This window comes from Paenibacillus camerounensis, from assembly GCF_000723885.1.
GTDB classification, from domain to species: domain Bacteria; phylum Bacillota; class Bacilli; order Paenibacillales; family Paenibacillaceae; genus Paenibacillus_AQ; species Paenibacillus_AQ camerounensis.
On sequence record NZ_CCDG010000011.1, the window covers coordinates 1 to 57,671 of the forward strand.

42 protein-coding genes and 1 pseudogene (1 of these 43 running past the window's edge) are annotated in these 57,671 nt (G+C 53.7%); 25 read left to right on the forward strand and 18 right to left on the reverse strand.

Features of this window, described 5'->3' with window-relative positions; all coding sequences use genetic code 11:
- Window positions 1–235, forward strand: a pseudogene (locus BN3772_RS04315) (hypothetical protein); the annotation flags it as partial.
- Between the two features lie 21 nt (window positions 236–256).
- Here the strand turns inward: BN3772_RS04315 and BN3772_RS04320 are convergent.
- From BN3772_RS04320 to BN3772_RS04350, 7 genes are all read right to left on the reverse strand, one after another.
- The gene (locus BN3772_RS04320) at window positions 257–1,381 is read right to left on the reverse strand and encodes a GerAB/ArcD/ProY family transporter (protein WP_042197063.1); all 1,125 of its coding nucleotides are present in this window, start codon (window positions 1,379–1,381) and stop codon (window positions 257–259) included.
- 30 nt (window positions 1,382–1,411) lie between these two features.
- Window positions 1,412–2,581, reverse strand: a complete 1,170-nt coding sequence (locus BN3772_RS04325) for a Ger(x)C family spore germination protein (RefSeq protein ID WP_042197064.1) — start codon at window positions 2,579–2,581, stop codon at window positions 1,412–1,414.
- A gap of 17 nt (window positions 2,582–2,598) precedes the next feature.
- On the reverse strand, window positions 2,599–4,107 hold the full coding sequence (locus BN3772_RS04330) for a spore germination protein (protein ID WP_042197066.1): 1,509 nt from the start codon (window positions 4,105–4,107) through the stop codon (window positions 2,599–2,601).
- Window positions 4,108–4,383: 276 nt separating this feature from the next.
- Window positions 4,384–6,090 carry a GMC family oxidoreductase N-terminal domain-containing protein gene (locus BN3772_RS04335; RefSeq protein WP_042197384.1) on the reverse strand — a complete coding sequence of 569 codons (1,707 nt, stop codon included), beginning with the start codon at window positions 6,088–6,090 and terminating at the stop codon, window positions 4,384–4,386.
- 4 nt (window positions 6,091–6,094) lie between these two features.
- Window positions 6,095–6,763 (reverse strand): hypothetical protein, encoded by a 669-nt coding sequence (locus BN3772_RS04340; protein WP_042197068.1) that lies wholly within the window; start codon window positions 6,761–6,763, stop codon window positions 6,095–6,097.
- Window positions 6,764–6,870: 107 nt separating this feature from the next.
- Window positions 6,871–8,520 carry a helix-turn-helix domain-containing protein gene (locus BN3772_RS04345; RefSeq protein ID WP_042197070.1) on the reverse strand — a complete coding sequence of 550 codons (1,650 nt, stop codon included), beginning with the start codon at window positions 8,518–8,520 and terminating at the stop codon, window positions 6,871–6,873.
- Window positions 8,521–8,552: 32 nt separating this feature from the next.
- On the reverse strand, window positions 8,553–10,280 hold the full coding sequence (locus BN3772_RS04350) for a sensor histidine kinase (protein WP_086074398.1): 1,728 nt from the start codon (window positions 10,278–10,280) through the stop codon (window positions 8,553–8,555).
- A 357-nt stretch (window positions 10,281–10,637) separates the two neighbouring features.
- Here BN3772_RS04350 and BN3772_RS04355 point away from each other — a divergent pair, with 357 nt between their 5' ends.
- The 4 genes from BN3772_RS04355 (at window position 10,638) to BN3772_RS04370 (ending at window position 20,706) form a co-directional block, all read left to right on the forward strand.
- Complete coding sequence (locus tag BN3772_RS04355; RefSeq protein WP_086074399.1) at window positions 10,638–11,984, forward strand: ABC transporter substrate-binding protein; 1,347 nt, start codon at window positions 10,638–10,640, stop codon at window positions 11,982–11,984.
- A 73-nt stretch (window positions 11,985–12,057) separates the two neighbouring features.
- Window positions 12,058–12,993, forward strand: a complete 936-nt coding sequence (locus BN3772_RS04360; RefSeq protein WP_042197074.1) for a carbohydrate ABC transporter permease — start codon at window positions 12,058–12,060, stop codon at window positions 12,991–12,993.
- Between the two features lie 18 nt (window positions 12,994–13,011).
- Window positions 13,012–13,851: a carbohydrate ABC transporter permease gene (locus BN3772_RS04365; RefSeq protein ID WP_086074400.1), complete on the forward strand. Its 840-nt coding sequence runs from the start codon at window positions 13,012–13,014 to the stop codon at window positions 13,849–13,851.
- A 231-nt stretch (window positions 13,852–14,082) separates the two neighbouring features.
- On the forward strand, window positions 14,083–20,706 hold the full coding sequence (locus BN3772_RS04370; RefSeq protein ID WP_086074401.1) for an S-layer homology domain-containing protein: 6,624 nt from the start codon (window positions 14,083–14,085) through the stop codon (window positions 20,704–20,706).
- 650 nt (window positions 20,707–21,356) lie between these two features.
- Here the strand turns inward: BN3772_RS04370 and BN3772_RS04375 are convergent.
- Window positions 21,357–22,205, reverse strand: a complete 849-nt coding sequence (locus BN3772_RS04375) for a helix-turn-helix transcriptional regulator (RefSeq protein ID WP_052380377.1) — start codon at window positions 22,203–22,205, stop codon at window positions 21,357–21,359.
- A gap of 124 nt (window positions 22,206–22,329) precedes the next feature.
- Here BN3772_RS04375 and BN3772_RS04380 point away from each other — a divergent pair, with 124 nt between their 5' ends.
- From BN3772_RS04380 to BN3772_RS04395, 4 genes are read left to right on the forward strand one after another with little or no spacing between them, the layout of a single operon-like run.
- A complete protein-coding gene (locus BN3772_RS04380) occupies window positions 22,330–23,475 on the forward strand; it encodes a DUF2264 domain-containing protein (RefSeq protein ID WP_425280416.1) in 1,146 nt (381 codons plus the stop codon).
- 57 nt (window positions 23,476–23,532) lie between these two features.
- Entirely contained in the window at window positions 23,533–25,347 is a 1,815-nt protein-coding gene (locus BN3772_RS04385) for a heparinase II/III family protein (protein ID WP_042197077.1), read from the forward strand.
- A 38-nt stretch (window positions 25,348–25,385) separates the two neighbouring features.
- Window positions 25,386–26,522 carry a glycoside hydrolase family 88 protein gene (locus tag BN3772_RS04390; RefSeq protein WP_042197079.1) on the forward strand — a complete coding sequence of 379 codons (1,137 nt, stop codon included), beginning with the start codon at window positions 25,386–25,388 and terminating at the stop codon, window positions 26,520–26,522.
- An 18-nt stretch (window positions 26,523–26,540) separates the two neighbouring features.
- Window positions 26,541–28,436, forward strand: a complete 1,896-nt coding sequence (locus BN3772_RS04395) for a DUF2264 domain-containing protein (RefSeq protein WP_052380388.1) — start codon at window positions 26,541–26,543, stop codon at window positions 28,434–28,436.
- Window positions 28,437–28,502: 66 nt separating this feature from the next.
- On the opposite strand, the gene BN3772_RS04400 is transcribed toward BN3772_RS04395, so the two are convergent.
- Window positions 28,503–29,372, reverse strand: coding sequence for a helix-turn-helix domain-containing protein (locus BN3772_RS04400; protein WP_042197082.1), 870 nt, complete (start codon window positions 29,370–29,372; stop codon window positions 28,503–28,505).
- 433 nt (window positions 29,373–29,805) lie between these two features.
- Between BN3772_RS04400 and BN3772_RS04405 the strand changes: the two genes are divergently transcribed.
- The 7 genes from BN3772_RS04405 (at window position 29,806) to BN3772_RS04435 (ending at window position 35,577) form a co-directional block, all read left to right on the forward strand.
- Window positions 29,806–30,633, forward strand: a complete 828-nt coding sequence (locus BN3772_RS04405; RefSeq protein ID WP_341872563.1) for a glutathione S-transferase family protein — start codon at window positions 29,806–29,808, stop codon at window positions 30,631–30,633.
- 14 nt (window positions 30,634–30,647) lie between these two features.
- Window positions 30,648–31,085 carry a GNAT family N-acetyltransferase gene (locus BN3772_RS04410; RefSeq protein WP_042197083.1) on the forward strand — a complete coding sequence of 146 codons (438 nt, stop codon included), beginning with the start codon at window positions 30,648–30,650 and terminating at the stop codon, window positions 31,083–31,085.
- Between the two features lie 16 nt (window positions 31,086–31,101).
- Window positions 31,102–32,091, forward strand: coding sequence for a glutathione S-transferase family protein (locus BN3772_RS04415; protein ID WP_042197091.1), 990 nt, complete (start codon window positions 31,102–31,104; stop codon window positions 32,089–32,091).
- 77 nt (window positions 32,092–32,168) lie between these two features.
- A complete protein-coding gene (locus BN3772_RS04420) occupies window positions 32,169–33,173 on the forward strand; it encodes a glutathione S-transferase C-terminal domain-containing protein (protein WP_042197093.1) in 1,005 nt (334 codons plus the stop codon).
- Between the two features lie 24 nt (window positions 33,174–33,197).
- Window positions 33,198–34,073 (forward strand): transporter substrate-binding domain-containing protein, encoded by an 876-nt coding sequence (locus tag BN3772_RS04425; protein WP_209443618.1) that lies wholly within the window; start codon window positions 33,198–33,200, stop codon window positions 34,071–34,073.
- A gap of 12 nt (window positions 34,074–34,085) precedes the next feature.
- A complete protein-coding gene (locus BN3772_RS04430; protein WP_042197097.1) occupies window positions 34,086–34,826 on the forward strand; it encodes an amino acid ABC transporter permease in 741 nt (246 codons plus the stop codon).
- Complete coding sequence (locus tag BN3772_RS04435; RefSeq protein ID WP_042197098.1) at window positions 34,819–35,577, forward strand: amino acid ABC transporter ATP-binding protein; 759 nt, start codon at window positions 34,819–34,821, stop codon at window positions 35,575–35,577. Before BN3772_RS04430 ends, BN3772_RS04435 begins: the two co-directional genes overlap by 8 nt.
- Before the next feature lie 340 nt (window positions 35,578–35,917).
- Here the strand turns inward: BN3772_RS04435 and BN3772_RS04440 are convergent, their stop codons facing one another.
- Entirely contained in the window at window positions 35,918–36,772 is an 855-nt protein-coding gene (locus BN3772_RS04440) for a P-loop NTPase family protein (protein WP_042197100.1), read from the reverse strand.
- Window positions 36,773–37,058: 286 nt separating this feature from the next.
- Here BN3772_RS04440 and BN3772_RS30850 point away from each other — a divergent pair, with 286 nt between their 5' ends.
- Window positions 37,059–37,229: a hypothetical protein gene (locus tag BN3772_RS30850; protein WP_167336649.1), complete on the forward strand. Its 171-nt coding sequence runs from the start codon at window positions 37,059–37,061 to the stop codon at window positions 37,227–37,229.
- Window positions 37,230–37,490: 261 nt separating this feature from the next.
- Window positions 37,491–39,482 carry a Na+/H+ antiporter gene (locus tag BN3772_RS04445; protein WP_042197102.1) on the forward strand — a complete coding sequence of 664 codons (1,992 nt, stop codon included), beginning with the start codon at window positions 37,491–37,493 and terminating at the stop codon, window positions 39,480–39,482.
- Between the two features lie 51 nt (window positions 39,483–39,533).
- On the opposite strand, the gene BN3772_RS04450 is transcribed toward BN3772_RS04445, so the two are convergent.
- Together BN3772_RS04450 and BN3772_RS04455 are read right to left on the reverse strand one after the other, a co-directional pair.
- A complete protein-coding gene (locus BN3772_RS04450) occupies window positions 39,534–40,859 on the reverse strand; it encodes a sugar phosphate nucleotidyltransferase (RefSeq protein ID WP_042197104.1) in 1,326 nt (441 codons plus the stop codon).
- A gap of 13 nt (window positions 40,860–40,872) precedes the next feature.
- Window positions 40,873–41,688 carry a DUF6492 family protein gene (locus tag BN3772_RS04455; RefSeq protein WP_042197107.1) on the reverse strand — a complete coding sequence of 272 codons (816 nt, stop codon included), beginning with the start codon at window positions 41,686–41,688 and terminating at the stop codon, window positions 40,873–40,875.
- 209 nt (window positions 41,689–41,897) lie between these two features.
- On the opposite strand from BN3772_RS04455, the gene BN3772_RS04460 reads away from it, so the two are divergent.
- The gene (locus BN3772_RS04460) at window positions 41,898–42,659 is read left to right on the forward strand and encodes a YheC/YheD family protein (RefSeq protein WP_042197109.1); all 762 of its coding nucleotides are present in this window, start codon (window positions 41,898–41,900) and stop codon (window positions 42,657–42,659) included.
- Window positions 42,660–42,813: 154 nt separating this feature from the next.
- On the opposite strand, the gene BN3772_RS04465 is transcribed toward BN3772_RS04460, so the two are convergent.
- Window positions 42,814–44,307 (reverse strand): DHA2 family efflux MFS transporter permease subunit, encoded by a 1,494-nt coding sequence (locus tag BN3772_RS04465; protein ID WP_042197112.1) that lies wholly within the window; start codon window positions 44,305–44,307, stop codon window positions 42,814–42,816.
- Between the two features lie 235 nt (window positions 44,308–44,542).
- Here BN3772_RS04465 and BN3772_RS04470 point away from each other — a divergent pair, with 235 nt between their 5' ends.
- Entirely contained in the window at window positions 44,543–45,106 is a 564-nt protein-coding gene (locus tag BN3772_RS04470; RefSeq protein WP_042197114.1) for a TetR/AcrR family transcriptional regulator, read from the forward strand.
- A gap of 6 nt (window positions 45,107–45,112) precedes the next feature.
- Here BN3772_RS04470 and BN3772_RS04475 read toward each other — a convergent pair whose 3' ends face one another.
- Complete coding sequence (locus BN3772_RS04475) at window positions 45,113–46,081, reverse strand: bile acid:sodium symporter family protein (protein WP_042197116.1); 969 nt, start codon at window positions 46,079–46,081, stop codon at window positions 45,113–45,115.
- Between the two features lie 152 nt (window positions 46,082–46,233).
- Here BN3772_RS04475 and BN3772_RS04480 point away from each other — a divergent pair, with 152 nt between their 5' ends.
- Window positions 46,234–47,313 (forward strand): LCP family protein, encoded by a 1,080-nt coding sequence (locus BN3772_RS04480; RefSeq protein WP_042197118.1) that lies wholly within the window; start codon window positions 46,234–46,236, stop codon window positions 47,311–47,313.
- A gap of 111 nt (window positions 47,314–47,424) precedes the next feature.
- Here the strand turns inward: BN3772_RS04480 and BN3772_RS04485 are convergent, their stop codons facing one another.
- A complete protein-coding gene (locus BN3772_RS04485; protein WP_042197119.1) occupies window positions 47,425–47,973 on the reverse strand; it encodes a hypothetical protein in 549 nt (182 codons plus the stop codon).
- Window positions 47,974–48,383: 410 nt separating this feature from the next.
- On the opposite strand from BN3772_RS04485, the gene BN3772_RS04490 reads away from it, so the two are divergent.
- Window positions 48,384–50,264, forward strand: coding sequence for a beta-glucoside-specific PTS transporter subunit IIABC (locus tag BN3772_RS04490; protein WP_042197121.1), 1,881 nt, complete (start codon window positions 48,384–48,386; stop codon window positions 50,262–50,264).
- 9 nt (window positions 50,265–50,273) lie between these two features.
- Here the strand turns inward: BN3772_RS04490 and BN3772_RS04495 are convergent, their stop codons facing one another.
- Window positions 50,274–51,317, reverse strand: coding sequence for an AraC family transcriptional regulator (locus BN3772_RS04495; RefSeq protein WP_042197123.1), 1,044 nt, complete (start codon window positions 51,315–51,317; stop codon window positions 50,274–50,276).
- Between the two features lie 132 nt (window positions 51,318–51,449).
- Between BN3772_RS04495 and BN3772_RS04500 the strand changes: the two genes are divergently transcribed.
- Both BN3772_RS04500 and BN3772_RS04505 read left to right on the forward strand, forming a co-directional pair.
- The gene (locus BN3772_RS04500) at window positions 51,450–54,044 is read left to right on the forward strand and encodes a glycosylhydrolase-like jelly roll fold domain-containing protein (protein WP_042197125.1); all 2,595 of its coding nucleotides are present in this window, start codon (window positions 51,450–51,452) and stop codon (window positions 54,042–54,044) included.
- Between the two features lie 211 nt (window positions 54,045–54,255).
- Window positions 54,256–55,707 carry a 6-phospho-beta-glucosidase gene (locus BN3772_RS04505; protein ID WP_042197127.1) on the forward strand — a complete coding sequence of 484 codons (1,452 nt, stop codon included), beginning with the start codon at window positions 54,256–54,258 and terminating at the stop codon, window positions 55,705–55,707.
- Window positions 55,708–55,816: 109 nt separating this feature from the next.
- On the opposite strand, the gene BN3772_RS04510 is transcribed toward BN3772_RS04505, so the two are convergent.
- Together BN3772_RS04510 and BN3772_RS04515 are read right to left on the reverse strand one after the other, a co-directional pair.
- Complete coding sequence (locus BN3772_RS04510) at window positions 55,817–56,308, reverse strand: LURP-one-related/scramblase family protein (protein ID WP_042197129.1); 492 nt, start codon at window positions 56,306–56,308, stop codon at window positions 55,817–55,819.
- A complete protein-coding gene (locus tag BN3772_RS04515; protein WP_042197131.1) occupies window positions 56,305–57,213 on the reverse strand; it encodes an AraC family transcriptional regulator in 909 nt (302 codons plus the stop codon). The genes BN3772_RS04510 and BN3772_RS04515 overlap by 4 nt, the downstream gene beginning before the upstream one ends.
- Window positions 57,214–57,394: 181 nt before the next feature.
- Between BN3772_RS04515 and BN3772_RS04520 the strand changes: the two genes are divergently transcribed.
- Window positions 57,395–57,671, forward strand: partial view of a glycoside hydrolase family 52 protein gene (locus BN3772_RS04520; RefSeq protein WP_042197134.1) — the beginning only. 1,880 nt of this gene lie beyond the right edge of the window; the window shows 277 of its 2,157 coding nt (coding positions 1–277); its start codon is at window positions 57,395–57,397; its stop codon lies beyond the right edge, outside the window.

Sequence of the window (57,671 nt, forward strand, 5' to 3'; positions counted from 1 at the left end):
GCCGGCGTACGCCGGCAAAGGTATTATTTTCGGGCATACACCAACCTTTAAAATAGGTGCCAAAGCAGGCGAGGTCTGGAGAAAGCCCGGGTTAACCGGCATCGATACCGGAGCAAAGCACAACTGCCGGCTGACGCTGCTGGATGTCCACAACGCTATTGCCTATTCCTGCTCGACTGAGGCCACCAGACAGTATTATAAGGATTTTAAAATAGAGGTACTGGAGGACAGGTGATGCTTATCACCGAAAATCCCGTTACTGGTCGCTATTCCCGCCTGCCGCAGCGGCAGTCCCGGTTCCTTTCTTCAAGGTTCCTATTACTAACAGCAGTAAAGGCAGCCCCAGCATATTCACAGGCATAGCGATGGGCACCCAGTAGCGCTGCAGATAATTGGTTGTAGCTTCAATTACATTTTGCGGAATCAGCGCAAAGACGAACATAACCGGAGCAATGAAGCCTATCATGATTCTCCAGCTCTTTATCTTAAGGAATTGTGCGGTTCCGTAGCTTACCAGGAAGAAATAGACGGCCAGCTTGACGAATACACTGGATACCCAGATTACGACAGGAACGGCATCGAAATTATCGATGAAGCCAAACAGTGAGATTTTCTGGGTCATTTCAAAAAAGGGATACCACATGTTAGGGCTAAGATTAACTCCGAGCACAGCAATGATAATGATTGTGGTCAATAGAACAATCAGGTTCGCAATCAATACCGCCCAGATGGTATAGGCCCGCCCCTTGCGCGGCTTGGACAAAAAGGAAGCAAACATCATATACTCGACTGAATGGCCCAGATATGAAGCAGGGGCCAGCGAGCCCCGAAAAATATCCTTCAAGCCGCTATCCGCATAGACGGGGAGAATATGCTTCAAGTTAATATTATTGCTGTTGGCAAACAGGACGAGTATGACCATTATTAGAATAATGGGCCCGAGGAATTCGCTGCAGCGTCCAATTCCTTCAATGCCTCCGGCATAGGTGGCATAAGCAATCAGCAGGACCATCAGCAGAATTACGAATTGCTTGGGCGTCTCCGGAAGCAGCATAATATTAACAAGGTCGGAAAACTGGCGGAGCACAATAGGGATAATCGTGTACCACTGTACAAGATAGATGACGATTACCAGCTTGCCCAGCCAGGTCCCAAATACCAAAGGCGCATAGTCGATTAGATTCTGGCCCGGAAAGATCCGGGCGACTGCCGTTACCAGTAAGGCAATGAGCAGTGCAATACAGCCTGCTGCAATAATGGAGAGCCATGCATCCTGCTTAGCAGCCTGCAGACTCGGAGTTAGCGTCATCACCAGGGTCATCCCGAGATTCATGCTTAAGATGATCCAGAATACCTGCATGCCGGAAATTTTCAGATTCATTGTGTGCATCCTCTTCATTTGATGATGTTGCTATTTTTCCAGATAAGCACGGCCATGTGTTTTGCCTAATTGCTCAATTTGAAATTCAACTTCAACCTGTACTGGCATTGCGGGGAAAATTTCGGCCCAGGAGCCTCTTATCTTTTTCCAGGAATAAGGGTGCTCAATATGGATCTCCTCACCCATGCCAAAGATGTCAGACTTCATTCCCTTCTGGACATGTGTGAGCAATTCTTCGAACCTGCCCTGTAATTGTCTGGAGAATTGCTGCTCTATGTTTTTTCTGTTCTTTTCATTGTCCAGATTCAGCCTTGTGTTGTTAGAGACTACCTTAACCACGGTGTGAAAAATGACTTTAGCCTCGGGATGATCGTCCACTATTCTGGTATGCACATGTACACTGCTCTCTGATGACTTTACACTTATGGTCCCTTTGTAATCCTTATCTTCAGGCTCTGCCTGAATTGTAAAGCTCAGACGGTAGGGGTCGCCAATCCACCAGCGCAGCAGCTCAAGCTCTGCGGGCTGAGTAAATCCGCTCAATTTATTGCCGAGGTAGACGGCAGCCCTGTCGATTGCTACTGATTCTTTATCTGTTCCCTTATGGATAATCCGGATGGCCGCAGTTACCGGCGATGTTCCGGGTGAGGCGAAGGCTTCCAGAAATTCATCGAACTTTACGGAGAAGCTTTGTCTGCTGCTCTGAATTTTGCTGATTGCGAGTGCCGGTATAAGTTCCATTGGATAGGGGGTGCTCAGTATTTCTTTGGCTGTTGCCCCATAGGCTGTTAAGACGTAGCTGTTGTAACGGGTCTCCGGGAACCGGGTAAAAAGATCCTGAACCTGATTAAGTCCTTGCCTCGCGTAATTTTCCCCGATCAGGAATACTTCCCTGTGGCCAAAATAAACGTATCTGGACATTTGCTGCTGTATCCGGCCCAGCGCCTCCTGCAAATCATTGCCTTTGGCCGAAATGACGACAACCTGCTTCTGGCTGCCCCCTGATTTCACAGCACTGGGTATGCCTGTTGGGAGCGCAATCTGATAGGATACCTCAATCAGTCCGCTATCCGTAAGATCGATCCCGCTGCCCATGATCAGTGCGAGATCATCCATTTCTCTGCGGTCCCAGCAGCCGGTCGTCATACAGAGGATAATCAGAAGAAGCATACATCTGCACGTCTTTACAAATCTGCTCATGTTCAATCCCACTCCAATTAATGCCTCGTATGTTTATGCCGCTTTTTTAAGGCTTGCCACGGGGCCCTCCATAATGTGTCAGCCAGTCCGTTGACCGTAATAGGGGCAACCGGGGACATATAGGGTACACCGAAGGAACGCAAATTCACCAGATGGACCAGGATGACGAGTAAGCCGATTCCCAGCCCGTACAGGCCGAACGTTGCAGCGAGCAGCATGAGCGGAAAGCGGATTATGCTGATAGCCTGGCTCATCCCCGGATTAGGGATCAGGAAGGAAGAGATCCCGGTAATAGATACGACAATGATGATTGTAGCCGAGATGATTCCGGCCTGAACGGCTGCTTGTCCGATAACCAGTGCACCTACAATGCTGATCGTCTGGCCGACCGGGCGGGGAAGGCGGATTCCGGCCTCGCGCAGGGCTTCAAAGGTAGTTTCCATAATCAGCGCCTCGACGATTGCCGGGAAAGGAACAACCTCACGTGCGGCGGCGAGGCTTAGTGTCAGGCTTGTCGGGATCATTTCCTGATGAAATGTTGTAACGGCAATAAAAATGGAGGGCAGTGCCATCGCAAAAAAGGCAAACAGATATCTCAGCCAGCGCAGCATAGTCGCAAACATAAATTTCATATAATAATCTTCTGCAGACTGAAAGCCGAACCAGAAGGTAACGGGCAGGATGAGCACCATAGGCGAGCCGTCAGTGATAACGGCTATCTTCCCCTCTATTAATGAACCTGTAGTCATGTCCGGGCGCTGGGTTGCCTGCATGACAGGGAACGGGGAATAAGGATGATCGCTGATTAATTCTTCGATATAACCGGATTCGAGGATACTATCCATATCAATGCCTGTTATCCGCCTTTTAACTTCCTCTACCACACTTTGGTCAGCGATCCCTTCAATGTACACGATGGTAATATCCGTACGGGAGAGGCTGCCGGCAGTAAGTTTTTCTGTTTTCAGCCGGGGGGTGCGGAGCCGGTGCCGGATCAGGGCCAGATTAATCGACATTTTCTCAATGAATCCGTAGCGCGGCCCGCGGATAACGGCTTCCGTTGACGGCTCATCCAGCGCGCGGTTCAGCTTATCCTTGAGCGAGAAGGCAAAGGCTTGCGCAGAGCCCTCAACAAACAGTATTGTCTCACCGCTGACAATACGTCTGGCGATTTCAGTCATATTCATCACTACTGAAGGCTGCACAATGGAAGAAAACCCGTATTTAAGCTGCTCCTGCAGCTGGGAAAGACTGCGGATTGGAGGTGTTGCTTCCTGCATAAGAGGCTCAAGGAAGCCATCATCCCACAGCTGCTTGTCAATCAGGACATCGAAGTAAACCACTACAGCGGGCATAGAGCCGAAGATGAGCAGCTCCCGTACAACCAGATCGCAGCAATTTGCGAATACCTGGGCAATGCATTTCTTGTTATCCTTCATCCGTTCGGAAATTTCGATATCGATTTCAGGTTCAAGTGCACTTGCTTTTTTGGCAAAAGGATCGGTTGCCCGTTTGTTTGCTCTCATCAGCCTGCCACCTCCAGAGCCTTTAATATTCACCATCAATTACCTCGTTATCCATTACAATTGGAAAAAGGCTATTCTTAGAGCGGTATCAGCCTCCAGGAATAGCCTTGTGTATAGGGTATATTTTCTCTGCTGCTGCAGATACTTCTTGCATGGTACACAAATGCTGGAAGAAAGGACGTGCAGGGCGGTGAAGGCTCTCGGTAAGATTATTGCATTCCTTATCATACTTGCTATATCCGGTGCAGTGCTCTATTATTCCACCGTGCCGGGAGGCTAGCTGAAATATTTGGCTACTATCTTTTCTGCTGTCCGTGTAGCCAGCGCCTGGGTTGTAAGTGTCGGATTGGGGCCGCCGATCCCATTGAAGTGCACACTGTTATCAGCAATGAACAAGCGTTTCACTTGAAAGGCTTCACAGTTGGTATCGGTCACATAGCCCATCCGCATCGTACTCTCCAGATGGAGCATGAAGCCAAAAGGGGTATCCGAGCGGATAATCTGCCTGGCACCGGCTTGCCGCAAGGTTTCAGACGCATATCTTGCCAGCTGATCACGCCGTTTGAGTGTCTTCGGGCTGGGGGTGTAATACACGATTGGAATCGGGCCATGCTCGTCTTTGAGCAGAGGGTCAACCTCAACCCGGTTCCGGTAAAGCGTATCATCATCCGTCAGGAGCAGCATGGTCATGGTCCGGCTATAATTCCTCATTAACTCCTTCAGCTGCGGACCAACGACCCGGCCGCGGATATTCCATGGCTCTCCGGGCTCCGGCGGGTTCAGTGCATTATAGCCAGCTTCACTGAAGCCATAGGTCAGAAAAGACATCAATCCCGGACTCAGGCAGGAGACCTGAAAGATTCCGGTACCCGGAATATCAACCCTGGCTCCTGAAGTATGGCCCACATAAGGGTAGACCTCGGGCAGGCCCATAATCCGCATAAGCTCCTTCTCCTCGAATACGCCGCCAACCCAATCGAAGCAATGATTGGTTAACCCTCTGCCGACCCATTCATTAAAAGGAAGGCTGGAATTCAGCCACAGCCGCGGTGTTTCGATGCAGCCGGCTGCCATAATAACCGTTCTGGCCGTCAGCTCTCCGATTTCTCCGGTCCATGTATCCCTGAACTGGACACCGGTGGCACGCAGGCCCTCCTTGGGGTCATGCGAGGTGAGGACTTTGATGACGAAGGAGTTGGGCCTGATCGCAACATTGCCGGTTTTTAGGGCGAGCGGTACATAGCTGACAAGTGTGCTGCGTTTGGCAATCCTGTCTACCGAAGGACCAGATGCACATCCGTTGACACAATTCCCCCTAAGCGTACATCCTTCCATATCCGACAGCTCTTCAAGTGAACAGCCGGGGTCCATCAGACGGTCGTTGGGAGGCAGAATGGCGTTCGGATTGGGGCGGTAGCCCGGAGTGGTTACGTTCAGCGTTGGATTCAGCTGCCAGCCGGCTTTTTTGGCACCATAATAAAAAAGCTCTTCCTTGGGGGTTGTGGGTGAGAATTGGACAGGCAAGGTAGCTTCGGCCTTCTCATAGTACGGAATCAGCTCCCGGTAGCTGAGCGGCCATACCTGATCAATGGCCTGGGGAAAAGCCCGCGGAGACTGTGACCAGTAATGCTGAGTCGTGCCGCCGACGCCGGAGGCCTGCCAGATGTCCCCCTTCTGCCGCATAATCCGGTGCCAGGGTGTACGGCGCCTGTCGGCAGGGCCAAAGCGAAAGGTGCCGGAAACCACATCATTCATATTGTTCTCGTATGAGTTGAAGACTTTTTTATAAATTCCGATATCCAGATCCTTATAATCAGAGCTCCAATCCCCGCCATGCTCACTGTTCGGGTTCGCCCAGTGCTTGTTGCCGTACCAGGCCCCCGCTTCCAGTACCAGAACCTTCAAGCCGGCTTCTCCCAGCTCCTTGGCGGCAACAGCACCGCCGCCGCCTGAACCGATAACGATGACATCAGCATCGAACATAGACTCAGCTGCACACAATAGATGTTCCTCCTCCTTGCCGCTCAATGGTCAATACACTGCCCATAAAGGCCCGGTAGCCCGGGACAACGCCCGGATAGCGCACCTGGCTCCAGCCCGGCGGGAAACACTCCAGCCTCCGTTCTGTCGGGACTCTCAGCCGGGTGCTTCCGTATGCCGGCCATTCCGAATAATTCCCGAACAGGGTCTGCCTGCTGATAAAATCTATCATGTACCGGACAATCCCCAGGTCATTCCGGTAGGGAGGCGGCAACGGGGCCAAATCAAGCTGATCCGACTGCTCCAGCATGGACAGCACCCGAATCCGGTCTGCAGGATGGAGATCGGCAAACGGGCACCCGGTCCGGCCAGCGCAGCAGGGAGGGGCCTGATTGTACCCTAATGCGGTAAACTGGGCTGCCCCATAATTGAGCAGCTCTGCTGTAGGAGCGGATAACGGTACTGCTGTCAGATAAAAGCCCTGCCAAAGGGACAGATTGTGGTCCAGTTCCCAGATTAAATACTCGTGGACACCGAATTGAACAGCTCCGGCAGATTGTACGTCCCCAGGCGCAGAACAGGCTGCTGTATAAGGAATGATAGCTTCGACTAGAGCGAGAAAGGTGATATAGGTATGGGGAGGGACTGCTGCGGCATAGGCTGCGGCCTGATGCATAATAAATCCTCCTTCAGATGAATCCCCTGATATAGATACCTATTCCCCTTCATGCATTTTCAGACGCTGTTCAGGCGGCGGAGCAGGAAAATTCGTAACGGGCTTATCTATGAGCGGCTGTTCTCTTTGGTATCCCGTGCGGCCTGTGCACCGACTTCGGCCTGCTGCATATACTCCCGCGGGGACATGCCGGTGACCTTCTTGAACACCTTGCTGAAATAGAAGGCGCTCTCATAGCCGAGCTTCTGCGAGATTTCATAGATCCGGCCTTCGCCGCGCAGCATCATCTCTTTGGCGGCTGTCATTTTGGTCTCGGTGATATATTCGACATAATTGACCTTGGCGGTCTTGGAGAACAAGTGGCTCAGGTAGTTGGGACTGAAGTTGAATACATCGGCTACCTGGTTGAGCGAAAGCTTGGAGCCAAGATTGCGTTTGATATACTCCTGGACATTCTTGACGATCTGCTCCTTGTAGCTCTGTCTCCGGGTGGACAGCATTTCCGATACGCCGTCGCGGAAGCAGACCAGCCAGCCGGCGATCTCTTCAATAGAATGCATCTGGTAGATTGCCCGGTAGCCCTCCGGCTCATGCCCGAAAATATGCTCAATCATTTCTTCACCGTCCGCCAGCAGGGAGGTAGCCATGTAGAGAATATTACAGGCCGCATCGGTGGCCGGAACGAGCAGGTCTGAACGCCCGTCGAAGATCTCAATCATTCTGGAGATGATGGCATAGAGCGCCTGGGTATCCATCTCCTCAAAGGCCCGGCGGATCTCCGAGCGCGACTCCGAGAAATCAAACAGCGGAAAGTCCTGCTCCGGCGGCTTACCCTCGGAGAAAAAGACGAAGGACTGGGCATTGACCGCAGCCGGCAGCGCTTTGCGGGCGGCGAGATAGCTCTCCCGCAGCAGATAAGGGTCCTCAACGGCAAAGCCGATTGCCCCGATAATCGTCACATTGAAATAGTTATGGAGCACAGAGGCCATATCGGCCAGCAGCTTGCGGGTATCCGGCATCCATAGCTGCGGATCGGTTCCGCAGACAGGCAGGGTTACGGCAAAGTTACGCAGGTCGAGGCTGGTTACATGGCAGGGCCTGATGGACGTAAGGGTATCCTTGGCCATCTGCACCGTGCTTGAGCAGAGGGCGACCAGCTTATCCCCGCGCGGCGGAACCGTGTCCGGGCCGAGAATCCGGCAGGTGCAGACCACATAGGCCGTGCCGCTGAGGTCGAGATCGAGATCCTCCTTTTGCAGCAGGTACTGGTTCTTGTTCTCGAACAGATTGTTGAACAGCCGGACGAAGAACTTATCGCGCTCGGCCTGCAGGTTGCCGCGGTGCCCCAGCTTGGGATAGCTCTCAATCGTCTGATATTCCCCGAGCAGGGTAATCGCCCGCTGGACAGAGGCAGCGAGCGTCTCCGGCGTCAGCTCCAGCTTCACCAGATAATCGGCAGCCTGCACTTCTATGGCGCTGCGCGCATATTCGAATTCCTCGTAGCTGGTCAGGATGATGAACAGGGGGACGCGGCCGTATTTTTTGCGGACCGAATCAGCGACCTGCAGACCGGTTTTAATCGGCATTTTGATGTCGCTGATTACAATGTCCGGGCGCAGGCTGTCGATCATTTCCTCTTCCTGGGCTCCGTTATGGGCGATACCGACAATCTCTATATTGTATTGCTCCCATTTGAGCATGGATTGCAAACCTATGCAGACAAGTGCCTCATCATCGGCAATCAGCAGCTTGATCAAGATTATCACTTCCTTGCTTGTAGTAGTGCAGACTATTCCTTCAGCTGGAACGGAATCATAATTTTCATCTGCGTATATTGTCCCGGCTTGCTCTCAATCGACAGCCCGTAAGGCTCCCCGAACGCCAGCTGCAGCCGCTCATTCACGCTGCGCAGTCCGATGTTCTCGAACAGCCCCTTTGCCCCATCCTCCTGCTTGGACAGAATATGCGAGATCTGTTCCTCCGGCATGCCGACCCCGTTATCCTCGACTGTAATCAGAATGTCGGCGAAGCCGCTTTTGGCCACGGTAATCTGGATGTCGCCTCTGCCTTTGGGCTCAATGCCGTGAAAAATCGCGTTCTCCACCAGCGGCTGCAGGGTAAAGCGCGGAATCAGGCCGGATAGCAGCTCCTCGTCCGCGATGCTCTGCACCATCGTTACCGTGCTGCCGTAGCGGTATTTCTGGATCAGGAAATAATCCTCCAGCAGGTTCAGCTCATCACGCAGCGGCAGCAGGCGGCGGTTGTCTTTGGCAATGCTGCGCAGCAGCCTTGACAGGGAGGTGGTCATTTCCGCGATACCTGTAGCATTCTGGATGGTAGCCATCCATTTGATCGAATTCAGCGTGTTATAGAGAAAATGGGGGTTGATCTGGTTCTGCAGCATCCGGTACTCCAGCTCCTGCTTCTGCTTCTCATCGGCCAGCCTGCTGTCCATCAGGGCAATGATATCCTGGGACAGGCGGTTAATACCCCGGCCTACATCCCCAAGCTCACTGTTCCACTCTATGTTGCGGTCGAGCAGGAAGTTGCCCTGGGCGATTTTGTCGATCCGTTTCTTCAATTTCTCCACCGGCAGGCTGATCGTCCGGGTCAGATACAGGGTAATAATGCCGCTGAGCACAAGTACTAACATACAGACGCCGAACATAATCGGTATCCATATATTTGCCTTTGGCGCGAACTGGTTGCCGGCAATGGTCTGGGTCAGCTCAACTCCGCTTCTGACCACGTAGGAGACGGCCAGCGTCCGCTCCTTATCTTCCAGACTGATCTCAGACAGCTTGGTCATCGGGCCGACAGGCTCGTCCTCGGTATAAGCGACGGGCTCGTAGGGGGTTGTAATCTGCTGTATTTTGTCACCGATAATCTCATAATGATTGGTGCCGAGCGTCAGCAGCAGGCGCGAATCCTCCGGCAGGGTGTAGCCCTTCAGCTTGTCGGTAATGACCGAGGTGTTGACCAGCAGGTAGACGGTCCCGATCCGGGAGGCATGGTCCCCGTAAATCGGCAGAATAAACGGAATGCCATAGGCGGTGGAGAGCGGGTCCTTGATCACCTGGTCATATTCCTCTGTAGCCTCGTTGTTCAGTCCGGTAATCTGGCCGATATTGTGGATCGTGAGCGGAGTGGACACACTGACTGAATTATCGAGCTGCAGGAATTTTCCGTTATTATCCGTTACGATCAGCCGGCGGACATAATTGTAGGAGCGGTTAATCTGAAAATCCTCCTGCATCGAGCTGAATACATCCAGCGCATCCCTGGCCTTGGCATCGGGTGATTCGAAATAATCCGCCAGCAGCGTATTAGTAGTAGAATTAGTACTGCTGGTCATTGCCAGCACGGACAGGTTGAGCAGGTCTTGTTCTATAATATGGGAGACAAGCTGCAGATTGAACTCGGTTGCCTGGATTGTCGTTTTACGCTGATAATAGGAAATGAGCTCATAGCTGAAAAAGGACAGCATGGTCGCGATCAGCAGTGCAAACACAATCATAATCAGGATGATGCGGCTTTTGATGGTAGATCTTCTATTCGTGATGATTCTCTCCTTTATCAATAAAAAAATGGATTGAAGCGTTTACAATAATGCCGGTTAACGGCAGAGAATGCATTATAACCACCATAGCATATTCCTGTATTTCAAAATAGAGGGGGAGGCAGGAACCGGGAATTTTACAGGTTTTGAATAGAAAATTACAGGTCGAGGACAATGAAAGCGCAAACAGAACACAAAAGTGAATGATCTGAGCAGGAAAATACATCCCATCCCGGGCTGTAACCCGGTAGAATGTGAAATAGCTTCAGAAGATGATGACTGGTCAACAAAACAAGAAGAAAAGGGGATAAATCAATGAATTACAAAAGAGTGTATGGCATGACCTTTACTGCAATGCTCTCCGTGGGCCTGCTGGCGGGCTGCTCCGGCAACAACAATAATGCCCAGAACAATGCCGCTGCTACTGCTGCTCCTGCCGGAACCAATGCAAGCGCTTCCTCCGAACCGAGCCAGGAGCCTGTTACCCTGAAATGGGCGCTGTGGGATTGGGAAGCAACCGCTTACTATAAACCGCTGATCGAGGCTTACCAGAAAGAGCATCCGAACGTGACAATCGAGTACGTTGACCTTGGCTCCACCGACTATATGACGATGCTGAGCACGCAGCTGTCCGGCGGTGCCGATCTCGATATCCTGACCATCAAGGACATTCCGGGCTACTCCAACCTGGTGAAGCAGAACCATCTTGAGCCGTTAAAAGGCTTCATGGGCACAAACAGCATTGATCCGGCGCTGTATGGCGGTACTGTAGAGCAGATTGAAGTGAACGATGAAGTGTATGCACTTCCTTTCCGCAGCGACTTCTGGATCGTGTATTACAATAAAGACCTGTTCGACAAGGCAGGGGTTGAATATCCGAGCAACGATATGACCTTCGACCAATACGATGAGCTGGCCAGAAAGATGACCTCCGGCAGCGGCGCGGAAAAGGTATACGGTGCACATTATCACACCTGGCGCAGTGCGGTTCAGCTGTTCGGCATCCTGGACGGCAAGAACACTGTAGTGGACGGAAGCTACGATTTCCTGAAGCCTACCTATGAGCGTATCCTGAAAGAGCAGGAAGACGGTATCGTGATGGATTATGCAACACTGAAGACCTCCAGCACGCACTATTCCGGCGTATTCTACAACAACTCCGTTGCCATGATGAACATGGGCAGCTGGTTCATCGCCACCCAGATTGAAAAGGTGAAAAGCGGCGAGTCCCAGGCAACCAACTGGGGTATCGTGAAATATCCGCATCCGGACGGCGTTGAAGCGGGAACCACACTGGGAACCATCACTTCCCTGGCGGTTAACCAGAAGTCCGAGCACAAGGAAGCTGCCCTTGATTTCATGAAGTTCGTAACTGGTGAGGACGGTGCTTCTGTCATTGCTTCCACAGGTACGATTCCGGCGATCAAAAATGATGAGGTTATCAGCTCGATCACTTCCATCGACGGTTTCCCTGCAGACGACAACAGCAAGGCTGCCCTGACTACTGTGCAGACTTACCTGGAAATGCCTATGCATGAGAAGAGCGCGGATATCGAAGTCATCCTGAATGAAGCGCATGACAACATCATGACCAAGAATGCGACGATTGACGAAGGCCTGAAGGACATGAATACCCGTGTGCAGTCGCTTTTGAACAACTAAGGCAGGATATAGCGGTAATTCTCAGGGGGCGGGCCATGCCCGCCCTTTGCATAGAAGGTTTGGAGGAGAAGGAATGCAAAATGAAACCGTACTTAGACCAAAAAAAGCCCCCAAAAGCATACTGTCCAAGGGCGTCCGGGATCATCTCGTAGCATACAGCTTTATTGCGCCGAACTTTATCGGCTTTGCCATCTTTACGCTTGTCCCTATGTTCTTTGCGTTTGTCCTGGCATTTGTCAAGTGGGACGGAGCCAATCCGATGGAATTCGTCGGCTTTGACAACTTTGCCCGGCTGATCAAGGATACCACCTTCCATAAAGCGCTGTGGAACACGATTGTGTATACCATCGGCGTTGTACCGTTCACGATGGCTGTTGCCCTTGCGCTGGCTATTCTGCTGAACCAGAAGATTATTGCCCGTAACTTTATGCGTACTGTTTTCTTCTTCCCCTATGTTGCTTCGCTTGTAGCGGTGGCGGCAGTGTGGAACTTTATTTTCAGCCCGACTATGGGCCCTGTGAACAATATCCTGCATCTGATCTCCGGCGTTCCGATTGAGGATCTGCCCCGCTGGGCGGCGGATAAAGAGTGGGCGATGTTCACAGTCATCCTGTTTACGGTCTGGAAAAATATGGGGTACTACATGGTTATCTACCTTGCAGGCCTCCAGGGGATCAACCCGGAATTATATGAGGCTGCTGAGCTCGACGGCGCAGGCGCCTGGAGACGGTTCCGCAATGTGACCGTTCCGCAGCTGGCACCCACGACGTTCTTTGTCCTGATGATCCTGGTCATTAATTCGTTCAAGGTCTACGATATCTTCATCAACCTGTTTGCCGGTGCCGACAATCAGCTGAACGACTCAACAAGAGTAATGGTCTATCAAATCTACAACACGGCGTTCCGTTCGCTTGATTACGGATATGCCAGCGCCATGGCTATTGTGCTGTTCCTGCTGGTGCTTGGTATTACCATTGTCCAGTTCCGCGGCGAGAAGAAGTACGGATAATAGGGGGATATGAATGATATGGTAGGTTCTAATAAAATCTTCAGAGTCAGCGTAAAAGTATTAGTATACGCTTTGCTCGCTGTAGCAGTCTTCTGTATGCTGATTCCTTATGTATGGATGCTGTCCTCATCACTTAAGATGAACAAGGATGTCTTTTCCTTCCCGATGCAGTGGATTCCGGATGTGCCGCGCTGGCAAAATTTTGTGGACATCTGGACCCGGATTCCGCTGGGCCGCTTCATCTATAATACGGCCAAGCTGTCCGTAGTTGTTACGATTCTGCAGCTGCTGACCTCAAGCTTCGCGGCCTATGCATTCTCCAAGCTGCAGTTCAAAGGGAAGAATATCCTGTTCCTCGGCTATATCGCTACCATCGCGATTCCTTGGCAGGCCTATATGGTACCGCAGTTCATCATGATGCGTTCGCTCGGGCTGAATAACACGCACTTGTCCATTATTCTGCTGCAGGCCTTCTCGGCATTCGGGGTGTTCCTGATGCGCCAGTTCTACCAGGGGGTGCCGGATGAATTATGTGAAGCGGCGCGGATTGACGGTCTCAGCGAATACGGAATCTGGGCCAGAATCATGCTCCCGCTATCCAAGCCGGCCCTGTCAACACTGACTATCTTCACCTTTGTCAACACCTGGAACGACTTCCTCGGACCGATGATCTATCTGACCAAAACCGAGCTGAAGACGATTCAAATCGGACTCCGCATGTTCATATCCCAGTATTCCGCTGAGTACGGGCTGATTATGGCGGCCAGTGTTGTATCTATTATTCCGGTAGTGATCGTGTTCCTGGCGCTGCAGAAGTATTTCGTGCAGGGTGTTGCAGCTTCAGGGGTTAAAGGCTAGAGAGAATTACAGTGATGTGCAAGCCTGGCAGTTGCCTTACCCGCAAGCTGCCAGGTTTGTTTGTCTATGCCTTGTCTGTCTGTCCGAAGCTTTCTGAGATCGCATTACTTGTCCGGAAGCAGTCCAGAAGCTGTCCGGAAGCTGTCCAAGGTATATTTTTTTAGAAACACATGTATACGCTTTCTTTTGGTTTTGGTTTGCCCACTTTAACGATTGAAGGAGGACAAGTGAATGAACAGAAAGCCAGTATCCGGCAAAAAGCTATTTTCCATCCTGATGACGGCCATGCTCGTGCTCGGAATGTTTCCGGGACCCGGCCAGCCGGCTGCATCTGCTGCAACTGCAGTTAACGTCTACGCAGCTGCTTATATGGGGGCCAAGAATGCGGCGGGCACCAATCTGCCGGAGAGCGTTAATATCGGAGGCAGCAGTACGGCTGTCAGCTGGAAGATCGGGGAAGACACGTTCGCAGTACCTTATGAAACGGTAACCGTGAGCGGCACAACGGCCAGCGGCCCGGTTACCGCCAGCGCTCTGGTTATTCCGCCCGCGGATTATACGCTTGCATATTTTGTGGACAGCGGCCGGGGCGGAGACTCGGTAGGGAACGGGCCTACGGCCTCCCCGCTGTATGAAGCGGTCAAAGCCCTCAGCGGCGGGAGCCTGATTAACCAGGCACCAGACCAGCGCTATGTCAGCGGCTCTACTGCCTGGGGCTTCGACGACTCTGTGCAGAAGATCAAAAATTCCAAGGACGGCGGACACACTGATCCTGCTGCAGATCCTTCTGTCTGGGTGGTGGGTGTACGCGCTGCTAACGATAATATCGTCTACCAGCTGAAGGCGCTTGAAGCCGGAACCTACACGCTAAGCAGCGGCTTCTACGACTGGTACGGCAGCCGTTCGCGGGTTATTCAGCCGCGGATTGAGTACCAGGATACAAGCGGCGGTAAGCATACGTTGTCATTGAATGAGTTCAATATCAATGCCTCCAAGATTCACTCAGGAGAATTTACAGTTCCCGCAGATGCAGACACCAGCGCTCCAATGACGCTGACATATGCCTCTATCTCCGGTGAAAAGCCGATCCTCAGCTGGTTCGCCATTGCTGAAGGCGGAATTAAATCGATTCTGGAGGATGCACGGACAAATGCTGCCTCAATGGTACAGGTTCTGCTGAACGGCAATGACATTCAGCCGGACAATGAGAACGGCCTTACATTTAAGGGCTTCGGCGTGCTTAGCGCCAACAGCACCAGTGCACTCCTGATGGATTACAAGTCAGAGCAGCCGGATAAATATGCGGAAATGCTGCAGATCCTGTTCGGCGGCGAGCATCCGCTTATGACTCATGTCAAAATTGAGATGGGCAATGACCGCAACAACTCCACCGGTCCGGACCCGGCCACGATGCGTACCGCAGATGAAGAGGTTAACGTCAAGCGTCATCCCGGCTTCCAGCTGGCAGCCGATGCGAAGGCGGTTAATCCGGACCTCAAGGTCAGCATCCTGCGCTGGAGTGCTCCGGCCTGGGCGGATAATAACGATAAAATCTATACCTGGTACAAAAACACGATTCTGGAGGCTTACCGGCAGTATGGTTACATGACCAGCTACGTTAACCCGCACATTAACGAGCACGCGCCGGATATAGAGTGGACCAAGCAATATGCAGACAAGGTAAAGAACGATAAAGAGGGCTTTGCCAGTGCGGAGGAGCAGGCGCTGTATAACCGGATTCAAGTGGTTATCTCCGATGAGGTCGGCATCGGCTCCTTCGGCAGTGCAATGGTAAGCGATGAATCGCTGCGTAATGCCGTACCGGTTGCCGGCTATCACTACAATACCGATGATGATGCCGCAGGCAATTTCAAAAAGCTTGCCGAGCAGTATGACATTGAGATCTGGAACAGCGAGGCGCAGGCTACATTCAGCAACTCGGCGTTCCGTCCCAATAACAATGTGAAGGACCCGACAACTGCCGGAACGGGAATCGGCGGGGTAGGCGGTCCGCTGGAAATGAGCAACACGATTATTAAGGGGTTTGTGAATTCACGCCGTACGCATTTTATTTACCAGCCGGCAATCGGCTCCTTCTATGAAGGCGGACAATACTCCTTCAAGGAGCTGGTCAGCGCACGCGACCCTTGGTCAGGCTGGATTCACTATGACGCAGGCCTGGTCATTCTGCAGCATTACAGCCGGTTCGCAGAGCTGGGCTGGGAAAATGAAGATAACACGGCAGGCATCTGGAGAGCCGTTCCCAAAGCCAGCTCTACCGGTGCTACAGGAACTAACCCGGTCAACGGGCGCAATGGAACGCCAAGTTACATTACGCTTGCTGCCCCGGACAAAAGCGATTTCTCGACCGTCATTGTAAATGACAGCGAGTACGCCAAAACCTACAAGCTGCAGGCCGTCAATATGGGTTACACCGGCAATCCGTCCTTAGAGGTTTGGGAGACCCGTGCAGCTGACGCCGGAGAGGCGTTCAACAGCAATTACATGCAGTATCTCGGCGATGTTGCCGCAGACGGCGGCGGTGTATACACCGTGAAAGTGAAGCCGTATTCGACAGTTACAGTAACCACACTGGATACCGAGGACAAAGCGGAATATAACACCCCGCTGCCTGTGGAAGGCGAACGGACGGTGCTGGATACCGATGCAACAGGAGCGGTGCAGAATACGGGAGACAAATTCCTGTACGCCGATGATTTTGACTATTCGGACCGGACCGTTGTTAAGATCGGAGAGGGCGGAAAGGCTGCAGGCACCGAGAGCTATATCGAATCCCGTGGCGGATCAAAAGGTGCCATTCCGCGCTATACCCATGACCGCAACGGCGCATTTGAGGCTTACCTGCCGGACGGGTCGGATAATTATGTTCTCCGCCAGCAGCTCGACCGGAGCCTTATGGGCCTTGGCGGCACCTGGAACGGCGGCGATCCGGTGACAGCCATCGGCGACAACCGCTGGACGAATTACAAAGCCAGCGTAGACGTTTCGTTTGAGCATAACAGCACTGAGGGAAGTGCCAATTACGCGGCAATTGGTGCCCGCTATCAGGGCGGCGGCAGCTCGCACACCATTGGCGGTACCCCATATGTACTGAAATTCTGGTTCGACGGCGGCTGGCAGCTGCTGGTGAACGGCGGCGCTGTGGCCAGCGGGAATGCGGCTACAGGGACCGGGGGCGTGACAATCGAAGACTTCAATACGGCCCATGATGCCTGGCATAACCTTGCGATTCAGGTTGCCGGAGCCACAGTGACCGCCTATCTGGACGGAGAGAAGCTGGCGGCTTATACCGATCCGGCTCCTGAATTGTCCGGCCGGGTTGATCTGGCCAGCGGTTACTATCATGTCCGGTTTGACAACCTGAAGGTGGAGACGGTGGACGGCTATGCACCGTACTACTCCGAGCTGCTGGACAATCTGGAAATGTACGATTTGACTGCAAGTGCCAATCCTAAGCTGTCCTACAGCGGGAACTGGAATCATGCCAACGGTGCAGGCATGTTCATCTATCAGCGTTCCACATCCACCAGCCAGGAGGCCGGAGCGACGCTTACGTATACGTTTGAAGGCACCGGGCTGGATATTCTGGGGCCGAATGACGGATCAGCGAAGCTCGAAGTGACAGTGGACGGCAAGACTGCTGTGCAGTCGGCGGAAACCATGGCCTCGAAGGAGCTATATCAGACCTATTCGCTGCGCGGGCTGAAATACGGCCAGCATACGGTAGAGATTAAAGTATTGAGCGGAACACTGCTTGTGGATGCCGCAGCAGTTATCTCCGGGGCAGTGCAAGGCTCACCGGATACGGCGGCGCTTACCGCAGCGGTGAGTGCAGCGAAGGAAACAGTGAAGCTGGACGAATATGCCGAGGCAGACTGGCAGCTGTTTACGGCAGCACTGGACAGTGCCGAGGCTGCACTGGCTGATATCGCCGCTTACCGGCTGGATCAGGAAGGAGCGGCGCAGCTGGCAGGGCGTCTGGTCTCGGCGCAGAATCAGCTGACCACGGGCGATCTGCGGGAGCTGGCTGTTCTGCCGGACACCGCGACTTATGCCGGCAAGCTGCCTGTTCTTCCGCAGCAGGTGGAAGCGACTCGGGCGGACGGCAGCAAGCTGCCTGTAACCGTGAAGTGGAATACGGCGGAAGTCAGCTTTGATACGCCGTATGACAGAGTGGCGGTTACAGGTACGTACGGCAACCTCAAGACGGTTGTTTATGTAGAGGTCGTGCCGCAGGGTCTGGTTTATTTTGTGGACCCGGGCGTAGCTGCGGAAGGGGATACTCCGCCTTATACCGTTGTTAAGGAGCTGGTTGGTACCGGTCTGCTGAATGAACAGGCGGATCAGCTCTCAACGGGAGACACGGTATGGGGACATACCAATACCGGAGCAAATTACGGCATGAAAGGGCTCGGGGGTGCGGTGGTTACCACGGATAAGTCGCAGACCGGGGTCTACGGCTCCAACACCAGAAATAATCCGCTGGTATATCTGTTCCCGTTGGAGGCGGGCAAATATACCGTTACCTCCTTCCACAGGGACTGGTGGAGCAATGCTAACCGAACGATGGACATCACCGTCAGCTATAACGATGCTGAGGGCAAGGCGGTGACGGAAACGGTGCGCACCGGGGTGGTTGCAGGACTGAACGGCGTTATGCTTAATCATGACTTCACCCTGCCGGTGAGCGGAACGGTGAAGTATACAATTAACAACACATATTCAGGCAATCAGGCTGCGCTGGTCAGCTATGTGGCTATAGCCAGAGATAAGACCATTGTTGCCAATGAGCTGGCCGTGAATGAGGCTAAGAGCATTATTGAGGGAGCGGCTTTTAATGTGAAAAAGGAAGCTGCCAACAGTGAAGAGGCGGTGCAGGCCTGGCTGCAGCAGACGATTTCCGGGTTGAAAGGCTTGAGTGAAACAGGCGTGACACTGGGAGACGTGACCTTTACTGCTTTCCAGGAAGCGACTGAGGACACCGCGGGAAGCTTCAGCTTTACTGTAACGCTAAGCAAAGGTGAAGCGCTGGCTGCGGGTTCGGCCAGCGGTACGATTACCTTGCCGGAGCCGGATGTAACACCACCGGTAATTACCCTGATCGGTGACCGGATGGTTAATGTTAAGCTCGGAGCGGAATATACAGATGCCGGAGCAACAGCAGCCGATGAGGTGGACGGCGATCTGACAGACCGGATTGTTACCACGGTCAGCAGCGAGGTGTATGGGCTGACAGAACTCGATACGTCTATAGCAGATGTGTATACCTTCTACTATAACGTCAGTGATGCTGCAGGCAACAAGGCGCTGGAAGTAACAAGAAAAGTGGTTGTAGCCGAAGATCCGGATACAGTAAAACCGGTTATTACTTTGCTTGGTGAGCCAGCTGTAGAACTGGAGAACGGCGCAGCGTATACCGATGCCGGCGCGACGGCAGAGGATGACCGGGATGGGGATCTTACCGCTCAGATTATAGCGACCCTTACAAAAGGCGGCGAGCCGGTATCTGTGCTGGATACCACGGAAGCGGGCACTTATCTCTACCATTATAATGTGAGTGATGCGGCGGGCAATGCGGCAGCAGAGGTTACCAGAACCGTAAACGTTGCTGAGAAAGAGCAGCCGCCGGTAACGGAACCGACGCCAACTCCGGCGCCGACGGATGCGCCTGTGCAGACTGCTCCACCGGTGGCGGCTACACCGACACCTGCGGTGCAGACTGTACGGACACTGGAGCAGAAGGATATTCCTGCCGCTGCAGACGGAGCCGTTACGGTTCAGCTGGCTGAAGGCACAGAATCCGTCGTGCTTCCGGCAGGTGTTCAAGGATTGACCGGCAGCAGTACACTGCGGTTAGCGTGGAGTAATGCTGCAGTGGAATTCACTCCTGATGCGCTGAAGAGCATTGTAGAGAAAGCAGCAGGGCAGACTCAAGCTGATCAGGTACGCATCAGGCTGACAGGACTGAAGACCCCTGCAGCTGCGGCCGAGCAGCTGATCAACAATCAGGCTGCGGGCAGTTCACTCCGCTTGTCTGCGGCAGGGGATGTCATCAGCTTCAGTCTGGAGACTGTTGCTGCAGACGGCACTGCTACAAAGGTAACAGCGTTTGATGTACCGCTGTCTCTGACCTTCAGTGTTGACGGTGATGCCAACCCCGATCTGCTCGGCGTGTACTATATTGCCGGGGATGGAAAGATTGAGTATGTCGGCGGCACGCTGAAGGACGGGAAAATGACAGCAGCAGTCAGTCACTTCAGCCAATATGCAGTGCTGGAATATGACAAGAGCTTCGCGGATGTCGGCAGCAGCATGTGGGCCGGCAGCGTAATCAAGTCGCTGGCCGCCAGACATATTATTGAAGGAATTTCCGCTGCGGAGTTTGCGCCGCAGGGGCAGGTGACAAGAGCGCAGTTCGCGGCGATGATCGCCCGCGCGCTCGGCCTGGAGGCTGCGGCTGGAACAGCTCCGGCGTTCCGGGATGTTGAGACTGGAGACTGGTACGCTGACAGCATAGCTGCCGTTAATCAGGCAGGGATTGTACTGGGACGCACAGCAGATACCTTCGTTCCTGATAGCAGCATTACCCGTGAGGAAATGGCTGTGATGGTCGTGCGGGCTTACGAGTATCTGCAGGGTGAGAAGGCGCAGGCAGCTTCTGCCGGTTCGTTCAGTGACCAGCTGCAAATCAGCGGCTGGGCAGAGGAGGCAGTAAACATCGCTGTAGAGGCAGGACTTCTGCAGGGACGCGGCGGCCGGCAGTTTGCTCCGCAGGCGCTGATGACCCGCGCCGAAAGTGCGCAGGTGATCTACAATCTGCTGAAGCAGCAGTAGGATTGCAAGCAAGAAGCCCGGCCGCCTGCGCAATATGCTGGCGGCCGGGCTTCTATTCGGCAGAGCGGAAGACGAAGTAATGGAACGCTTGAGGAATTAGGCGGATTTCCTCCAGCTAATTCCGTGTTTTTTAGGCGATGACTATGATTAGTTGGAATGAATCCGCTTACTTGGTGTGAATGAGGCATCGGGAGGGAATATCGCGCATTTTAAGTGGAGTTTTTCCCGCTAATACGTTGTGAGAGGCGTTTTGCCGAGAGATAGGTGGAGAAATTCCATTTAGCTAAGAGCATATTGGTCATAGTTCGGGCAAACGCCGGGCACCGAGCACCGACCGTCGAGCACCGGGCACCGAGCATACCACCAACCGTCGAGCACCGAGCATCGACCGTCGAGCACCGGGCACCGAGCATACCGCCAACCGTCGAGCACCGAGCATCGACCGTCGAGCACCGGGCACCGAGCATACCGCCAACCGTCGAGCACCGAGCACTGACCGCCGGGCATCAAGCACCGAGCACCGAGTATCGACCGTCGACCGCCGGGCACCGAGCATACCGCCAACCGTCGAGCACTGAGCATACCGTCGAGCACCGGGCACTGACCGCCGACCGCCGGGCACTGACCGCCGACGGCCAGCACCCTGTACTTTAGTCGGCCTGCTCCGCCAGCTTGCCGTATTTGCCCGGCGGGATGCCGGTGATGTTTTTGAAGGTGCGGATAAAGTTGGCATAATCGTTGAAGCCGGTCAGATAACAGGTGTCGGAGACAGAGGTGCCGGCGGACAGGAGCTGCTTGGCTAAGGTGATTTTTTTGAGCAGGACGTAGCGGTAGAGGGTTCCCCCGGTCTGCTGCTTGAACATATGGCTGAGATAATATTTATCAAGACCCAGCTCGCCGGCAATCTGCTCAAGTGTGAGGTTCAGCTGCAGATGGCCGTCAATGTAGCTCATGGCCGCCTGAATATGCGGTGAAATAACGCTGGTTACATCAGAGCGGGTACGGGTGTACAGCTCACTTACAAGCACCAGAATCTGGATCAGATAAGTCAGGGCAAGCACCTCGCTGCCGTATTTTGGCTGCTCCACCGTTTCAATCAGGCGCATGGACAGCTCCAGATACTCGCTCAGCAGCGGCTCCTCCATATGCGCAAGATTGTGCTCACCGGGCTGGCGGTTCTGGAAGCAGGCGAGCAGATTAGTTGTTGCCGTGCAGAAGGGATAGATCTGCGGGGCCCGGAAATGAATGGTTAGCCGTTCATACGGCTCTTGGGTCTGATTGATGATTTTGTGAATTTCATGGTTATTAAAAATCAGCACATCCCCGCGCTGTAGCGGATAGCTGTATTGCTCTACGAATCCGTTCACCCTGCCGCCCAGAAACAGGAAGATTTCATAATGATCATGGATATGAAAATCACGGGTCGGAGAGACCGGCGAATTGCCGATTCCGGCCAGAATATCCCCCTGAAACGGCTGATAGTACTCGGAATGCTTCATTCCTGCGGCCCCTTCCGATTCATCACAATAAACGCAATAAAACCTTATTAATCGCAAAGACATTGCAATAACTCAACAGTAAACTATAAAGAGAGATTGTGCAAATGAAAGGAAGAGCGCTTACATGAATACTATGGAGCAGCGTAAATATTGGTTGGATACTTTACTGCAGATCGGACATCCGGTACTGGATGCCTTGAGCCGCAGACGTTTAAAAGAAGAGCTTCCTACGGAATTTCACGCTGACCGGAGTCAGTTTGCCCATTTGGAGGCTTTTGCCCGGCTGGCCTGCGGAATGGCTCCATGGCTGGAGCTAGAGGGGCTGGAGGGTGAAGAGGAGCAGCTTAGAGCCCGCTATGCTGGTCTGATGCTGGAAGCGATAGATGCCGGTACCGACCCGGCTTCCCCGGATTATATGAACTTTAAGACTGAAGGCCAGCCGCTGGTGGACGCCGCTTTTCTGGCCCATGCGCTGGTACGGGCGCCGAAGCAGCTCGCGGGTTGTTTGGACGGCCGGGTCAAGGCTAATGTAATTACCGCGTTAAAAGAAACCCGGCGCACCGCGCCCAGCGGCAGCAACTGGATTCTGTTCAGCGCCATGGTGGAAGCGGCCCTCTACATTCTGGGCGAGCCGGAATACGACCGGATGCGTGTAGGCTATGCCATGCACATGTTCATGGACTGGTACAAGGGAGATGGCGTCTACGGGGACGGCAAGGATTTCCACTGGGATTACTATAACAGCTTTGTCATTCAGCCGATGCTGGCGGATATAGTTACGGTGTTTGAGCAGGACTCTGCGCAGTATGCGGCGCTGAAGCCAGTTATTATGGAGCGGGCCCGGAGGTATGCCACCGTGCTGGAAAAGATGATTGCCCCGGACGGAACCTATCCGTTCACCGGGCGGTCGATTGTGTACCGCTTCGGCGCTTTTCAGCTGCTGTCGCAGGCTGCGCTGCAGCATTTTCTGGAGGATGCGCTGCCTCCGCAGCAGGTACGCTGCGCCCTGACAGCTGTTATCAGACGGACGATGGATTTCCCGGGAAATTTGGACGGGGAAGGCTGGCTGCGGCCGGGAGTCTACGGCTATCAGCCGGATCTTGCCGAAAGCTACATTAATACAGGCAGTCTCTACTTATGTGCCTCTGTATTTCTGCCGCTCGGCCTACTGCCCTCCGATCCCTTCTGGGCGGAGGAAGACATGAAATGGACCTCGGCGAAGATTGCTGACGGCGAAAATGTAATGAGGGATCAGGCAATCGGTAAATAATGCCGGTAGCAGACAATGGTTTAGACACAGCTTTACCGTCTGATGGAGGAGGAGCACATGAGCAAGCAGGAGCTTTTTGAAAGAGTAATTCAGTTCAAGCCTGCAGATCTGGACTGTTATTATCCCGGAAGCAGCCAGGAAACGTTCTGGAGAACTGCAGCATCTGCCGGTCATCTTGAGCAGGACATTGCAGAAATCCGTGCAGAAGGGGAGCGGCTGGGAAGCCAGCCCATTCCGGAGCTGACCCCTGAGCTGTTCTCTGTGTTTGCACGCACCGGCTCACGCCTTGAATATGAGCGGGTGTATTTTGAACGGAGAAGAAGGCTTAACACTTATGTATTCCTGGCACTGCTGGAGCCTGACAATGCACAGCATCTGCAATATGCGGAGGAAATGCTCCTGGCGGTATGCGGCGAATACACCTGGTGCCTGCCGGCGCACGTTCCCGGAGGGCATGAAGCTGCGGAGATTAACCGCTATATTGACCTCTTCTCAGCCGAGACCGGCTTTACGCTGAGTGAAATTTCGCAATTACTGGGGGAACGGCTTCCGCTGCAGCTCCGGCTGCGGATCAGGCAGGAGACGGAAGACCGGCTGTTCCGGCCTTTCATGGAGCAGGGACCCTATGAATGGGAGACGGCCCGGCACAACTGGGCAGCGGTCTGTGCCGGCTCCATCGGTGCCGCCGCGCTGCTATCTGTAGAAGATCCGCAGGTTCTGGCGGAGATTCTGCAGAAGACAGAAAGCAGCATGCACTGTTATCTGGAAGGCTTCGGGGATGACGGTGCTTGTCTTGAGGGGCTGGGCTATTGGAATTACGGGTTCGGCTATTTCACTTACTACAGTGATCTGCTCCGTTGCCGCAGCGCAGGGGACCTTGACTGGTTCAAGGTACCCAAGGTGCAGCGGATCGCCCGCTTCCAGCAGCAGTGCTTCATTGACGGCAGCCTTACCGCCAACTTTTCCGATTCACTGCCCCGGGTGCGTGTACACATGGGATTGTCCCATTACCTCGCCGGCGTATATCCCGGAGATGTTGAATGCCCTCCGGCGGAGCTGCGGGCTCCGTATACCGAGGATCATTGCAGCCGGTTCGCACCGGCGCTGCGCAATCTGATCTGGAAGCAGCCCGGCACGGGGCAGAAGGACTGGCCGGCGGCCAGCGCCTACCTTCCCGATGCCGCCTGGCTGCTGTCGCGGCATGTCTCGCCGGCCGGTACCTTTGGTTTTGCGGCCAAAGGCGGCCATAACGACGAGCCGCATAACCACAATGACCTGGGCCAGTTCATTCTGACCGGCCGCGGTAAGGTGTACGCTGCCGATCTGGGCAGCGGGGAATATACGGCCGGCTACTTCGGCGACGGCCGTTACGAATATGACTGCAACGGCTCCCAGGGTCATTCGGTGCCGGTTATTAACGGCCGGTATCAGCAGGCCGGCCGGGAGTTCAGTGCCGCTGTAGTGCACGCGGCAACGGACGGGGCTGCGGATGAGCTGACGCTTGAACTGACAGCCGCGTATGAGGCTGAAGATTTGCAGTCACTCACCCGCACCCTAGTCTGGCACAAGGAAGAACTGCCGCGTTTGGAGCTGATTGACAACTACCGCTATGCGGGGGTCCCGGAGAGCTGGACAGAACGCTTTATTACATGGAGACAGCCGGAGGTGTTATCTCCTGGTGCGGTGCTGCTGCCGGGGCAAGACGGCGGCGGAGTACAGGTGACCTATGATCCGGCAGCAGTTGAACTGCAGATTAATGAGCATATGAACCATGGTCATTTCGGGCAGAAGCAGGTATGGCACAGTCTGGACTTTCAGGCTGTCCGGCCCGGCAGCGAAGGCAGCTATGCTTTTACCTTTCAATTTATATAGAAGAAACACAATCATACAAGCGAAGGCGGGAATTTAGGATGAATATGACAGCACAGCCTGCATGGGTGGAAGCAGCCTGGACCAAAGCACTTGAGAAGACCGTAATCAACAGCCGGAGCATCGGCTCTGAATTTCCTCATGCGAGCCACGGCGGTAAATACGATCTGGCGGCACCCCACTGGTGGACAGCCGGCTTCTGGCCGGGCATGCTCTGGCAGCTCTATGCCGGGAGCGGAGACGAGAGCCTCAAGGCGGTTGCCGTGGAATGTGAGCAGCGGCTGGATGAGGTGCTTGACGGCTATGTCAAGCTGGATCATGATCTGGGCTTCATGTGGATATTGACCAGTATTGCGAACTTCAAGCTGACTGGTTCTGAGGTCTCGCGTACCCGGGCTTTGAAGGCGGCTAATTACCTGGCGGCACGCTTCAATCTGAAGGGCCGCTATATCCGGGCCTGGAATCCGTGGCGTGAAGGGGAAGACAACAGCGGGGTTGCCATTATCGACTGCTGCATGAACATGAGCCTGCTGTTCTGGGCATCCGAGACGACCGGTGATCCGCGCTACAGACATATCGCGGAAGCGCATATGGATACAGTGCTTGAGCATTTTATCCGGCCGGACGGCTCGGTCTATCATATTGTCGACTTCAATCCGCACACCGGCGAGGTTGCCGAAAAACGCGGCGGCCAGGGCTATGCACCGGAATCGGCCTGGTCGCGCGGCACAGCGTGGGCGATCTACGGCCTGTCGCTGGCTTATCATCACACCGGCTATGAGCGTTATCTGAACGCAGCCCAGCAGGTGGCGAATTTCTTCATCACCCGGCTGCCGGAGGATCATGTTCCGCATTGGGACTTCCGCGCTGCGGGCGTAGTCGGAGACCTCCGCGATACCTCTGCCGGTTCATGTGCAGCGAGCGGGATGCTGCTGCTGGCCGGTCAGGTCACGGCTGCGGAATCACATGTGTACCGGAGTGCCGCCCTGAAAATACTGGAGTCGCTTTACAGCAACTACGGCACCTGGGACAATCCGGAGGAGCAGGGGCTGCTGCTGCACGGCACAGGCAACTACCCGGAAAACGGGAACATCGATGTCCCGCTCATTTACGGTGACTTCTTCTACGTAGAGGCACTGGCCCGGGTGAAGGAAGCCGGACCCTTCTACTGGGAATAGGGGAGAATCAGGATGACAATGGAACACAGACCCGCGGCTTCCGCTGCAATACAGGACAATCCGCTTATCACCCGTCAGGATCTGGTACAGGCGCTTGAGCAGCTTACCGCTCCGCTGCAGCCCTTGTATAGTCCGGGCGGAGCACGCCTCAGGGCCGGGAAGACAGGAGCCAGCTATCCGTCAGCCGTAGCGGAGATGGAAGGCTTTTCCCGTGTATTGTGGGGGCTGGTGCCGCTCCTGATGGGCGGCGGAAGCAGCCCGCTTCTGGATACCGTGCTGGATGGCATCCGGCATGGCACCGATCCTGCACATGACGAATATTGGGGCGATGTGGCTGATTACGACCAGCGGCTGGTAGAGATGGCGGTCTTCGGCTTCGCTCTGGCTGCGGTACCGGAGCAGATCTGGACGCCGCTTGCTGCGCAGGAGCAGGATAACCTGTATAGCTGGCTCAATCAGATCAACGCCCATCCCTGCTATGACTGCAACTGGCTGTTCTTCAATGTGCTGGTCAACGCAGGCTTCAAAAAGCTCGGGCTTGCCTATGACAGAGAGCAGCTGGAGACGAACCTGCAGCGGATGGACGCATTCTATCTGGGAGAAGGCTGGTACAGCGACGGGGTCAACGGGCACAGCGATTACTATGTGCCGTTTGCGATCCATTATTACGGGCTGCTCTATGCGAAGCTGATGGAGCAGGAGGACCCGGAGCGTTCAGCGCTGTTCAAGAAAAGAGCAGAGCTGTTCGCACCCCAGTTTATCAGCTGGTTCGCCCCGGACGGCTCCGCGCTGCCATACGGCCGCAGTCTGGCGTACCGTTTTGCCCAATCGGCCTTCTGGAGCGCATATGCCTATGCAGATGTAGAAGGAGGCTACCCCGCCGGGGTGGTTAAGGGGCTGGTGCTGCGCAATCTGCGCTGGTGGTTCAGCCAGGAGATTTTTGACCGGGATGGCGTGCTGACAATCGGCTACACCTATCCGAATCTGGTGATGGCGGAGAATTACAATGCGCCCGGATCACCGTATTGGGCGCTGAAGACCTTCCTGCCGCTGGCGCTGGGCGAGGAGCACCCGTTCTGGAAGGAAGATGAGCTGATGCTGCCGGAGCTTCCGGCAGTGTCAGTCCAGCAGCCGGCGCATCTGGTTATGGTGCGTAAGGCGGGACATGTGGCCGGCTTCAACAGCGGGCATTTGTATACGAATGAACATACCCATACCTCGGCTAAGTACGAGAAATTCGTGTACTCGACCGGCTTCGGCTTCAGTGTGCCCCGTGCGGAGTGGGGATTGTCCCAGGGAGCCTTTGATTGCATGCTTGCCCTCAGTGAGAGCGGGGATAACCTGTACCGGGTCAGAAGGCGGAACCTGAAATCAGAAATCACGGACAATGTGCTTCACTGCGTATGGAAGCCGTGGTCTGATGTGGAAGTCAGCACCTGGATTGTCGCCGGACTCCCGTGGCATATCCGGGTACACCGGATAGCAGCGGGACGGGCGCTGGACATTGCGGAAGGCGGCTTTTCCCTTGGCCAGGAGGCACAGCGCGGGCAGTTTATCAGCCCCGCAGGCGCAGCTGCATGCACGGACTGGGGAGCTACAGCGATTAAAGGACTGCTCGGATATGCCGGTCCCACAGGTAAGGCAGAGCTGATTATGCCGAATGCGAACACGAACCTGCTCAGGCCGCGCACCGTGCTGCCTACCTTGACGGCATCGCTTGAGCCGGGGGTGCATTGGCTGGTGTCGGCGGTCTATGGTGATCCGCAAGCCAATCCATTTATGGATAGCTGGAGCCGCCAGGCAGCCGCTATTCTGGAGCAGCAGCCGGAGTCCAGCCTTAATGTAGTCATTGAGCAGCAGACCATCACGGTACTCACGGCCGATAGCCACAACATGCTTATCCGTATGGACTAAGCTTTATATTTCTGGTAAAAGGGCTGTCCCGCGCCATAACATGGCGCGGGACAGCCCTTTTTGCCGCTACAAATGTTTAGACAGAGTATTGAGGGAGGCAGCCGTCAGACCGGCGGGTCCGGTCGTCCCCTTGATCACATACTTTTTGGGTGTGGTCAGGCTGAACTCCTTGAACTCTTTTATGAAATGATTCTGATCGAAATAGCCCAGTTCAAAGATCTGCTCCAGCGTTTGCTTATAATCCTTCAGCTCCAGCAGCTCCAGTACATGCTGAAAGCGGATAATGCGGCTGAACAGCTTCGGGGAGGCTCCGATATACCGCTCAAAAGCCTTGATCAAATAACGGCTGGAGTACCCGGTATCCTTCGACAGGTCATTAACATGCAAGGTGCCGCGGCTGCAGATAATCTGATCAGTCAGATAGGCGATCAGGCGCGGAATTTCCAGCTGAGGCCCTATGTAGGTTTGATAGAAGCCCTCAAAGGCCCTTACCCGCTCATGAAAGGTCTTCCTTAGGGCCACCCGTTCCAGCAACTCTGCTGCATTGGGAATGACATCCCCGACGGGGATTTCCAGTTCACTGAATTCACCAACAGGGTAGCGGAAGAAATGCTCTGCATAGCCCGGCAGAAACCGGATAACAAAGTACTCGCACTCTGAACGGACAAAAAATCCCTGTCTGCCCTTGAACAAGGTACCGCAAATATTGGCTGACGGGGCGTCCGGATAGCAGCAAATTACGAGGCTCATGCAGCCCTCGGGAATGACAAACATCTGATTGACGTTTAAGTCATCCATATAGAAGCCGTAGAATTGAATGCCGCCGCCGAAGGGATCGGTTAAGGAGGGCAGATATTCGGAATAGGACCGGAGCGTCTTTACAAAGGCTGGCTGGAAGGGACGGTAGAGGATGGATGGCCTTGTTGGCAAAAGCATATAAAAGAAACCTCCTTTTCTCTCAAAACCTATTTAGCCAATATGAATAATAAGTATTAAAAGAGATATTCACATTAAAACGAGTAGCGGCGCTCAAGTCAAGTAACGAAAATGTGAACGGAGGTTCCGATTTTTACTATAAGTGGACTCCTTATCAATCTATAATCAAATAAACCGATGGGCTTGGTCGGATATATTAAGGGATTGCAGCCAATCCGCACGGGATTTATCCGCTGGGGCCTGAGGAAGAGGATTTTACCGCTCCCCACGGGCGGGCACATTTAAAAGGAGGGTATTCCAGATGAACAAGACAACAGAGACACCGGCAGAAATTGCTGCGGGTGGTTCCTTTGTAAGATAGGCTAACCGTTTCTCCGCTTCCTTCGGTGATCGTCCCGGTGAGCTTCCGGTAGAACCCGGCCGGTACCGGCTGATCTGGTCGGCAGCCTGCCCGTGGGCGCACCGCGCAGTGATCGTGCGGCGTCTGCTGGGCCTCGAAGAGGCGATCAGCCTGGGTACTGCAGATCCGCTCCGGCCGGATCTTCCACACCCGGACTGGGCCTTCACGCTGGATGAGGACAGCAGGGACCCGGTTCTGGGCATCCATTATCTGAGTGAAGCCTACCATGCGGCTGACCCGGATTACCGCGGGCGTCCCACAGTGCCGGCAATTGTGGAGACGGCAACCGGCAAGGTAGTACATAACGATTATTTTAAGCTGACCAATGATCTGGAGACGGCCTGGGCTCCGCTGCATAAGCAGGGTGCACCGGATCTCTATCCGCTGCATTTGCGTGCGGAGATTGATGAGCTGAACGGGAAGATTTTTGACGATGTGAATAATGGCGTCTATAAAGCCGGCTTTGCCCGCTCACAGGAAGCCTACGAAGCAGCCTATCATACCTTATTCGCACGGCTGGATGAACTAGAGGAACGTCTGTCCAGAGGGCGTTATCTGTTCGGGGACCAGCTGACAGATGCGGATGTCCGGCTGTATACCACGCTGGCCCGTTTTGATATTGCCTATTACACCGCCTTCCGTGCGAACCGGCAGCGGCTGGCTGATTACAACCATCTATGGGCATATGCCAGAGATTTGTATCAGACTCCGGGCCTTGGAGATACAACGGATTTTACAGCGATTAAGCAGCATTATCATTTATCTATACTGATAGCGGCTGAAGGGTCCAACCCTTACCGGATCTTGCCCAAAGGGCCGGACCTGAGCCGGTGGAATACTCCCCATGGACGCCATAGCTGAAAGGAAGGAACGGGATGACGGCAATATACAGAGTAGATACAGTCTGGCAATTAGCCGGTGTCTATGAGGTCAGGAATAAGACCTTTGTGCAGGGGCAAGGGATACCCAGGCATTTGGAGTTTGATGAAACGTACGGCGTGCAGTATCACTATCTGTTACTGGAGGAGAATGAGACGGCGGTTGCCACGGCGCGCATCAATCTGACCCATGCGGATTACGCCAAAATTGAGAGAGTCGGTGTCATTCCTGAATACCAGCAGAAGGGCTACGGCCGGATTCTTATTGAAGCGGCGGAGAGCTGGATCAGCGAGCTGGGTATACACAAAATTGTGATTACGAGCCAGCAGAAGGCAGTGGGCTTCTATGAAAGTCTGGGATACACGGCAAGGCCGGATATCAAGCTGAGAGCCTCATCTATCCCGGTTGTCTATACTGAAAAAATACTTCACTGAAAAGAGGTAGGAACCTATGCCGCAAGAAAAAACCGTCCTGAACACCCGGGTTGTAAACCATGAAGATGCCCATGAGATTACCAAAGAAGGAGCGTTTAACCGTCAAAAAAACCGTTTTGCTACCCCCTTTGGCGATCAGCCGGGTGAGCTGCCTGTCGAAGCGGGACGATACCGCCTGTTATGGGCCGAAATCTGCCCCTGGGCGCACCGTGCAGTCATTGTCCGTGAGCTGCTGGGCCTGCAGAACGTGATTAGTCTGGGGACTGCCAGTCCCGTCCGTACGGAGAACGGCTGGGAATTCTCGCTCGACGAGGGCGGAGTTGATCCTGTGCTGGGCATCCGTTATCTGCCGGAGATCTACGCAGCGACCGATCCGCACTACAACGGGCGGGCAACAGTACCGACGGTGGCTGATGTAACTACGGGAAAGGTTGTGAACAACGACTATTTCCGGCTGACGAACTATCTTGAAACAGCCTTCAAGCCTTTTCATAAAGAGGGTGCGCCTGATCTTTATCCGGAGGAGCTGCGCGCAAGAATCGACGAGTTCAATGACATCCTGTTCCATGAGGTCAACAACGGGGTCTATAAGGCCGGATTTGCCCATTCCCAGGCAGCCTACGAGCAGGCCTATGATGTGTTGTTTGCCAGACTGGATCAGCTGGAGGAGAGACTCGCGGGTCAGCGTTTCCTTTTCGGCGACTCCATCACTGATTCGGATGTCCGTTTCTACGTTACTCTGGTGCGTTTCGATGCTGCCTATTATTCCGTCTTCCGCACGAACCGTAACCGGATCATAGATTTTCCGAACATCTGGAACTATGCAAAGGACCTCTATCAAACCCCCGGCTTCGGGGATACAACAGACTTTGACTCTATTAAAAGAGGCTACCAGCTCGGCAATCATGCCGACAATCCGAATCAGCTGCTGGCCAAAGGCCCGGACGTGTCGGTCTGGAATCAGCCGCATAACAGAGACAGGTTTGCTAAACAAACCCTAGATTGAACTAGAAAACTTATTGTAGTCACGTCTAAGCCGGAAATAGCTTTACTAGTTCAATCCATACCAAGGAGGAATATTCAATGACTACTAACCACGTGCGTGTCCGTCCCAAGGAGACCGAGCATGAGATTAATGGGCAGGGCTACTTTGTGCGGCAAAAGAATCATTTCACCACCCCCTTCGGCGAAGGGGAAGGCAAGCTTCCTGTGGAAGCTGGGCGTTACCGCCTGATCTGGGCCAAGGGCTGCCACTGGTCGAACCGGGCCTCCATTGTCAGAGAGCTGCTTGGTCTAGAGGATGCGATCAGCATCAATCTGGTGGGCCGCGGCAAGCATGAGCAGAATCTGGGCTGGGAGTTCGTGTATGACGAAGGCCAGAAGGACCCGGTGCTGGGCGTGCAGTTCCTGAGTGAACTCTATGCCAAAGCCGACCCGGAGTATAAAGGCAGACCGACGGTGCCTGCGGTAATCGATGTTACAACCGGCAAAGTTGTCAATAACGACTATGTCTGGCTGACCAACTATCTGGAGAAGGAATTCGCCCCGTTCCATAAGGCGGATGCACCGGATTTGTATCCGGAGGAGCAGAGAGCGGACATCGATAAGTACAATGATTATCTGTTCGACAATGTGAACAATGGAGTCTATAAGGCGATGTTCGCCCAGTCCATTGAAGCGTACAACGATGCTTTTGAGCATTTGTATGCCGCGCTGGATCAGATAGAGGAACGTCTGGCGGACAACCGGTTTTTATTCGGCGATTATGTCACTGACTCTGATGTGCGTCTGTTCGTCACACTGGCCCGGTTTGATACCTACTACTTCAAGAATCTCGGTCCGCTGAGAGGCCGCATAGTCGACTTCAAGAACATCTGGGGGTATGCGCGTGACCTGTACGCAATCCCGGCGTTCAAGAACAATACCTATCTGCGGGACTTGGCAAAAGCAAACGGCGATAAATCAGTGATTTTCATAGATTACAATACACGCTTCTGGGATCAGATCGATTATGAAGGCCTGTGGTCGCAGCCGCATACCAGACAGGAGCTCAGCAGTGACCCGGAGCAGAAATTCAAACTAAAATAACAGATCATTAGGGGGATTATACAGATGAAGACATGGAGAAAGCTTGGACTAGGGATTACGGCGGCAGTGCTGCTGGCAGCAATTGTGGCCTGCGGAAATAACACAAATTCCGGGGCGGCGGCCAATTCAGGGGCAGCTGCGGACAAATCTTCGGCAAACAACGAGAAAATTACAGTTAATATTGCGACAGGCGGCGCACCTAAACCGTTCTCCTATGTGAATGACAAGAATGAGCTTGACGGATATGATATTCAGATTGTCAAAGCGATTTTTGAAGGACTGCCGCAATATGAAGTGAAGCTGGAAAAAACCGAATTTCCGTCCATCTTCGCAGGCCTGGACTCCGACCGTTATCAGATCGGCGCGAATAACTTTGCCAGCAATGCGGAGAGAAGGGAGAAGTATAATTACTCCGATCCGATTTTCAAGAACCAGTTCGTGATTGCCGTTGCGCAGGACCGGGAGGACATCAAGTCCTTTGCCGATCTGGAAGGGAAAACAACCGAGGTCAGCCCGAGTGTGAACTATACCGTTGCCCTGGAGAACTATAACAAATCAACCGCCAAGACGCCGGTTAATTTGAAGTACACTGATGCTGAAATGGCTGTGACTCTGCAGAATGTAGAGAGTGGTGTGAGTGACTTCAACCTAATTGATGCGGCGATGCTGCAGCTCTACATTAATGAATTCGGACTGAAGCTGAAGGCGATTCCGCTCTCCCAGGAGGATACTGACCGGATCGGGGTTCCTTACAGCTACCTTATTCTCAGCAAGGGCGGGAACAGTGACCAGCTATTGCAGGATGTTAACGGACGGATCAGGGCGCTGATTGAGGACGGTACGGTTTCGAAGCTTAGTGAAGAGTATCTGAACGGCGATTTTGCCCCTGAAGTGCAATAACGGGACAGCGCCATGCCAAATATCTTTGATGTTGAGCTGGTCTTTACCCTCATACCGAAGCTGCTGGTCTATCTGCCGGTTACCCTTCAGCTTACGGCCGTTTCCATGCTGGCGGGGCTCCTTCTGGGGCTGCTGCTGGCACTGATTAAGATGAAAAAAATTCCCGTCCTGTACCAGCTGAGCGCAGTGTTCATTTCTTTTATCCGGGGAACGCCGATTCTGGTCCAGCTGTATCTGTCCTACGCCGGGATTCCGCTGATTCTGAAATACTACAATTATTATCATGAGACCGGCTATAACGTGAATTCCATTCCCTCGATTTTCTATGTGCTGCTTGCCCTCTCACTGAATGAGGCGGCCTACAGCTCTGAATTTATCCGGGCTGCCCTGCAGTCTGTGGACAAAGGACAGATTGAAGCGGCACATTCACTGGGCATGACGTACCCGCAGGTGCTAAGACGGATTATTCTGCCTGAGGCCTTTATCGTGGCCCTTCCTATGCTCGGCAATGCCTTGATCGGCCTGATGAAGGGAACCTCGCTCGCCTTTGTCTGCTCTGTGGTGGAAATTACTGCACAGTCGAGGATACTGGCCGGGAATAACCTGCGGTTCTTCGAATCCTATTGCTCGCTGGCCCTGATCTACTGGGGCTTGACGATTATTATTGAGCAGGCGATAGCACTGCTTGAGAAGCGGCTGGATATTGATTTTAAAAGCCTCCGCAAACGTAAGGGGGATGTGATCCTTGATTGAGATCCGCGGGTTAACGAAGTCTTTTCATCAGCATAAGGTTCTGGATCATATCGATCTTAGCATTCAAAAAGGGGATGTAGTCGCTATAATCGGCTCTTCCGGTGCTGGAAAATCTACGCTGCTGCGGTCCGTCAATCTGCTGGAGGTGCCGGATGAGGGAACGATCAGAGTGGATAAGCTGCAGGTCGATTTCGCCAAAAAAAGCAAGCCGGATATTCTGGCGCTGCGGAAAAGTACGGCGATGGTCTTCCAGCAATTCAATCTGTTCCGGCAGAAGACGGCACTGGAGAATGTGATGGAGGGGCTGCTTGTTGTCCGCAAAATTCCGAAGGAGGAAGCGCGGAGGACGGCTGAACTGCACCTGGCGAGCGTTGGCCTGGCGGACCGGATGCATCATTATCCCAAACAGCTGTCCGGCGGGCAGCAGCAGCGTGTCGGTATTGCAAGGGCGCTCGCTATGCAGCCGAAGATTCTGCTGTTCGATGAACCGACCTCGGCGCTGGATCCCGAGCTTGTCGGTGAGGTGCTGGATACGATCCGGAAGGCGGCGGAGGAAGGCAATACAATGCTGCTGGTCTCCCACGAAATGAGCTTTGTCCGCAAGGTAGCTACCCGGGTACTGTTTCTGGATCAAGGGGTGATAGTGGAGGACGGAACGCCGGAGGAAGTATTTTCGCATCCGAAATCAGAGCGGACCCGGCAGTTTCTGGCTAACTATTACCGTGATCAGGAACCGGAATTCACCATTTGATAAAGAGGGACTGCAATGACGTACACCTACCGGAGCTGGGGTTCCGAAGGATGAAGACGGGGCTTGCGCTGTACCATCCTGACCGGATCTCCAAGCTGGCCGGAATGGGGTTTATCTGACCTTTCAGCTACAAGTAAAAACCACAAGACAGCCCGGCGGTTGTAACCGGCCGCTGTCTTGTGGTTTTTAACATACCTCTGTGTTTAAGGTTTAGGAAAGATCGGTTATTTATCCGCCAGGAAGGCCATCAAGCTGCTTCTGCTTCTCAGCCAGAATATCCTCCAGCTCGTTTTTCTTCTCCTTATCATACCATTCCAGTGCTTTTGCCGGATTAGTCAGGCTAATGAGTCGTGTTAAAGCATACGTTCAGAATCTCCGAAATCCTCTGTTTATGACCTTCATTGTCAAAAGCCGAATTATCCGCCTTATGCTTGGCGATGGTCAGGCTGCTGTAAATTTCAGCTTCCAGCTGTTGGCGTGCTTTCAGTACCTGGAGCGTTCCTTCTATACCCGAATACTGGTGCTGCGCACCGTAACCCTGGTTTGTATAATACTCAAAGAATCCCTGTGACCATTCAATCGGGCGTTCCCGGACAGCCTTGTTAAAGGAGCGGTCAATATCATTCTGTGTAACGTAGATCAGCAGCGGGTGAAGCGGCTCTATAATGGCAGCGATCTCAGTTACGTAGCTGGTGACAGTCTGCCTGTCAGCACCATATTTAATCATTCCCACCGTTACGGGATTCTGGATGAAGCAGCAGTCAAAAATATAGGTGTCCTGTCCATCCGCAGCTTCTGCAGCGAATTTCCTCCACTTGTCTGTAATGAGCTTTCTATTGTCATCGAGCGGAATCTCATAAATATCTTTTTGGACAACAGCCTTCAGCAGCTCATCCGGGAACTCTGTCCCAGCCTTTTGTTGGAGCTTGCGGTATTCCAGAAAGCAGCGCCCATCCCGGCGGATGATATGATCATTCAAGAAATCTTTATACTTATAAAAGCTGCTCTGCAGCTCTGCAAATTCATGCTCCTCAAAACAGGAAACCCCGTCATAATCAGCAGGGTGATCCAGATTTCCTTCGAGAAATAGCCGGGCACTGATCTTCTTTTCTGTCAGCAGCTCCTGAACCAGTGCAGCGGTTGTTGTTTTGCCTGAGCCGGGCAGGCCTTCAATTAGAATTAATTTGGATGTCATACTCAGATTCCTCCATTCGGATTAAGTGTAGGATTAGATGCGGGCAAGCCGAATAGAACAGTATAAATACTGTTTTCGGGCAGGCATAGGCAATGTTAATCGTTACAGAGTAATCCACATGATCAGTCGGAGGCTCCTTTGCATACAGCTCTGCGTTTCAGCTTATCATCTGGCAGAGCCGGAGACAACCGCCAATTCAATAGTGCTGCTGCTCCTGCCGGATACCGTTTGAAAAAAGCCGTGCCGGGTATTAAGGGTGTATCAGGAAAGAAGGAGGTGTGAAGCCATGAATAAGGATCTGCCGCCCGAGCTTCCCCCGCAGATTGTTCCCGAGGTTGACCCGGAGCGGATACCGGAGCCGAAGCCGGCCGATATTCCGCCAGAGGTGGTTCCCCGTGAACATCCGGAAATCCCGCCAGCTGTCCCGCCGGAGGTTCCGCCAACGCAGCCGCTGTAACTGTGTTTTGAGCTGTGCGTGACTGGCTGTCCCAAGGCTGCTAAGGAACCGGAGGCAGCCCCTTATAATAACTCCTGTTCAGTTCTGGTCTAACGACAAGGACTGGAGAGGGGTTATTTGTCTGGAGAATTCTGCTAAAACCCAATACAACCACTTAATCTGGCTGCAGCAATGCCGATAAAAAATATACAGCCTGTTTACATTCTGTTTGCATTGTTTGTTTACACTAAGCTTGACTAAAAAGACGGAGGTAGAGAGCTTTTGGAATTGTTTGAATACATATTGCTGATGCTGGCGGCGCTTGCCGTATCTAATCTGGTGAACCGGTTTATACCGTCGGTCTCTGTGCCGATTATCCAGATTGCGCTGGGGGTGGCGATTACGCTGCTGCCCCTGCATTTCGAATTAACGCTGAATCCGGAGCTGTTCCTGCTGCTGTTCATTGCTCCGCTGCTGTTCAATGACGGCCGGCATGCCGATAAGGAGGCGCTCTGGAGTCTGCGGAAGCCGATTCTTCTGCTGGCGCTTGGGCTTGTCTTTGTAACGGTCGGCATTGTCGGTTACTTCGTGAACTGGCTGCTGCCGGTTATCCCGCTGGCTGCAGCCTTTGCCCTGGCGGCGGCTTTGGCGCCGACGGATGCAGTTGCGGTAGGGGCGCTGGAGCAGAAGGTCAAGATTCCCCACCGTACAATGCAGCTTCTGGAGGGGGAATCGCTGATTAATGATGCATCGGGTCTGGTCTCCTTCCAGTTTGCGGCTGCCGCGATGGTTACGGGAATGTTCTCATTCCGGTCCGCCGGGCTAAGCTTTCTTGCCATTTCACTCGGCGGCGTGGTGCTCGGACTGCTGCTCACGCTGATCAAATACGGTGTAGTCAAATGGCTGCGCAGGCTGGGAATGGAGAATGTTACCCTCCATATGCTGATTGAGATTCTGACACCTTTTCTGATCTTTCTGGCGGCAGAGGAGCTGGGGGTCAACGGTATCCTGGCTGTAGTTGCCGCCGGGATTGCCCATTCCTTTAATTATAAAAAAATGAATCCCGAAGTCGCCAAGCTGCGTGTAGTTTCCAAAAGCACCTGGTCCGTTATCATCTTTGTGCTGAACGGCCTGGTCTTCCTGCTGCTCGGTACACAGTTGCCGGAGATTATTCAGACCATATGGAACAGCCCGGAAATCGGCAATGTGAGGGTGATTCTGTATACGCTGCTTCTTACACTAGCTGTACTCGGCCTTCGGCTGATCTGGGTGCTGCTGATGAAGGTGCCCGGAGACGGAGGAGCAGGGCACAGCCCGCGTGCAAGCAGATTCAGAACTGCACTGATTCTCGCACTCTCCGGTGTACGGGGCACCATTACACTCGCGAGTACATTGTCACTGCCGTTTTTTCTGGATGACGGCACGGCCTTTCCGTCCAGGGATCTGATCATTTTCCTGGCATCCGGCGTTATCCTGTGGACATTGCTTGCCTCCAATTACCTGCTGCCGCTGCTTCTCGGGGCAGAGGCAGCGGCGGCGCAGGAGGAAGAGGAGACACAGGCTAAAATAGAGATTCTGCGAAGTGTGGTCGCCGGTCTGAATGATCTGTCCACGGAGCAGAACCGGCTGGCCTCCGTCCAGATTATCAATACGTATACTTCAAGAATCCGTATGCTCCGCAAGAGTGACCGAAAGGATGAAGTGCAGCGCTCCCTGGGCCTGCAGGTGATGAAATGGGAGCGGGAGAACACACTGCAGGTGCTTGAGCGCAAGGAGGTTGACCCTTATACCGGTTACAGATATTTGAACCGGATTAACCGCCTGCTGTTCATGCATACGCGCGATGCCCGCTATAAACGGGAGCTGTTCCCGGTCAAGCATTGGGATGAGGTGGTCGGTATTCTGCAGCAGGCACGGCTCAGCAGACGCGAAAGACGCGCCGAGCTCAGCCGGCTGAGAATCCGCAACATTACCTATGTGCTTGAGCAGCTGAAAGGCCCGTTGCTGGAGGACGGGCCGGATATCGAGACGGTCAGCTCGTTCATCCTCCAGTATGAACGGATGCTGCTGCGGCTGACGCGGGGCGAAGCCTATTCCGGCAGCCGGGAAGATTATGACGAATCGATCCGGGAGCTTGCGCGGATTGGTATTCAGCTGGAGCGCGATAGCCTTCAGGCGATGTTCGAGAGCGGCAGAATATCCCGCCAGGGTATGAAGGAAATGAAGCGGGACATTCTGTTCATGGAGCATGATCTGCGCGAAGAGGCAGTATAACGGCGGAGCCTGCCGGTTCCCGTCACAGGATGGACAGCCCGGCGGCCGTCATCAGGAGGTATAGACCGGACCGCTGTCAGCTTCACCAAGCGTCCGGATCTCGATAATTTCCATAGCGGCTGCAGCTCTGATTCCATGCTGCTCATCGCGGCCGAATGCAATGAAATCACCTGCTGTTACCGCCATAAGCATTCCGCTTTGCTGGAGCAAGCCATGCCCGGAGATAATTCTCCAGTGCTTACCGGAATGTTGACCGGCAGCTTCAGCCAGCCCGTGATCCGGCAGGATACACAGCTTAACTGTCAGTATCCGGTCCGCACCGCTGGATGCCTCATCAAGTACGGTGTAGCTGCCCCAGCCGGTCTCCCCGTATCTGGGTGCTGCTGAATGCTCCTGCAAAACCGTTTTAATTGCATTAGCCTCATGGATGCCGGCAATCAGAATGCCTTCCGGACTTGCAGCGGCGATAATGCCGGGTACGCCAATCACATGCAGCGGAATGTCTAATGCATTGACGATTACAGAATTCTGCGATTCTCCCCATATGCCGCCATGTCCGGTAACCATCCGTTCCAGCTCCGACGTCAGGGCAGCCCAGCTTCCGAGATCGCTCCATGCTCCCTCATGCCGCAGGACTACAGCCCGGCTGCTGCGTTCGGCAATCTCCTTGTCGAAGCTGCGTACCGGCAGGCCGGAATACAGGCCGGCAAAAGCATCGTGCTCAGCCGGCAGGCCCATCTGCGCCAGCTTGGACAGCATGAAGCTTACCCGGAAAGCAAATACTCCGCAGTTCCAGAGAGCCTGCTTACGGATCAGCTCTTCCGCCCGGCTGCTGCCGGGCTTTTCTGCAAAAGAAAGCACCGGGTCGCAGCCTGCGGAACCGCCTGTCCCGGGGACAATATAACCGTACTGGTCAGACGGATAGGCGGGCCTTGTCCCAAGTAAAGCAAGCTCGGCGCCGGAAGCTGTCAGCACGCCGGCAAACCGGTGGAATAACTGGAAGAAATCATCGTCCGCAAACATATCAGCCGGAGCCACGCATACCGTGTCCTCCGGCTGTGCTTTTCCTGTCGAACATAAATGGAGCACTCCGAGTGCGGCTGCCGTAAAAGTGCCTCGTTTATAGGGCTCCCCGATGACCGGATAGGTGCTGCCGGTGTAGCGCCGGACAAGAGCCTGCTGATCCTTATGGGCCACGAACAGGGCAGACCCGCCCAGTCCTGCCTCCGTGAGCTGGCGGCATACCCGGCTGAGCATAGATTCTGTGCCTCCGTCCGGTGCAGGGAGCAGATTAAGAAACATTTTGGACCGGATCTCCCCGGAGAGCGGCCACAGCCGCTGCCCGGAGCCGCCGCAGAGCAGAATGGTATGTTGCATACGTTAGACCTCCTTAGTGCCGGCCGGGCATGGAATAGCCCTTACGCTGATGGAAAGACAGAGAACGGTAGGTGCGGGCCAGCTTGCGGATCTGTTTCTCATTCAGGCTGGCTGCCGGACTGTGCAGGGATTTATTGTTGGCGCTTCTCAGCAGCACCGAAGCGCGGCTGTGGCTGTATACATAGTTGGCATACGTCTCATACTCGGAGAAGCCAAATTGCTTTTTCTTATTGATGCTGCGAATGATGGCTGCATGCCAGGGCAGGCCGTGCCGTGCTTCAATGCCATGTTTTAAAGCGGCCAGCTTCTGTTTTTCAAACAGCATGTAATGGGTCACAAAAGACCTGGGGGAAGGGGCGGTGCTCCCGAGCAGCTTCCGGTACGTACGGAAATATTCCGGCTGGCTCCAGTCCCGGCAATAAAAGACGGTTCGGCCTCCTGTGCGGAAGCGGTGGGGGCGGATCAGCACGGTATCGGCGTCAATGACCAGAAAAAAGGCCTCGCGGCAGATGCGGTCTCCATTCATTTTCAGCAGCTGCTGGTACAGCCAGCCGGACCGGTTCCAGCGTGGGGAGGAGTATGGGATGTCTCGTTTGGTGAACGGCAGCACAGTGGTTTCATCGACAAAAATACAATTTTTGCGTGCACACAATGCTTTGATTCTGCTGCCGGCCGGTGAGACGATGTAGATATGACTGATCGGATGGCGGACATAGCGGCGCAGGCTGTCAATTACAAAAGGGAGGGTCGCCAGATCCTTTTCAATAGCCGGGATCAGGACGTCGATAGGGGGCCCGCTTACCGCGCTGCCTGCTGAAGGTGCTGACATGGGATTCATCTCCGTGTGTGAATTGACACGTTAGCGTCTGCACTAAGGTATGCCTTGCAAGCTGACGGTGACAGGGCAAAAGCGACTATAAAGATAATGCGCCGCCACTGGACAGATGGTTCATTCAACCGGAGCAGCCGCAGCATAAAATGCACTGTCGTGTATATCAGGGGAGGCGGACTGTCTTACCCGGACAGGAGAGTGCAGATGTGAAGGTGAAGAAGGCAGATCCTCTGCAGAGTAAATGGTATAAGACCAGGCTGCTGCAGCAGAGCGGTTTCATTAAGCGCTATATTCCGGACACCCGGAGATTCAGCAGAAGCAACCTGGAGCAGATGATTTACAGCTATGGAATGATCTATGTCAAGCCGGAGCGGGGAACGTACGGGAACGGCGTAATCCGGGCTGAACGGGGAGAACGCGGGGGCTTTACTTACCAGTATGAGGAGACGGTCCGCCAGTTTGATACGTTCGAAGCCTTCCATAAAAGTCTGGCGAAGAAAGCAGGCCGCAGAAGATATCTGATTCAAAAGGGGATTCATCTGCTGAAGCATAACAGCCGCCGCTTTGACATCCGGGTGATGGTGCAGGTAAGTCCGAAGGGAGCCTGGGAGGCTACCGGCATTATCGGCCGGCTGGGCCATCCGCGCAAAATTGTTACGAACTACCACAGCGGCGGCAAGCCGATGGCTGTCGAAGCACTGCTCCAGAGCCATTTGTCCACACACCGGCTGGCCCAGCTGACAGAGGAGTTGAACACGCTTGGTGTGCGCATGGCAGCCCATATGCAGAAGACCTACCCGAAAATTCATCAGATTGGTGTGGATGTAGGGCTGGACCGGTCGCTGTTCCCGTGGATTATTGAAGTGAACATGATGCCCGACCCGTACATTTTCAATCAGCTTAAAGACAAATCCATGTATAAAAAAGTGATGCGGTACCGGCGGGCACAGCTGATGAAGTCACAGTAAACAAGCAGGCGGTTCTATAGCATATGAAAAGAGAGCCCAGCGGCTGGTTTGCCGTCTGGGCTCTCTTTGGATGCGGTGCCGCCCCGGGAGGTACAGAGTCACGGTAAAAGTACCGTTGCTTCTGTACATTCCCCCTCGGGCAGCGCTCCGCAGCTCAGGCGTTCTCCGTCACAGCCTGCTTGAGCGGCCGGCCGGATGCTGAGCCTGCGGACGGCCCGACCTTCTTGATGAAGAAGGAGAGCAGCAGGCCAAGGATGCCAATGCCTACGATAACCAGGTAGGCATCATTAATTCCCTGGATGGATGCTTCCATAATCATATGCTCCTGCGTGCCGCCCTGAGCACCGCCTGCAGCCAGCATCTCCTTCATGTGCACGGTTGTGCGGCTCGTCATTACTGTAACCAGCAGAGAGGTTCCGACAGCGCCGGCAACCTGTCTTGTTGTATTGGAGATGGCAGTGCCGTGCGCATTCAGCTTTGACGGCAGCTGGTTCAGGCCGAGAGTCTGGATCGGCATCAGCAGCAGCGCCATCCCGATCCGCCGGCCGGTAGACATCAGCACCAGATAAGTGAAGCTGGTCGAATCGGTCAGGTTCACGAAGCCGAGCGTTGTGAGGATCATGATGAGCAGGCCGGTGACAGCCAGCCATTTTGCGCCGAACCGGTCGAACAGCTTACCTGTAACCGGCATCAGAAGCCCCATAATGAGCGCACCCGGCAGAAGGAGCAGGCCGGATTCCAGCGCAGTGTAGCCGCGGGCGTTCTGCAGATAGAGCGGCAGGAGCATCATATCCGCGTACATTACGATTGTAACGGCAACGCTGATAAGCGTGGTCAGGCTGAACATGTTGTATTTGAAGGCGCGCAGATCAAGCAGCGGATTCTGTGAAGCCAGCTGCCGCCATATAAACAGGGCAAGCGCAACAATTCCGGTTCCCAGTGCCAGCAGAACCTCGCCGCTTGACCAGCCGCTGCCGGCTGCCTGGCTGAAGCCGTACAGCAGCATGCCGAACCCGGCGGTGGACAGGACTACACTGAGCAGGTCAATTCTGGGATAAGTCCGCTCAGATACATTGCGCAGATAGAGGAATCCGCAGACGATGACGATGAGCGTCAAAGGAATCATACCGTAGAACATAGTCTCCCAGCTGTAATGCTCCAGAATATATCCGGCCAGTGTCGGACCGATTGCCGGCGCAAATATAATCGCCAGCCCGACCATGCCCATCGCCGCGCCCCGCTTTTCCCGGGGGAAAAGGGCCAGGATGACATTGGTCAGCAGCGGCATAATAATGCCTGCCCCGGCTGCTTGAATCATCCGCCCGGTCAGAAGCACGGGGAAGCTTGAGGCGAGCGCTGAGACAACCGTCCCTGCCAGAAAAACAAACATTGAGGTCTGGAACAGCTCACGGGTAGTGAACCGCTGCATCAGGAAGGCCGTAATCGGAATAAGTACCCCGTTAACGAGCATATAGCCAGTAGTCAGCCATTGGGCTGTTGCTGCGGTAATGCCGAAATCCTTCATTAGCCCCGGAACAGCAACACTCATAACCGTCTGGTTCAGCGTCGCCAGAAAGGCACCCAAAATCATGATGAACAAGATGGGGCCTTTTTTTATAAAATTATTATTTTCTGTTACTGTACTCATTTCGAGCCATCCTTTCCTATTACCCACACTGCATGGACTTAATTTACACAGTGTTGTATAGTTTACAAAGCATAAAACATATTATAGTTGAAAAATTCGTGTAATCAAGCAACGTTTTCAGAAAATGTGTAAAGTAATTGACGGTCTCTTGAGGACTGTAGTCTAACTTGATCATATGAGACATTTTTATGTGAATTGTAGTTTGATTTTAAGGTGAGGGAGTGAAGAGAACAGGATGGATAATGAAACGCAACGTATTGATCCCCGCGTACTGCGCACGCGCCAATTGCTGAAGAATGCACTGATTGAATTGCTGGAGGAAATGGATATTGAGAAGATTTCAGTAAACCGTATTGCTGAGCGTGCGGGGATCAACCGGGTGACCTTTTATCTGCATTACCGGGACCTGCCCGATATGCTGGAGAGAATGGCGGATGAGATGGTGGAGGATATTTATAAGGTGGTAAGCAGTCATCCCGAGCAGGCTTCAGGGGAGGAGTGGCCGCTGCTGGAGAGCCTGCTGAAGCATATTGAGGCTAATTCGCGGCTGTATAAGGTTACATTGACCTTTAGGCACAGCACGATTTTTACAGACAGGCTGGTAAAATTGATCGAGGATATGATTACGTCGCGGCTTGCACGCCAAGGGGGGGATCCGCAGTCAGCTGTACAGCGGGATATTGCGCTCTGGTACGGCTCTGCAGCGCTAATCGGCACTATTGTCAAATGGCTGCGCAGGGATATGCCTTATACCCCTGCGTTCTTAGCCAGACAGATTACGCTGCTGCGCTCGCGATAACCGCGGCTAGGCCGCTGAGGTCCGGTCTGCCGGATGGCTGACTTTGGAGCGCCGGCCGAGGATGAAGCCGGCCAGTGAAGCGAGCAGCTGCTGGAATACCATGCCGAGAACTACCGGCACTGCGACCGGAGCCGGGAAATAGGATACGGCGAGGACGGCACCGGCGCTGATATTGCGCATGCCGCCATTGAAAATCAGCGCGACCTCGTCAGCTTCATTCCAACGCAGTATCCTGGCGGTCAGGAAGCAGAGAACATAGCCGGTGGAGGCCATGAACACGATTACGGCTGCCAGCCCGACCAGCTTAAGGTCAATGTTAGCCAGATACGGCGAGATAACCGACCCGTTAATCATAATGACAACCGCCATGAACAGCTTGGAGAAGGGATTCAGGCGCGGGCTCCAGACGGGGGCGACTGCACCCTTGCTCCATTCATTGAGTGCCATTCCAAGCAGCGAAGGCACTACAATCATCCAGAAGAGGCTGCTCATCATCGCCCATGTATCCATCTCCACGCTCGTTCCGATCAGTACAGACAATACCCCAGGGACAATAAACGGGGCAAGCAGGGTATCAATAAGAATAATGGAGAGGGTAAGGGCGGTATTGCCTTTATAGATGCTGACCCAGATAAAGCTGCTGATCCCGGTAGGAATGACAGCGGCCAGTACCAGGCCGGTAATGGTAAAGTGATCTGTATAATACAGCAGATTTCCGAGCCCGAAAGCGACCAGCGGCATCGCAATATGCAGGATGAACAGACAGACGAACAGGGGCAGCGGTTTTTTGAGTACATTTACGAAATCCTTGACACCAAGGCTGATGCTCCCGGCAAACGTCATAAAAGCAAACAGCCAGGGGGATAAGTGAGTATAAGGGGTCAGGGCGCTGCCGCAGAGCACCCCGGTAAGCACACTAAGCGGCGTAATTAACGGCATCATCCGGTTAAGTATGCGGTTCAGCTTGAGAAGCATGTTATGACATCCTTTTTCAGTAGGGTTCCCTTATTATACACCTTTTGCCGCATCGTGCATGTGAGACTATGCTTTTTGAGGACCTCTGGCAGCGTATGGTATAATAGTTGTCGACTTATAATAGTTAATACATAGCAAGCAGGAGGAAGGGAATGGATCAACGGAGTAAGAGAAGGAAAGTACAGCTCGGCAAAACACGCAAACGCACTGTGCTGATCACCGCGTCTGCTATACTCGGCACTTGCCTGATTGCCGGTGCGGTATATGCCGGAACACTGTATTATAAGGCTGAACGGGCATTGGACCGGATTTCGGCATCGGGCACAGCCCCGAGTGAAACAGCCGGAACGGCATCGCCTGCCCCGGAAGCTTCGGCTGCTGCGGATGCTGCTGCCGGAGAAGAGATGAACAAGCCGCTTACGTTCCTGCTGGCCGGCGTCGATAATAGAAGCGGCAGCGGCGGGACGATGAACACGGATGTCATTATGCCGGTTGTCTATGAACCTGCTACCAAACGTCTGTCCATATTGTCTATTCCCCGTGATATGAAGCTCACCAGCAGTGAGCTGGGAACGCACAAGGCGAACTATTACTATGCCTATTATTATGCCCATAACAAGGGCGAAGACCTGCAGAAGACAAGAGCGTTTTACGGCAGCCTGCTGCAGATGGATATTGATCATATGATTCTGGTTAATTTTGCAGCCTTCAGCAGTATCGTCGATGAGCTGGGCGGGCTGGATATTGACGTGCCGATGGATATGCGGTATGTCGATAACGCGGACGGCACCAATATTAATCTTAAAAAAGGGATGCAGCACCTGAACGGCAAGGAGGTGCTCGATTTCGTCCGCTACCGCAAATCCAACCGCGGAACGGCGGAATCCTCTGACTTTTCCCGGAATGAGCGGCAACAGGAAGTGCTGAATCTGATCCTCGACAAGCTGGATTCTGTGAACGGGATAACCAAGCTGGGCGAGATTATTGATATTCTCGGCGATAATATCCGTACGGATATCGGCAAGGATCAGTTGATCAGCTGGATTCTGAACTACAAAACGATGAAGCCTGCCGCAACGGAGCTGATCACGCTGGAATCGGAATGGAAGAGCCCTTATGTCTATGCGAATCAGGAAGATCTGGTGGAGAAGCTGGAGAAGCTGCGCAGCCCGCTTGGCCTGCCTGCACTGGATAACGCTCAGCTGCTCCGGGATTTCGGTATTCTGAAATAATGCTTATTCAAAAGGCAATACAAGAAAAGGGAGCTATTCTCCATAAAACGGAGAAGCAGCTCCCTCTTTTTAAATACAGGTGTTCTTTTCAAATACAGATTTAACGCAGGTTTAACCCCTTCTCCGGAGGTACCGGACAATCGTTGCAGCCGTTAATATGCCGATGACCACTAAGCCGCCGATGGTCCAGGCATCGATGGACGTATTCTCAGCCAAGGTGCTGTTATCTCCGGGCGGCTGCGGAGCAGGCAGCAGTGCAACCTCTTTATTCTGCAAATACTCCGGCGCGGCAGAGTCACTGCTGATTAACGTAGAAGGTGAACATAACGGATTTTCCCACTCTCCGTCCGTCTGCTTAAGATAGAACAGGTAGTCCTTTCCAGTCTCGCTCGGTCCGTTGAGCGCCCCCCAGGTGATATTCTCCTTCAGGATGAGCGACCGCTCCGTTATTGTTTTGAAGCTTCGCTTAACCGTGACATGGATCTCATTGGAGGAATCGTCGTTACTCCGGGACACCTTATCCACCTGTCCAATCACGATTCCGTCGTAATAATCATAGGCTTGTTCAACTGTGGGAAATTCGGCGCAGGATAAGGCACTCGATCTGCCGGCAGGCAGGAAAAGGATTATTAAAAGAGCAAGCAGGGCTGCTCTGCGCATTAGGGTTCACCTCCATAATAATACTTATCTGACGGTTCCTTGAGGGGGAAGGTTGCAGCCGCACCCCGCATATTGGGAACTTTTTCCGACCGCACAGGCCATCCCAACCCCTCCTGTATTACATCCCAAGTATCTCCGTAACCGCTTTACCGAATCTTAAGTTTGGTAAGTAAACTGATTAAGAACTGACGATACCTTACCTTGTCCCCGTTTGTTATCATAGCCTTGTAAGGGTATTCAAGGGTAAAGGCCTAACCTGGAAATATCCGCTTCAGCTTCATTGTAAACGCTCTGCGGTACACGCTATACGCTTAATTGGAATGATCGGCATACTGGAATGAAATCCTATGAAGCAGCAGATGCCGGCGTTTTCCTTCATATCCTTTTTTCAGAAACAGGGAGGGTCTAATATGGACAGTCAGAAATTAGCGGGGGAGATTATCCGGAATGTCGGGGGCAGGAGCAATATCAGCCACCTGGAGCATTGCGTCACCCGGTTAAGATTTACGCTTAAGGATGAATCCGCCGCCCAGACGGACACGATCAATAATCTGGACGGCGTTATGACAGTGGTCAAAAGCGGAGGCCAATACCAGGTTGTCATCGGCAACAAGGTAAAAGAGGTCTATAAAGAGGTCACGGACCAGCTCGGCGGAGCAGTCGTGTCGAATGATGCAGAAGCAGCGCCATCCGGCAATAAGAAAAATGCCTTTAACCGCTTCGTCGATGTAATCGTCGGCATTATCTCACCGATCATCGGTCTGCTGGCTGCTGCCGGGATTATTAAAGGGATGCTTGGTCTGGCCACTGCACTGGACTGGCTGGCGGCAACAGACGGCACTTATATTCTGCTGAATGCGCTCGGAGACGGGCTGTTCTATTTCATGCCGATTATAGTCGGCTTCTCGGCTGGCCGGAAATTTAACGGCAATCCGTTTATTCCGGCAGCTATCGGCGCCGCGCTGGTCTATCCGGCGGTCATTACCGCCTATAATGCGGGTGACAGTCTGACGTTTGCCGGGATTCCGGTTGTGCTGGCGAGTTATACCTCGTCGCTGTTTCCGATTATTCTGGCCGCCTGGGTTGCGGCGAAGCTGGAGAAATGGTTCGAGCGCAAGCTTCCCGCCTCACTGCGGCTGTTCTTCGTACCGCTCTTTACCATTCTGATTACCGGGATTCTGACCTTCCTGCTGGTAGGGCCGGTACTGACGGAAGCAAGCAGTCTGCTGGCAGATGCGACCATGTGGATTTACAACCTCAGTCCGGTTATAGCGGGTGTTGTGCTTGGCGGGCTGTGGCAGCTGATTGTCATCTTCGGTCTGCATTATGCTTTTATCCCGGTGCTGATCAACAATATTACAACGCTTCATTATGATCCGGTGAATGCGATTCTGAGTGCCTCTGTATTTGCCCAGGTAGGTGCGGCGCTTGGGGTGTTCCTGAAATCCAGAAATGCGAAGGTGCGCAGCATTGCCGGTCCGGCCGCCATATCCGCCTTCATGGGTGTAACAGAGCCGGCGATTTACGGGATCTCGCTTCCGTACAAAAAGCCCTTTGTCATGGCGGGAATTGCCGGGGCTGTAGGCGGCGGAATCACTGCGGCGATGAGTGCGAAGATGTTCGGCTTCGGCGGCGGGGGGATTTTTGCAGCTCCGATGTTCATTAATCCGGAGGGGCTCGACAACAGCTTCTATGCCTATGTCATTGCAAGTGCAGTGGCCGTTGTTATTGCAACCGTGCTCACCTATCTGTTCGGCTTCAAGGACAAGCAGGAGACTCCGGCGGCAGCGCCGGCAGCATCCGGGGCAAGCAGCACAGCACCAAAGGCGGGTACAAAAACCCAGGTCTACAACTCCATTCAGGGTACGATTATCCCGCTAAGCGAGGTGCCGGACGAAGCCTTCGCAAGCGGTGCGATGGGCAGCGGTTATGCCGTCATTCCAGCAGATAATAAGGTTTACGCACCTTTCGATGGTACGGTAGTCACCGTGGCGAACTCCAAGCATGCCGTTGCAATGGTGTCGGATGACGGTGTGGAGCTGCTGATCCATATGGGGATTAATACGGTTAAGCTGAAGGGTGCGCCGTTTGAGCTTAAAGTCCAGGAGAATGATCGTGTCCAAAAAGGCCAGCTGCTGGCCGTTGTCGACTGGAACATGATCCGGGACAACAAGTTCGAGGTGACGACTCCGGTTATCGTGACAAATACAGCCGAGCATGAATCGGTTGAGCTTAAGGCAGACCGCAGCAGCGAGGTTAAGATAGGCGAGCTGGTACTGAGCATCCGCTAACATACTGCACTACCGGTGCTGCTTGCGGTAATCGCTCGGCATCTGGCCGTAGTACGCAACAAATTTTTTGTAAAAGAAACCGAGATTGTTGTAGCCGACCTCACCGGCCACCTCATCAACCGTCAGCGAAGTATTGGTCAGGAGGAGGCCGGCGCTGGTCATCCGCTGAATCTGCACAAGCTCCTTGAACGTTCTTCCGGTCGCTTTTCTCAGATAGCTGCTAAAGTAATTGGGGTGGAAATTGAAATGCCCGGCTACGGAAACCAGGGTGACGTCTTTATAGTGTTCCTCCAGATATTTCAGGATTTCGATCAGATTGGCCCTGCCGGCATCATCGCCATAATCCTTGTCCTGACCGCCCTGGAACGACTGCAGCAGCTTGCTGAACACAATAACCATATAGGATTCGATGATCTCTTTGGAGCAGAAGCCCGGATCAAACGTTTCGCACATCAGGCTCTCCATTGTCTCCTTGAAGGAGGTTTCATTCCCGGTATGAAAAATAATGTGGCGGTTGTGATTATGAATCTGCGAGATCGCATTGACGATGAAATTGGAAATGATCCCGGTTGTCGCCAGCCTGCTCAGAAAACCAGTGGTGAAGAACGGCTTCAGCATAATCAGGTTGATGATAATATCGTCCTCGGTCGTCTCGAGAATGGTATGCGGCACATTGGTGTCGAGCATGCACAGATCACCCTCCCGCAGGGTAACGTGTTTGCCGTCGATAATCTGCTTGCACTGGCCGGAGTAGACGTAATTGATTTCCACGTAGTTATGGATATGCATCGGGATTTTACTGTAACGGGAATGCTGGCGGATCGTCATCTGGTTGATATGAAAAGAGTTCGTGGAGTTAGCGGGAAATTTGGAGTCTCTCCAGCCTTGGGTGGAATAAGGGTCCAGATCGAGAATGTACACCGGGCTTCCGGTAATATTCACCGTCCGGTTCATTTGCTCGAATATGAGCAGGCCCTTGTCAGGGTCCTTCCGGTGACGGTGCTCGCTCTCCGACAGCTCGGACAGCCGCCGTCTTAATTCATCTCTCTGCATAGCCGGGGGCCCCCTTTGTCCAAAGATAAGATTAACTATATGAAGTTAAGTTTGGTAAGTCAAACATATAATCCGTGTTCCGGCGCGAACAGATAGATATATATAGACGAAATTAGACAGGAGTGGAGCTTTATGAGAAGACTTACTGAGGTTTTGGACAATAAACAGGAAAACTACGTTCTTCCTTTTCTGTGGCTGCATGGAGAGCCGGAGGCGCTTTTAAGAGAATCGGTTGCCAACATTCAGGAGTCGGGTATACACGCCCTCTGCGTGGAATCCCGGCCGCACCCCGATTTCTGCGGTGAGGGCTGGTGGCGCGACATGGACATTATTATGGATGAGGCCCGCCGCCGGGATATGAAGGTGTGGCTGCTGGACGATTCCCATTTCCCGACGGGCTATGCGAACGGAAAGATCAAATCAGATCATCCCGAGCTGGTCAAAAAATACCTCAAAATCCACCAGCTTGATTTCGTCGGTCCGCTGCAGGATGCCTCTTTTCTCGTAAAATGGGGCAGCCCCGGCAACCGGATGAGCCTGACTGCTACTCCTAAGGCCGTGAACGACAACATTCTAGGCATTATCGCGGCCCGGAGAACAGGTGAGAACAGCGTCGATCCGGCGAGTTTTGTTGATGTCAGCTCCCATGAGCAGGACGGCGTGCTGTACTGGGACATCCCGGAAGGAGACTGGCGGATCTTCATCCTGCTGGAGACGATCCACGGCGGGGAGCCCCACACCGAAGGTTATCTGAATCCGCTTGATCCTGAGGCTGTAAAGGTGCTGATCAATGAAGTCTACGAATCCCATTATGCCCGTTATGCGGCGGATTTCGGCCGGACGTTTGCCGGATTTTTCTCGGATGAGCCGCGGTTCGGCAATATGCACGGGGCCTTCGGCTCGATCGGCCGGGCAGAAATGGTGCTGCCTTGGAAGGAAGGCTTGCAGGAGCAGTTCACTGCGGAGGAACGGCTGCTTCTGCCGCTGCTCTCAACCGTGGAGGCAGAGGGCGAAGAGCATGCCATCCGCTACAAATATATGGACATTGTAAGCCGGATGTACGGTGAAGCGTTCACCGGAACACTTGCGGCCTGGTGCCGGGAGCACGGCGTAGAATATATCGGCCATCTGATCGAGGACAACAATGCGCATGCGCGGCTCGGTTACGGGGCGGGGCATTATTTCAGAGCGATCTGGGAGCAGGATATGGCCGGCATCGACGTGGTGCTGAACCAGATTATGCCCGGCATGGACAAAGGACCGTTCAAGTCGATGACGGCGAAGGGCTGGGACGGGGAATTTTTCCATTATGGACTGGCCAAAATGGGCGCCTCACTCGGCCACCTCGATCCCAAAAAGCGGAACCGCACCATGTGCGAGGTCTACGGGGCCTACGGCTGGGCGGAAGGCATCAAGCTGATGAAGTGGATTACCGACCATATGCTGGTGCGTGGCGTGACCCATTTTGTACCCCATGCCTTTTCGCCAAAAGAGTTCCCGGACCCCGACTGCCCGCCGCATCTCGACGCCCGGGGCCATAACCCGCAGTATCGGTTCATGAGCGTGCTGTTTGATTACCTGAACCGGGTCAGCCATCTGCTGAACGGAGGGCAGCATGTTGCTAATGTTGGTCTGCTGTATCATGCCGAAGCGGAATGGCTGGGTGAGTATATGCTGTTCCAGAAGCCGGCGAAGGAGCTGGCGCAGCACCAGATCGAATTCGATGTCATTCCGGCGGATCTGATTGCAGAGGCTGAGCTTGGCAGCGGCACGTATACGATTAACGGACAGACGTTCAGCGCCCTGGTCATCCCTTATGCCGAGGCGTTGCCGCAGGTGCTGCTTGAGCAGGTTAAGGTGTTCGCGGATGCCGGTATCCGGGTGCAGTTCATTGACGGACTTCCGGTGAGGAACGAACACGGGGAGCAGGCGGACGGCACGCTGCTGGAGCAGGCGGCGGTATGCGGGCTGGAGCATTTTACGGCTCAGCTGATCCAAGAGGGCCATCACGATGTGCACACCTCAGAGCATCAGCCGTACCTGCGCAGCTATCATTACCGTCAGGCCGAAGGCGATGTATACATGTTCTTCAATGAAGATCCTTACAAGGTGATCGAAACGACAGTGACACTGGGCGGGGATCGTCCGGTTGTGGCTTATGACGGCTTCTCCAATCAGGTTAAGCCGGTATCGCAGTCGCAGGCTGACGGTAAAACGGCGGTTCAGCTGGTGCTGCATCCGTATGAGTCCGTTGTGGTGCTGGAGAGCCGGGAGGCAGCGGAGGCGGCTCCGCAGCGGTTGGCTGAGAGTGCTGAGGTTACGGGAGAATGGAGCGTGTCGTTCGCTGCGGCCACGGCTTACCCGTCTTTTTCAGCAGAGCAGACACTGATTTCGCTGGGGGACATCTCCAGAGTGGAGGGTAAGGCGCGGTTCTCCGGAACGATACGTTATGAGCTGGTGTTTACTTTGGAGGAAGCAGCTGCGGCCAATGCCGTGCTTGATCTGGGACGTGTATACGAGGTTGCCGAGGTTACGCTTAACGGTCAGCAGCTGGGGGTCAAAATTTGCCCTCCGTATCTCTTTAATGTAGGGAGCGCCCTGCGTGTCGGCGAGAACCGGCTGGTGATTGAGGTGACGAACAATCTCGGCAAGCAGGAACAGGATTTCTTGTCCCAGTACATGATCCACGAGCCGTCAGGGCTGCTGGGTCCGGTGATGCTGCGGTAGGAATTGAACTTGAAATAAAGATTAAGGGAAAGTGGCGGAGGGGAATTTTGGAACTGGAGGAGCTAAAGCGACCGCCTTTGTCTGCGGATTTCAACCGCGAAAAGCGGTATAAATCAAGAAATCTGCAGACAACAGCGGCCAGAAGTCCAAATATTCCCTGGAGTCACAGCTAATCCTTGAGCAGAAGAATCTGTAGAAAGAGAGGAGTATTATGTCAAAATATACTTTTCCCGCAGGGTTCCTGTGGGGCGGGGCAATTGCGGCCAATCAGACAGAAGGGGCTTACCGGGAGGACGGCAAGGGGCTGACCACGGTGGATCTGATTCCGTCCGGGCCGCAGCGCTGGCCTGTGATGGGCGGGAAGCTGGATGCTTTTGAGCCGCAGCCGGGGCTGATGTATCCGTCGCATGAGGCGATCGGCTTCTATCACAGCTATAAAGAGGATATTGCGCTGTTTGCGGAAATGGGCTTCAAAGCGCTGCGTGTGTCGGTGTCCTGGGCGCGGATTTTTCCGAATGGAAATGATGCTGAGCCAAATGAGCTGGGGCTAGAGTTCTATGATAATCTGTTCGATGAGCTGCTAAAATACGGGATACAGCCGGTGGTGACAATCGCGCATTTCGATGTGCCGGTTCATCTGGTGCAGACGTACGGAAGCTGGAGAAGCCGCGAGCTGGTGGGGTTGTTTGAGCGGTACGCCATTACGCTGTTTACACGCTATAAGGACAAAGTGAAGTACTGGATGACCTTCAATGAAATTAACATGCTGCTGCATCTGCCGTTTGTCGGCGCGGGGCTGGTCTTTGGTGAGGGGGAGGATAAGCGGAAGATCCAGTATCAGGCGGCCCATCATCAGCTGGTGGCGAGCGCGCTGGCGGTGAAGGCCTGTCATGAGCTTATTCCCGATGCGCAGATAGGCTGTATGCTGGCCGCCGGATCAACGTATCCGTATGTGTGCAATCCGGAGGATGTGTGGGATGCGATGAACAAGGACCGCGAATCCTTTTTCTTCATCGATGTTCAGTCCCGCGGGGCATATCCAGGCTATGCCAAAAGGTTCTTTAAGGACAACGGGATTACGGTTGAGATGGAACAGGGCGATGAGGAGCTGCTGAAGCACAATACAGTGGATTACATCGGCTTCAGCTATTATGCCAGCCGGACTGCCAGCACGGACCCCGAGGTTCTGGGCCGGATGACCAGCGGCAATGTATTCGGCTCGGTCGATAATCCGTACCTCCAGAAGTCAGCCTGGGGCTGGACGATTGATCCGCTCGGCTTCCGCATTACGGCCAATCAGCTGTATGACCGCTACCAGAAGCCGCTGTTTGTGGTCGAGAACGGGCTGGGCGCTGCCGATGAACTCGGTCCCGGCGGAGAGGTAGCCGACGACTACCGGATCGACTATCTGCAGAGACATATCACGGCCATGGCCGAAGCGATTGAGGACGGCGTCGAGATCATCGGCTACACCAGCTGGGGCCCGATTGATCTGGTCAGCGCCTCCACCGGAGAGATGAAGAAGCGTTACGGCTACATCTACGTCGACAAGGACAACGCCGGCAACGGTACCCTGCAGCGGAGCAAGAAGAAGAGCTTCCACTGGTACAAGCAGGTGATTGCCAGTAACGGCAGGGATTTGTCAGTGGATGGGCTGGATTAGGATAAATTGCATAGGAATAGGACGATGATTTTTAAGACACCTCCAGGGGAATAGGCTCTGCCGCTAGACGGAGCGATCCCTGGAGGTGTTTTTTTGATAGAGATGACAATTACTGAGATCCCGCCCCCGCCGCATCATCAGCCTTCGCGCAATCAATCGCCACCACAATCGCGATCAGGATAGACTCCATCTGTTCATTCAAGATGTGAATCCTGTAGCTGTCGCCCCAGGTGAACCATTCCTTGTTGACCTCACCAATGACTGAACCGTGCTGCAGGACCTCGAAGTCCATGTCCCACCAGTTCCCGCGGACCTCGATGCCTGCCGAATCAATGGTATAGCGTGCTTTTAGAAAAGAAAATTCCTTCTTGATTGTCAGCACTTCCCGGCCGTTTACCTCGACAAAAAACTTCGGCAGAAAGCTGAACACCTTTTTCGTTATCAATGCGACTTCTTCTCCTCGGGCATTCATAATGGAGAATGTTTTGGGGATCTGCATAAAGCTGCCCTCTACATAATACACATCCTGCTCCTGCTGGTTCTTTACAGTAAATTTGCCGCTAAGGCTAAATACCTTCTGCTTCATATAAAGCTCTCTCATAATGAACCTCCTTCGCGGTACTCGCGCGGTGATTTGCCGTGCCAGCGCTTGAACTGGCGGCTGAAATGGGCGATATCCCGGTAGCCGAGAATTGCGGAGATGTGGCTGACCGGCAGACGGAGATCGTCCAGCAGCACCTTGGCCTCATGCAGCATCTGCTGGGACAGGAACTCTCTCGGGGATAGGCCGAACACTTGCCGGAACACCCGGTAGCAGTGCGAGGAGCTGATGCCAAGCTCCGCCGCAATATCATCGACGCCAAGCGTCTTGTCTTCCTGGATATCCTGCTTGAACTGCTGGTAGACAAGACCCTGCAGACGGCTGCGGATCTGGTGGGCAAGCTCAACCTTTTCATAGCTGGCAGATGCCTGCAGGTTGGCCTCAACAGAGAAGGCCTCCCACAGCTGGCCGAACAGGTCGAACACGGCAGACTGCAGCCTCATCCGCTGGGACATTGTAATATCACCCTGTATCTGATGCGAAATGTCCACAAGTCTGGTGAGCGAGGGCGTTAACTTATGGGCAATCGTGCTGTCAGCCGGAAAGAGTACATGATGCAGCCGGCTTAAGAGCGAGATCAGAATTTTATCATCGATGTCAAAATGGATACAAAAATACGTGAACGGCCGTCCGTTGCCGCTCTGGCTGGAATGCGAGTCGCCCGGTCTGAGCAGGACCAGATCCCCGGCACGCTGCGTATAGCTTCGGCTGTTCACAATGATTCGCTGCTCTCCGTCAAGCACATAGTTGAACTCGTACTGAGGATGGGCATGAATTGGATAACTCCATGCACCGCTTACCGTCCGCAGATGCATGCCGAACAGGTTCAGCGTTGTTTTGACGTCAGGGATAATGATCTCACTAATGTTCTGGCCGAGTTCTGGCGGCAGAAAGGCCGAAGCCATAAGCGGTACCTCCTTGCTGTTCAGGTTCACTGTCCATTTCCAGTATATCGAAGTTCGGCTTGATTTGGGTAAAAATCTGCCTGATTTGGCAATGTCCCCGGCATAGAGCCCCGTGATAGGATGAGAATAGGCAATCTATAAACGGCCAAACTCGCATGCTGCGTACCAGGAAGGAGCCATTATGACAAAGTCTAATCCATTCTATAATGTCCAGCATTCGCCTATCGGGGCATTTGCAAGCTTTACACTCGGCTTTAAAGGTAAAAACGGGGGGCTCGGGCTGGAGCTGGGCAAACCGGCTGACCAGAATATGTACATCGGATTTCAGTCTGCGGACGGTGAAAGCTATGAAATGCTGCCCTTTTTTGAGCAGGTGGCAGATGCCGGAGCCAGATATGATATAGAAAAAGCGGATGAGACCGCCAAAATTAAATTGAAAGCGTTTCAAGATGAGGCAA

What these genes read in the sequence shown, in the direction of transcription:
- BN3772_RS04465 (WP_042197112.1), bottom strand. Translation starts at nt 44,307, where the DNA reads ATGAGTACAGTAACAGAAAATAATAATTTTATAAAAAAAGGCCCCATC.
- BN3772_RS04410 (WP_042197083.1), top strand. Translation starts at nt 30,648, where the DNA reads ATGACGGCAATATACAGAGTAGATACAGTCTGGCAATTAGCCGGTGTC.
- BN3772_RS04360 (WP_042197074.1), top strand. Translation starts at nt 12,058, where the DNA reads ATGCAAAATGAAACCGTACTTAGACCAAAAAAAGCCCCCAAAAGCATA.
- BN3772_RS04400 (WP_042197082.1), bottom strand. Translation starts at nt 29,372, where the DNA reads ATGCTTTTGCCAACAAGGCCATCCATCCTCTACCGTCCCTTCCAGCCA.
- BN3772_RS04510 (WP_042197129.1), bottom strand. Translation starts at nt 56,308, where the DNA reads ATGAGAGAGCTTTATATGAAGCAGAAGGTATTTAGCCTTAGCGGCAAA.
- BN3772_RS04420 (WP_042197093.1), top strand. Translation starts at nt 32,169, where the DNA reads ATGACTACTAACCACGTGCGTGTCCGTCCCAAGGAGACCGAGCATGAG.
- BN3772_RS04330 (WP_042197066.1), bottom strand. Translation starts at nt 4,107, where the DNA reads ATGAGAGCAAACAAACGGGCAACCGATCCTTTTGCCAAAAAAGCAAGT.
- BN3772_RS04440 (WP_042197100.1), bottom strand. Translation starts at nt 36,772, where the DNA reads ATGACATCCAAATTAATTCTAATTGAAGGCCTGCCCGGCTCAGGCAAA.
- BN3772_RS04485 (WP_042197119.1), bottom strand. Translation starts at nt 47,973, where the DNA reads ATGCGCAGAGCAGCCCTGCTTGCTCTTTTAATAATCCTTTTCCTGCCT.
- BN3772_RS04425 (WP_209443618.1), top strand. Translation starts at nt 33,198, where the DNA reads ATGAAGACATGGAGAAAGCTTGGACTAGGGATTACGGCGGCAGTGCTG.
- BN3772_RS04320 (WP_042197063.1), bottom strand. Translation starts at nt 1,381, where the DNA reads ATGAATCTGAAAATTTCCGGCATGCAGGTATTCTGGATCATCTTAAGC.
- BN3772_RS04370 (WP_086074401.1), top strand. Translation starts at nt 14,083, where the DNA reads ATGAACAGAAAGCCAGTATCCGGCAAAAAGCTATTTTCCATCCTGATG.
- BN3772_RS04325 (WP_042197064.1), bottom strand. Translation starts at nt 2,581, where the DNA reads ATGAGCAGATTTGTAAAGACGTGCAGATGTATGCTTCTTCTGATTATC.
- BN3772_RS04455 (WP_042197107.1), bottom strand. Translation starts at nt 41,688, where the DNA reads ATGTCAGCACCTTCAGCAGGCAGCGCGGTAAGCGGGCCCCCTATCGAC.
- BN3772_RS30850 (WP_167336649.1), top strand. Translation starts at nt 37,059, where the DNA reads ATGAATAAGGATCTGCCGCCCGAGCTTCCCCCGCAGATTGTTCCCGAG.
- BN3772_RS04495 (WP_042197123.1), bottom strand. Translation starts at nt 51,317, where the DNA reads ATGCAGAGAGATGAATTAAGACGGCGGCTGTCCGAGCTGTCGGAGAGC.
- BN3772_RS04385 (WP_042197077.1), top strand. Translation starts at nt 23,533, where the DNA reads ATGAGCAAGCAGGAGCTTTTTGAAAGAGTAATTCAGTTCAAGCCTGCA.
- BN3772_RS04380 (WP_425280416.1), top strand. Translation starts at nt 22,330, where the DNA reads ATGAATACTATGGAGCAGCGTAAATATTGGTTGGATACTTTACTGCAG.
- BN3772_RS04335 (WP_042197384.1), bottom strand. Translation starts at nt 6,090, where the DNA reads ATGTTCGATGCTGATGTCATCGTTATCGGTTCAGGCGGCGGCGGTGCT.
- BN3772_RS04480 (WP_042197118.1), top strand. Translation starts at nt 46,234, where the DNA reads ATGGATCAACGGAGTAAGAGAAGGAAAGTACAGCTCGGCAAAACACGC.
- BN3772_RS04475 (WP_042197116.1), bottom strand. Translation starts at nt 46,081, where the DNA reads ATGCTTCTCAAGCTGAACCGCATACTTAACCGGATGATGCCGTTAATT.
- BN3772_RS04415 (WP_042197091.1), top strand. Translation starts at nt 31,102, where the DNA reads ATGCCGCAAGAAAAAACCGTCCTGAACACCCGGGTTGTAAACCATGAA.
- BN3772_RS04350 (WP_086074398.1), bottom strand. Translation starts at nt 10,280, where the DNA reads ATGATTGTGTTTGCACTGCTGATCGCGACCATGCTGTCCTTTTTCAGC.
- BN3772_RS04500 (WP_042197125.1), top strand. Translation starts at nt 51,450, where the DNA reads ATGAGAAGACTTACTGAGGTTTTGGACAATAAACAGGAAAACTACGTT.
- BN3772_RS04340 (WP_042197068.1), bottom strand. Translation starts at nt 6,763, where the DNA reads ATGCATCAGGCCGCAGCCTATGCCGCAGCAGTCCCTCCCCATACCTAT.
- BN3772_RS04470 (WP_042197114.1), top strand. Translation starts at nt 44,543, where the DNA reads ATGGATAATGAAACGCAACGTATTGATCCCCGCGTACTGCGCACGCGC.
- BN3772_RS04390 (WP_042197079.1), top strand. Translation starts at nt 25,386, where the DNA reads ATGAATATGACAGCACAGCCTGCATGGGTGGAAGCAGCCTGGACCAAA.
- BN3772_RS04395 (WP_052380388.1), top strand. Translation starts at nt 26,541, where the DNA reads ATGGAACACAGACCCGCGGCTTCCGCTGCAATACAGGACAATCCGCTT.
- BN3772_RS04450 (WP_042197104.1), bottom strand. Translation starts at nt 40,859, where the DNA reads ATGCAACATACCATTCTGCTCTGCGGCGGCTCCGGGCAGCGGCTGTGG.
- BN3772_RS04365 (WP_086074400.1), top strand. Translation starts at nt 13,012, where the DNA reads ATGGTAGGTTCTAATAAAATCTTCAGAGTCAGCGTAAAAGTATTAGTA.
- BN3772_RS04515 (WP_042197131.1), bottom strand. Translation starts at nt 57,213, where the DNA reads ATGGCTTCGGCCTTTCTGCCGCCAGAACTCGGCCAGAACATTAGTGAG.
- BN3772_RS04355 (WP_086074399.1), top strand. Translation starts at nt 10,638, where the DNA reads ATGAATTACAAAAGAGTGTATGGCATGACCTTTACTGCAATGCTCTCC.
- BN3772_RS04375 (WP_052380377.1), bottom strand. Translation starts at nt 22,205, where the DNA reads ATGAAGCATTCCGAGTACTATCAGCCGTTTCAGGGGGATATTCTGGCC.
- BN3772_RS04490 (WP_042197121.1), top strand. Translation starts at nt 48,384, where the DNA reads ATGGACAGTCAGAAATTAGCGGGGGAGATTATCCGGAATGTCGGGGGC.
- BN3772_RS04505 (WP_042197127.1), top strand. Translation starts at nt 54,256, where the DNA reads ATGTCAAAATATACTTTTCCCGCAGGGTTCCTGTGGGGCGGGGCAATT.
- BN3772_RS04430 (WP_042197097.1), top strand. Translation starts at nt 34,086, where the DNA reads ATGCCAAATATCTTTGATGTTGAGCTGGTCTTTACCCTCATACCGAAG.